Origin of the sequence: Campylobacter sp. CS_NA3 (genome assembly GCF_027797495.1) — a bacterium.
Lineage (GTDB): Bacteria > Campylobacterota > Campylobacteria > Campylobacterales > Campylobacteraceae > Campylobacter_B.
Genome location: NZ_CP115609.1, coordinates 115,343 through 173,013 on the forward strand (window position 1 = coordinate 115,343; position 57,671 = coordinate 173,013).

Sequence of the window (57,671 nt, forward strand, 5' to 3'; positions counted from 1 at the left end):
TAGCTATGAAAATAAACGCACTAATCGCAAGTGCGTCATTTTCGCAGTGGCTACAAGGCGAAAAATTGCAAATCGGCAAAATGCTTTTTGACAAGGACGGCAAAGCAAAATGCAATGTCTTTACGATTTCGCATTTAAATGATAGTGAGAGAATGTTTTTTGTAACGCTTTTGCTAAATGAGATGATAAACTGGATGCGAACGACCACGGGAACTAGCTCATTAAGGGCGATTTTGTATATGGACGAGATTTACGGCTTTTTCCCGCCGACAGGCAATCCGCCGTCAAAAAACCCGATGCTCACACTTCTTAAACAGGCTCGTGCTTTTGGTTTGGGCTGCGTTTTATCTACGCAAAACCCTGTGGATTTGGACTATAAAGGTCTTTCAAACATCGGCACATGGTTTATCGGACGCCTTCAAACAGCGCAAGATAAAGAGCGAGTGATTTCAGGACTCACAGGCGTAGATGCGAATTTGGATAAGGCCGAAATAAATGAGCTTATATCAAATTTAGGCAAACGAAAATTTTTGGTTAAAAATATCAACGAAGATAAGCTAAGCGTGATAGGAACGAGATTTGCGCTTAGTTATCTAAAAGGACCGCTTTCAAATGATCAAATTTCGCTTTTGATGAAAGATAAAAAGGCAAATTTGGAGCAAAATTCGCCAAAAACTCACGCAAATTCAAACTCCGTAAAACCTGTGATAAACTCAGAAATTCCTGAATTTTATGATTTAAGTGGCGGCGATGAAGTAAGCCCATATCTTTATGCTACTGCAAGCGTAAAATTTGCCGATAAAAACGGCGAATTTACCAAAGAAATCGGGCTTTTGTTTGATTTGTATAATGCAAAAGAAATCAACTGGGACGACGCAAGTAATGAAATTTTGCGAAATTTAAGCGACAAGCCAAAAGACGGGCTTAAATTTAGTGAGTTGCCAAGCTTTATAGCGGGAGCTAAAAATTTTAAAAATTACGAGCGAGATTTGAAAGAATTTATTTATAGAAATGAGAAAATGACTGGGTATTGTGCATTTGGCATAACTTCGAATTTCGGCGAAAGTAAGGAAGAATTTTTCGTGCGTTTGCAAGATAAGACAAATGAGATTTTAGAAGAGCAAACTGAAAAAATTTTAGAACGCTTTAACACGCAAAAAGGCAGACTTGAAACGCAAATTCGCAGAGCAGAAGAAAGGGTAGCAAAAGAAAAAAGCGATGTTACAAGCAAGGGCATCGATACGCTTATGAGTATCGGTTCGGCTGTGCTTGGCGGACTTTTTGGCTCTCGCAGTAGCGCAGCCACAAAAATCGGTAAAACAGTAACCGCTGCAAAAAGTGCAGGCAGGGTGCTAACTGAGCGAAATCAGGTCAAAAATGCAGAAGAAAATTTGCAAATTTTGTTAAATGAACTTGATGAAATGACGCAAAAATGCGAAGATGAAATCGCAAATTTAAAAGAACAATATGATGTCAAAAGTGTGAAAATCGACGAAAAAGAGATAGCGCCTAAAAAAACCGACATTTTTAACGAAAAAATCGTTTTGGTATGGAAAGGTTAAGCGAATTTGAGATATAATCTCGCTTTTAAATTTAAAGGGAAAAAATGGAAATTACGCTATTTACGATATTAAAAAACATTTTTTTAAGCCACAATGTTTGGTGCTATTTGGCGGCTTATCTTATAGGGGCGATTCCAAGCGGACTTTTGATAGGCAAATACCTTGCAGGTGTAAATATCAAAGAAAGCGGAAGCGGTAGTATCGGCGCTACAAATGTTTTAAGGGTCTTAAAAGAACAAAATCCAAAAAAAGCGAAAAAACTTGCGATTTTAACGATAGTTTGCGATGTTTTAAAAGGCGTTGTGCCGATTTTAATAGCTAAATTTTTGGGCTTTGATCCAAATGTGCTTTGGGCGATGGCTGTTTTTGCCGTTTTGGGGCATTGTTTTTCGCCGTATTTGGGCTTTGAGGGCGGAAAAGGCGTGGCAACGGCGGCAGGAGTTTTGGCGATTTTCATACCGCTTGAATTGCTAATTGCTGTTATCGCATGGTTTATAAGCGGAAAGACGATTAAAATTTCAAGCGTGGCTTCGTTTATCGCCATAATCGCACTTGTGATTGCAATGTATATAATCCACCCGCAAATGCCACACATCAACACTCACGCACCTGTTTTTGTAATAATCTTTATCATTATTTATAAGCATATTCCAAATATCGTGCGTTTAATCAAAGGCGAAGAGAAGAGAGTTATATGAGAATTTTGATTGAAAATTTGGAGTTTGAGTGTATTATCGGAATTTTGGATTTTGAGCGAAATTTACCGCAACTTGTGCGAATTTGCGCTAAATTTGAAGCCGATGAATTTATTGATTATGCTAAAACCTGCACCGAACTTGAAAAAATTTTCAAAGAGCAAAAATTTGAGCTAATTGAAGATGCTCTAAATTTTTGCAAAGTCAAATTTAAAGAAAAATTTCCAACTCTAAAATATTTTTATATGAAAATTTTAAAGCCTAAAATACTCCCAAATGCCGTCGTCGGCGTTGAGTTAGAAACGATTTATTAAATTTTTTTTAAATTTCCTTGAATTTAAGCTTAAATTATGCTACAATTCACGCAAAATTTTACTTTAAGGAAAAATAAATGCGAATTTTGATAGTTGAAGACGAAGTTACGCTAAATAAAACAATCGCCGAAGGACTTGGCGAATTTGGTTATCAAACCGATAATTCAGAGAGCTTTAAAGACGCTGAGTATTATATCGGCATAAGAAATTATGATTTGGTTTTGACTGATTGGATGTTGCCTGATGGAAGCGGGTTGGAGCTTATAAATTTAATCAAACAAAAATCTCCTAGAACTTCGGTTGTGGTTATTTCTGCAAAAGATGACAAAGAAAGCGAAATAAAAGCTTTAAAAGCAGGAGCCGATGATTATATTAAAAAACCTTTTGATTTTGACATTTTGGTTGCAAGACTTGAAGCTAGGCTTCGCTTTGGCGGAACAAATGTTATCAAAATCGACGATCTTACTATCGACCCGGATGAAGAAAAAATCACTTATAAAAATCAAGAAATCGAGCTAAAAGGTAAGCCTTTTGAGGTGCTAACTCATTTAGCTAGACACTCAGATCAAATCGTTAGCAAAGAACAACTGCTTGATGCTATTTGGGAAGAACCAGAACTTGTAACTCCAAATGTAATCGAAGTTGCAATCAATCAAATTCGCCAAAAAATGGATAAACCGCTGAATATTTCTACAATCGAAACAGTTAGACGACGCGGATATAGATTTTGCTTTCCCAAAAAAGCCTAAGGACTAGATTTGTAATCCAATTAGCATCTGCTTCGGCGATGCTAATTCTTATTTTTTCGGGTATGCTTTACCACTACATTAAAATTACTATTTTTGAAAGTTCGGTTCAAAGCATGGTGCGCGTAGCCGAAACTATCGCAAAAACAGATAATTTGACAACTCAAAATTTATCCGTGTATTATGCAAATTTTATGCGCGATTCATATATAAAAATAGAAAACGGCGAAAGTCTAAGCAAACCGAAATTTCGCCAAAGTGAAGAAAACGCAAAGACTTTTTTAACGCTTCATTATCCTTATAGAAGCGGCAAATTTATTAGTATCAAAAAAGATACGACCATTTATAATGAGATTGTCAAACAAATTTTAATCGATATTATAATTGTAAATGCCACGATGATATTTTTGATAATTTTTTACGCAATGTTTTTATCAAGAATGCTTTTAATGCCGATAAAGATGATAAGCCACCGACTTTCAAAGCTAAATGAAAATTTTCTTCGCCCAATCGGCGAGAGAGAAATTCCTGATGAGTTTAAGCCGCTTTCAAATAGCATAAATCGTTTGATTGAACGAATTCAAACATTTATGCTGTATCAAAAAGAGCTATTTATCGGAGTTGCGCACGAGCTAAAAACGCCGTTGGCCGTGATGAAAACAAAAAATGAAGTAACACTCATAAAAGAGCGAGAGAGCGACAGATATATCGAAGCTTTGCGTTTAAATAATGCAGAAATCGATAGTATGAATAAAATGATAAGCTCGATACTACAAATCGGTCGCCAAGAAGGAGCTCAGTTTGAAGAGCCTGAAAATATCGATATAATAAATTATATAAACGAGCTTTGTTTGAATTTTAAAATTCTAGCCAGAACCGATAATAAAGACATTTCGATAAATTTATCGCCAAAAGAGCTTTTTGTATTGATTCAACCAAATTTATTTTTGCATGTTATCCAAAATTTTGTTCAAAATGCCATTAAATTTGCCGAGCCAAATTCAGTTATAGATATACGAAGCAAAATAATTGAGCAAAATTTAGTAGTTGAGGTTCTAAACCAAGGCGAAGAAATAGATGAAAAAATAGATTATTTTGCGCCGTTTAAACGCTTTGGAAATAAAAGCGGAGCAGGGTTAGGGCTATTTTTAGCTAAAAATGCCGCAAGTGCAATGGGCGCTAAGATTTCTTTGAAAAATAGAACCGATGATAAAAAAGGCGTTATTTCGACTTTTATACTTCCGATATAAATTTAAAGCTCTTTAAATAAAAATTTCTATGATTTTTTATTCATCATACAAAAAAAGTATATAAAAATTGAAAAAAATCATTAAAATATCGCAAATTTAAAAGTTTTCAAAGTTTTTATATAGTATAAATGCGATTATTTTTTATACAAAGGTATTTTAATGGCTTTAATGATAACCAAAGATTGTATCTGTTGCGACGCTTGTCGTGAAGAGTGTCCTGACGGAGCGATTTTCGAAGACGATCCGATTTACATGATTGATCCTGATCGTTGTTGCGAGTGTGTAAATGATTATTCTGAACCTGCCTGTATCGTGGTTTGCCCTGTCGAGTGCATAGTTGCAGACCCTGATAATATCGAAACCCTTGAAGAGCTAAAATTCAAATATAACCACATTTCGGATATGTAATGCCAAAAAGAGTTGCCGTTATCGATCTTGGTTCAAATTCAATGCGTTTAGCAGTTTTTGAACGCACAAGCAGATACGGCTTTTTTATCGTAGCGGAACATAAAATAAAGGTAAGACTAGGCGAGGGCGCTTACGAAAATGGTGGATTTATCCAAAATAACGCTATGCAAAAGTGCCTAAATGCTTTTGGCGAATTTAAAAAAATCATCAAATCTTACGGCGCAAATAGAGTTCTTTGCGTGGGAACTTCGGCTTTAAGAGACGCTCCAAATTCAAATGAATTTATAAATTTAGTTAAAAAAACTCACGGATTTAATATCAGACGGATCGACGGCGATACGGAAGCTCATCTTGGCGGGATTGCGGCGCTGAATTTACTAAGCGATTTTAAAAGCGGAATTTGCGTTGATATAGGCGGCGGCTCGACTGAACTAGCTAGAGTCCAAAATAAAAAAGTGGTCGAAAAAATCTCGCTAAATCTTGGCACCGTGCGTTTAAAAGAGCTATTTTTTGATAAAGACAATATAAAAAAAGCCAAAGAATTCGTTGATGAAGCATTAAATCAAATTCCAAATAGTTTTAAAAGTGATAATCTAATCGCCATTGGCGGGAGTTTGCGTGCGATTTCAAATGCGATTATGAGTTTGCAAAAATATCCGCTTAAAATCGTGCATAACTTTTCGTATGAATTCAAAGATTACGAAGAATTTATAAACAAAATCATAAACGCAAAACAGAGCAATTTAGGTAAATTTGGCATAAAAAAAGAGCGATTTGATACGATTAGAGAAGGTGCTTTTATTTTCAAAAAAGTTGCCGAAAAAATAGAAGCCAAAAGCGTCATCACAAGCGGCGTAGGTGTGCGAGAGGGCGTGTTTTTGACTTCGATTTTAGGTAAAAACGCAAGATTGCCTGAAAATTTTAATGTAAGTCTAAAAAGTTTGCAAGATAGATTTAGCGTGAAAAATCGCTCAAATTTAGCCAAATTTGCAAAGGAAATTTTTGATAAATTATCATTTTGGCACGGGCTTGATGAAAAATATCTGCCTATTTTAATAAATTCGGCAAAGCTCTGCACTTTGGGCGAGAAACTTGGATTTTATGCTATGCATAATAATTCGGCGTATTTTGTGTTAAATGCCCTAAACTACGGCTTTTCACACGAGCAAAAGGTTTTGATAGCCTGTGTTATAAAACTGCACGGCAAAAACGAATTCGATGATGAATTTGCGAAATTTAAAAATTTACTACCACACAAAAGCGTTGTTATTTGGCTTAGTTTTATGCTAGAACTTGCTAAAATTTTGGATAATTTGGCATTTGAAAAACTTAAATTTGAATTTAGCAACCACGCACTTAAAATTCACGGCACAAACGGCTCGTTAATGGTGCAAGAAAGTATAAAAAAACTGCAAAAACCAGTCGAATTTGAACTTATTTTAGTATAAAATTTTCAAATTTAAAGTTGATTTTCGTTAAATTTTGTTACAATTTTGTGATTTTTTGTTTTAGAAAATTTAATTTTTGAAAGGTTATGTTATGAATTTTGATGAAGTATTTTCTACCGAACCGCAAAGACCAGCCGAAGTTCCATACGCTGATTTGAAAAAGAAATTTTATATAGCGTTTGGGCTTATAGCAGCAGGAGCTTTGATTTCCATGATTTTTGGACCAGCAGGTGGATTATTAATTTTGATAGGATTTATCGTAAAAATTTTAGCCGTTATTCAAACCAAACAAATCGCTTCAAGCGATAGATTGTTGTTTAATTTTTTGATAAGCGTTATCGCTCTTGTTATCGGCGTGATTTTGCTAACTCTTGTGAGCGATATGTCGATGAAAAGCCTAGTAAGTGGGATAAATTTTTCGGTTATTCTTTTAGCATTGATAGCCATTGCCCTAGCGATTGTTTCGCTTGTTTTTTCATTTAGATACTACCAAGAATTTGCCTATATTACGGGCATAAAGCTCTTTATCTATGTTTTTGCGCTCTTTATCGTGGGTGGTCTAATCGATAAGTTATCTCCGGCACTTGCAACACTAGTGCAACTAGTTGCCGTTGCTCTTGAAGCTTATGCAGTTTATCTCATCACAGATATTCGAAAATCGGCTTATATTTATAAATTAATGCGAAAAGAACCAAAAAATTTCAAACCACAAATCGATGAAAGTTTAGAAGATTTGCATAGATTAAACTCAAATTCAAGAGAATTTTGATAGAATAAAAGCCAATTTTTTTTGAAAGGCGGTGAGGATATGCCTGGCGTTAAGGTGCATCCAAACGAATCATTTGACGAAGCTTATAGACGCTTCAAAAAGCAAACTGATCGCAACCTTGTGGTTACGGAAGTTCGCGCTAGAAGATTTTTTGAGCCGATGACTGAAATTCGCAAAAAACAAAAAATTTCAGCTAGAAAGAAAATGCTTAAAAGATTATATACGCTTCGACGCTACGAGTCTCGCTTGTAGCACCAAAAGCTCGGATTTTATCCGAGCTTTTTTAAATTTTATCCATTGAATTCAGCCTAGCTTTTTTGAGAGTTTGCAAATTTCTCCTTCGATAGGCAAACAGCCTTATCTCAGTCGAAATTTGCTTCACAACTCAAAAAATCGTCGGCATAACACGATCAAATTTAGAATTAGAAGCAACTTCAATTCTATGACAAAATATTCAAGACAGAGTAGGCGTAGTAAAGCCCAAATTTGAGTAATTTCAAGCGAAGTTACCTTTGTACGGTAATAAGCGTAGGAATTGCTCAAATTTGGGCTTTAATCCGTTCAAGTATGGGGAATTAAAATAGCCCCAAATCAATCGCAAAAATCTTTTTCAAGGTAAGCAAAATCATCACTACATACAACACTAAAAACCACTTTTTCTGCTCTTCTTTGCTGATTTTATGCGAACTTTTTGTGCCAAAATAAACCCCAACTAGCCCACCAAGCCCTAGCAAAGCGCCTTCTAAGTAGTGAATATTTCCGTTATATGCCATACTTAAAAATCCACTAAATGAGCTAAAAATAACGAAAAATAGGCTCATGGATACGGCTTTTTTAATATCCACGCCAAGGAAACCAACCAAAATCGGAGTTAAGAAAATAGCTCCGCCAACGCCCATACTAATGGCAACGGCACCGATACAAAAGCCGATTACAAAAAGCAAGGAATTTGAAACGCTTTTTGGCTCGGCTGCTACATTTGTCTTAAAAAGTTTAAAAAGTGCGATAAAAATTGTAGCCAAAAGCCCAATTTCAAGGACGATTTCAGGCGTGTATTTGACGATAAAGCCAGACAAGGAAGCTCCGCAAAGTCCCCCGACACCCACAAAAATGCCATTATCAAGGCGAAGTTTTCCGCTTTTGTAGTTGATATAAGAGCCAAAAATGGCGCTAAAAAGCATTTGCATGATGGAAATTCCAACAGCTGTTTTTATATCATATCCAAAAGCAAGCATTACAGGCACCACAATCAAGCCGCCGCCTATGCCAAAAAAACCTGAAATAAAACCGACCAAAATGCCAAAAAACGGCAAAATATATAAAACAAATTCGCTCATTTTAGCCCCTTAAAAAACAAATTTTATTAAAAAAAAGCTAAATTTTCAACACTAAATTTTTTAACTTTTTCAAAGTGCATTTTTTATATAATTTTTTCTTTAAATTTTAAAGAAGGCACCATGTTTTTAAAAGATCCGATTTTTTATTTCAAAAATATTTTATCTAGGTTTCCAAACTCCTATCTCGCCGAAGACGGCGGACAAATCATCATCGGCATTGACTGCGAATATTTGCAAGGCGATGACCTTGACAAACTCAAATTTGCCTTGCAAAACACCACCCAAATTTGCGAATTTGCAGGGCTTTTTGGAGTGCTAAGCTACGAAGCAGTTTATAAATTTGAACGCTTGGGAGATATTAAGCCCCGTCTTTACGACTTTCCGACATATTTTTACGCAAACGCAAGGGCGTATCTGCACTACGACAAACAAAGCAAAATTTACAGCTTTTACGGAGAGGGAAAATATTTTGAAAATTTGGAAAATTCAGGCGATACCGCGCCGAATTTTGAAAAACTCTATAAAATCAAAACCGATTTAAACGCCGAAAAAAAGGATGCCAAGCGTATTTTTGATAAGGCAAAAGAGTATATCAAAAGTGGCGATATTTTTCAGGTCGTGCCGTCTCAAACACTGCAAATTTACTCAAATTTAGACCCTTTGGAGTTTTATGAAATTTTAAAACGCCAAAATCCAAGCCACTATATGTATTTTTTCCCGACACCTTACGGCGTGGTGGCTGGAAGCTCCCCTGAGCTCGTGCTTCAAATCAGAAATAACGAAATTTTTGTCGCTCCCATAGCTGGAACAAGGCCACGCGGCAAGGACGCAAACGAAGATGAAGCATTGAAAAACGACCTTTTAGGCGATGAAAAAGAGATGAGCGAACACAAAATGCTAGTTGATTTGGCGCGAAACGACATTGGCAAATTTGCCAAAAAAGGAAGCGTGAAAGTGCGAAATTTAGCCCATGTGCAGTTTTTTGAAAGCGTTATGCATATAGTTAGCGATGTGCGTGGCATAAAGGACGAAAGCAAGGATAATTTTGATGTTTTGGGCGTGGTTTTTCCTGCTGGCACACTTAGCGGAAGCCCAAAAATTCGCGCTATGCAAATCATAAATGAGCTAGAAAGCCACGCTAGGGGGATTTATGGTGGCGGGATTGGCTTTTGGCATTTTAACGGCGATTTGCAAATGGCGATTTTAATCCGTTCGGCTATTTTCGTGCGCGACAGGGCAAACCCTGAATTTAGCGATGTTTTCGTAGGTGCTGGATACGGGCAAGTTTTTGATAGCGTGTTTGAAAACGAATACGCCGAAATCTGCAACAAACGCAAATCTTGCCTAAAAATTTTTGAAAAAACCTGCAAGGAAATGCAATGATTTTAATGATTGATAACTACGATAGTTTCGTATTTAACATATATCAATATGTGCTTGAAACTACTGATGAAGAGATAGTTTGCAAACGAAATGACGAAATCACGCTTGAAGCGATTAAATTTTTATCGCCAAGCAAGATTATTTTAAGCCCCGGTCCAAAACACCCAAAAGACAGCGGAATTTGCCTAGAAATTTTAAAGGCAAATTTAGGCATACCCATTTTAGGCGTGTGTTTGGGACACCAAGCCATAGGATTAAGCTTTGGCGCGAAAATAAAAACGCTAGAAGTGCCAAAACACGGCAAAACTAGCGAAATTCGCGTAGTGGGCGAAAATGCCGTTTTGGCAGGCTTACCTAGCAAATTTGAAGTTATGCGCTATCACTCGCTTTATGTAGATGAGTTGCCCGAAAATTTGGAGATTTCAGCCGTGAGCGAAGACGGCGTCATAATGGCTATGAAGCACAAAGAACGCGAAATTTACGGCATTCAGTTTCACCCGGAGAGCTATTTTACGCAGTATGGCAAAAAAATCATTGAAAATTTTGTAAATTTAAACAAACCCCAAATCAAGGAGAAAAAAGTGAGCAATTTTGCCCCGTTTATGATAAAGCTACAAAAGGGCTATCCGCTCGAAGGCGGCGATTATGAAGAGATTTTTAGTGCCGTTATGGCAAAAGACTATGACATTGTCCAACTAGCTGGTTTGCTCGTGCTAATTAGCGAAAAATCGCTTTACCCAGATAGCCTAAGCGCGCTTGTGCGAAGCGTTTTGAAATACTCCAAAACTTACAGCGATGATAAGCCTATGCTTGACATCGTAGGCACCGGCGGAGATGCGCTAAAAACGATAAATATCTCCACGACCTGCGCGTTTATACTCGCTTCTCTTGGTGTTAGGGTCGGCAAACACGGCAACAGCGCAGTATCAAGCAAAAGTGGATCGAGTAATATCTTTGAAGCTTTGGGCGTTCCGCTTGAAAGCGATTTGGCAAAACTAAGAACTTTAATGGATAAAACGAATTTGGCGTTTTTCCATGCGCCGTTTTTTCACAAGGTTACAGCCGAAGTCAAAGAAGCACGAACTCGCCTTAAAATCGGCACTTTCTTTAATATTTTAGGACCTTTGCTAAATCCAAATTTGACCCTTTCGAACCAAGTCGTAGGCAACTACCACGAAGAAGTAAATGAGCTTATAGCGCAAACCTTGCAAAAACTAGGTCGAAAGCACGCCCTAGTCGTGCATGGTATGGACGGCATGGACGAGATCACGCTGTGTGATGAGACGCTCGTGCATGAAGTGCGGGGCGAGAAAATCATCGAGTATAAAATCACGCCTGAGCAATTTGGCTTTAACCGCGCCTTTCACACCGACATCGAGGGCGGGGATAGCAAATTTAATGCTGAAATTTTTAAAAGCACGATAAAAGGCGAGTTAAAAGGACCTAAACGAGACATTGTCGTGCTAAATGCGATGTTTGCTTTGTATGCGGCTGACTTTGCAAAAAGCCCAACGCAGGCCAAAGAGATAATCGAAAATGCCCTTGATAGTGGCAAAGTGTGGGAATTTTATCAAAATTATATTGCAAATTTTAAATAATTTCACTCAAATTTGGCGAGTTTGTAAATTTGACTAAATTTAAGCTTGTCAAATTTAGTCAAATTTGAAAGCAATATTAGCTATAATGCCACAAATAAAGCAGTTTTAAAGTAGAGATTAAAAATAAAAGGATGAAAATGAGTTACAAACCGCCATTTACCGTAACTACAAAAATAATCAATTTAATTTCTGAAATTTCCGAAAAAATCGGAGCTTTAACTGCTTTAAACGAAAATCCTTTACATATAAAATTACGCAAAAACAATCGTATAAAGACCATCCAAGCTTCTTTGGCGATAGAAAATAATTCTTTGAGTATCGAGCAAATCACGGCGATTATCGACGGCAAACGAGTGCTTGGCGACCCAAAAGAAATCCAAGAAGTCAAAAATGCACTTGATGTTTATGATCTTCTTTTAGAGTTAAACCCTTATGAAGAAAAAGACTTGCTCAAAGCACATCGCTTGATGATGAGCGATCTTGTCAAAACAAACGGCAAATATCGCACAGGCGGCGTTGGCGTTTTTGATGGCAAAGAAGTGGTTCATTTAGCACCGCCGTCTGAGCGAGTGGCAAATCTTATGGCAGATTTATTTAAGTGGCTAAAATCAAGCGATTTTCATCCGTTGATAAAATCAAGTGTTTTTCACTATGAATTTGAATTTATTCACCCTTTTGATGACGGCAATGGCAGGATAGGCAGACTTTGGCAAACAGCGATTTTAAAAGAATGGAAAAGCATTTTTGCATGGTTGCCTGTCGAAAGCTTGATTAAAGAAAATCAAGCCCAATATTACAAAGTCTTAGGCATAAGCGACAAAAACGCAGACAGCACACAATTTATCGAATTTATGCTAAAACTTATTTTGCAAGAGATAAAAAAACAAATTTTAATGCAAAAAAAGGTTACTACAAAAGTGCCTGTAAAAGTAACTGCAAATCAACAAAAAATCATTGAAATGATAAAAGAAAACCCGCACATAACCCAAGCCCAGCTTGTAAATATCGTAAAAATTTCGCTCAAAAGCATTAAAGAAAATATGAAAAAACTTCAAGAAAATGGACTTATCAGGCGTATTGGAGCGGACAAAAACGGACACTGGGAAGTAGGTGGGTAAATTTGCAGATTGTTGATTATATAAATTGGGCTGTTTTTAGAAAATATAAAAAAAGCGATGAAAGTTTTTATGATAAAACGATACATTTTAGACGAAGAAGTGCTAACAAAGGATAGAGATGAGAAGTTTTATTAAGCGACCTAGCCATCTATCCTTACAGAAGCCTTCCTTGAAGTCTTGTCAATGGCTAGGAACCTTTTGGGGTATTTTACCAAAAAATATAAAATGTAGATAAAGAGATTTTATGGCAAATTTAAAAGAAAACGAAAGCTATCTAGGCGAACAACTTATTAGCTATCTAGGAAACAAACGCTCACTTTTGGGGGCGATAAATGGCGTTATAACGGACATTAAAGCAAATTTGGGCGTTGAAAAAATCGTTTTTGCCGATGTTTTCAGCGGCAGTGGCGTGGTGGCAAGGTTTGCCAAAGCGCACTCAAATTTGGTATTGGCAAATGATTTGGAAAAATACTCTTTCATCATAAATTCGTGCTATTTGGAGAATTTAACGCCTGAATTGAAAGCAAATTTAGCTAAATTTCACAGCATGATTTTAGCGAATTTTAAGCCTTGCGAGAGCTTTATCAGCGAACTTTACGCCCCAAAAGACGATGAAAAAATCAAAAAAGGCGAAAGGGTTTTTTACTCACGCCAAAATGCCCTTATTTTGGGGGGTTTGCGCACCGCAATCAGCCAAATTCCAAGTGAGTTTCAAAAATACTTCATCGCTCCACTTCTAAGCGAAGCTAGTATCCACTCAAACACAGGCGGCGTTTTTAAAGGCTTTTACAAGGACAAAAACGGCGTGGGGAAATTTGGCGGTAGTGGCGAAAATGCGCTATCTCGCATTTTGGGTGAGATTTCACTTCCAATGCCGGTTTTTTCAAATTTCACAAGCGATTTTCAGGTTTTCCAAAGCGATGCTTACGAGTTTAGCAAACTCGCTCCAAGCGTGGATATAGCGTATTTTGACCCGCCGTATAACCAGCACCCTTACGGCTCGAATTATTTTATGCTAAATTTAATCGCTGATTTTAAAGCACCAAATTTAGGGGATCTAAGCGAAGTTAGCGGTATCCCAAACGGCTGGAACCGCTCGAATTACAACAAAAAATCTCGTGCCGCAGATGAATTTTTCACGCTTTTGGCTGAATTTAGGGCAAAATATTTGATAATCTCGTTTAATTCAGAAGGCTTCATCAGCGAAGATGAGTTTTTAAAAAATCTTGCTCTCATCGGTAAAGTGGGAAAAATCGAGATAAAATACCCTGCGTATCGTGCTTCAAGGAACTTGCGAAACCGAAATTTGCATGTAACCGAGTATCTGTATATCGTCAAAAAGGCGTGAAAATGGGCGTTGCAAGAACAAAAATCAAAATTTGCGGGATTAAAAATTTAGCCGAAGCAAAAAGCGTTTTAGAGTGCGAATTTAGTGGCGTTAGAGTGGATTTTTTGGGTTTAATTTTTGCCGAAAGTAAGCGAAAAGTAACGCCCGAAATAGCAAAAGAAATTTCAAATTTGGTGCGTGAATTTGGTCGAAAAAGCGTCGGCGTTTTTACCGATACGAGCGATGATGAAATTTTGCAAATTTGCAAATTTGCAAATTTAAGCGTGGCGCAAATTTATAAAGAAATTTCGCCGAATTTAAAGCAAAATCTAGCAAATATCGGCGTAGAAGCGTGGCAGGTCGTGCGTGTAAAAGATGAAATTCCAAATTTAAAAAATTTGAACTATGATAAAATTTTGTTTGATTACAAAGGCGAAAAAATGGGCGGAAACGGCGAAAGCTTCGAGTGGAAAATGCTAAAAAATCTGCAAATTCCATTTATCCTAGCAGGTGGTATCGGCGCAGAAAATCTGAAAGAAGCCTTAAATTTAGGGGCTTTTTGCCTTGACATAAATAGCAAAGTCGAAAACAAGCAAGGCATAAAAGACCCAGAAAAAATCACGCAAATTTTAAAAATAATCGCCGTTGCTTAGATTGTGATTATTTTCAAATTTAAGTTTAACAAACTAGATTTAAATTTGCCAATTTGTTTAATTTGTCATTGTAAGAGCCGAAAAGTTCGAAGCAAAACAAGCGTAGCGATGCGAGTGCGTAGCACGAAGCAGGTTTGGACGAGCGACAGCGAAGTCAATCCAGAGAATTAAACAATGTTTGATTTTAAAAACAGCTTTCGCTGTTTGACTGGATTGCCACGACCACTTCGTGGTCTCGCAATGACGGAAAATTTAAAAGGATTAAATTTGAATAACGAAAAAATAATGAGAGAAAAAGCCGAACAAATGGCTAAAAATGCTGAAATGAAAATTCAAAAAGCACAAACAAAAGAAGCTAAATATCAACAATGGCTAGAAAACAAAAAACAAACCGATCCAAATTTTAGGGATTATGATGAAAATCCACTTATTATAAAAAGCTATGAGTGGTTTTTTGTTAAAACATTATTTCTTGGCTCACTTTACTTTGGGGGTCTATTTTTTTGGATATTTATGAGTATTTTTAAAGGCAGTGATATATTGGGTGTAAGAAATGAGTATCTACAATTTGGTTTATTGCTTATGGCTTGTATTATCGTAATTTATATTATTTACAAATTAAAACACAAAGACCATACAATAAAATTCACAAATAAATATATAGAATTTTATGATGACGGAAAACTTAAAAGACAACATAAAATAGTATATGATGATTTAGTAAGACCATTTTTTCTTGCTGGAAAAGATATAGACGCATTTAGTGCGTTTATAACGATAGCTACAATTTGTTTTGGCATTTTTATTTCGCTTACCATTGTAGGGTTTATACTTATTGTATCGATTTATTTTGCAAATTTTTTAATTAAACTATGTTTTTATATATTCTTAAACAGGAATTTAAAGGGTTTTAAAGTATTTCCTTTTATTAGGATTGCTAAATTTGCGTCTTATGAAAGACCGCTTCCATATAATGCATTTTTATCAATGAAATATTTTATGATTTATTTATACAACGACGAAATTTATAAAGAAGTTAAAAAGTATTTTTTGCAAAAGGATATAGACATTGATAGACTGTCTAAAACATATATACCTTGATAGAAAGTTAGGCATAATAATAAAAATTTGATAAACATTTTAATTAAATGAGACTCAGATGAGTAGAGAAAGTATTGCGAAAGCAGAACTAGACAAGGCAGAAGCAGATTTTAAAAACTTAAATTCATAAATTCAAGTAAAAATTTGTGAATTTTTATAAACAGCATTTTACAAAGCAAAAAAGTTTAAATTCACAAAGTTTGTAAATTTGTAAATTTCGCTACCGCACGAAACAAGGCGTAAATTTCAAAGCAACTTTTAACGCTATTTTAGATATAATCGGCAAATTTTTATTTTAAGGCAAAAAATGAATACAAAAGCATATTTTGGCAAATTTGGCGGTCAGTTTGTCCCTGAAACTGCGATGTTTGCGCTCGAAGAGCTTGAAGAAGCTTACAACACCATTGCGATGACGAAAGAATTTAGAGATGAGCTTGACTATCTTTTACGCGAATACGCAGGTCGCCCAAGCCCGCTTTACTACGCAAAACGCCTAAGCGAACACTACGGACACGACATTTACTTAAAACGTGAAGATTTAAATCACACAGGCGCACATAAAATCAATAATGCCCTAGCTCAGGCACTTTTAGCAAAAAAAATGGGTAAGAAAAAAGTCATTGCTGAAACAGGAGCAGGTCAGCATGGCGTAGCTACCGCCACAGCAGCAGCACTTCTAGGGCTAGAATGTAGCATTTATATGGGCGAATGTGACGCCGCTAGACAACAGCTAAATGCTTTTCGTATGCGACTTTTGGGTGCAAATTTGGTTACCATTGGTGATGGCTTAAAAACGCTAAAAGAAGCCACAACAGCGGCAATTCAAGCGTGGGTAAATGAGATTGAAGAGGTATTTTATGTCATCGGTTCAGCTGTGGGTCCGCACCCGTATCCAAAAATGGTAAAAGACTTCCAAAGCGTAATCGGCACAGAAGCCAAAGCGCAACTTAAAGAAAAGGGCGTTAAGGCTGACTATGTCATCGCCTGTGTGGGCGGCGGAAGTAACGCAATCGGCATTTTTAGCGGTTTTTTAGATGATGAAAGCGTAAATTTGATCGGCGTTGAAGCAGCAGGACTTGGCATAGATACGCCGTATCACGCTGCGACCATGACAAAAGGAAGTCCTGGTATAATCCACGGCATGAAAACTATCGTTTTGCAAGATATTTACGGACGGATTGATCCGGTTCATAGCATTTCAGCAGGGCTTGATTATCCGGGCGTTGGTCCGGAGCACGCTCATTTGCTTGATATTAAAAGAGCGCAGTATGCTGCTGTAACGGACGATGAGTGCGTAAATGCCTTAAAACTGCTTTCTCGTTTAGAAGGCATTATTCCTGCTATTGAAAGCTCTCACGCTTTGGCATATTTGGAAAAACTCTGTCCTAGCCTAAATGAGCGAAAAACAATCGTAGTAAATGTAAGCGGTAGGGGCGATAAAGATATGAATACCGTTATGAACTACAAAAAAGGAACGATTTATGGATAAGATAAAAAAAGCATTTGATAATAAAAAGGCAAACATCGGCTACATAGTCGCAGGTTTCCCAAGTGTAGAGCATACAAAAGAGCTGATTTCAAATTTAAATGATAGCAAACTTGATATTTTGGAAGTCGGAATTCCGTATTCTGACCCGATAGCTGATGGAAAAACTATATCAGAAGCTAGTTTTAAAGCCGTGCATAGCGGTGTTACGACCGATACGGTGTTTGATATTTTGGGTGCTGTAAAAACAGATAAAGCACTTGTTTTTTTGGTTTATTATAATCTGATTTTTGCTTACGGCGTTGAAAAATTTGTCGCAAAAAGCAAGGAAGTTGGGATTTCAGGCTTAATCATACCTGATTTGCCTTACGAAGAAAACGAAGAAATTTTTAATCTTTGCCAAGAAAATGGCATTGCTTTGATACCGCTTATTAGCATTACTAGCGAACACAGAGCGCCACGCTTGCTAACTCGCTCGTCTGGTTTTATCTACGCTATCGGTGCTCTTGGCGTTACAGGCACAAAGCAAAGCCCGTTGGAACGAAACAAAAATATGGTTAGAGATTTGCATAAGATGAGCGATTTGCCTATCGCGCTTGGTTTTGGAATTCGCACAAACGAAGATGTTCGCCTTGCCAAATCTTACGCAGACGGCGCGATAATCGGCACGAGCATAGTCGAGCTTTGTTCTAAATTTGACGGCAAAGAGCTTATTGGCGAAATTGACAAACTTTTTGCAGAGTGAGTGAATTTATGAAAAAGATTATTTTTGCAGTTTTAGCGTTTGCGAGTTTTAGCTTTGGCGTTAGCCTTATGAATTATGAATTTTTCGATAAGCAAGATAATATCGATATAGTTTTGTCTTTTGATAGCGCTTATAAGCCTGATATTACAAGGCGCGAAGGCGAGAATTTGGTTATCGTTTTAAAGGGTGTAACAAGCGAAGAAAAATCTACAATTTCTATAAATTCGCCGATTTTAAGCGAATTTGAAATCGTTCCGCACCCAAATGCCACGCATGTTATCTTTATAAACGGCGCTAAACTAAATATCGAAGCTGTGCAAAAAGATAAACTTTCGCTTACTTTGCGTGTGAGCGATCCAAACCAAAAGCCAATTTCACTAACTCAAAACGAAAATGGCGAAAAAGAAAAGACGAATTTTACGCCGTTTATAATGATACTTTGCGTTTTGGTTTTGCTTGTTTTGGTCTATTTTTTGACAAAAAAATTTGCACGAAAAAAACCTAAAAAAAGCGTTGATGATACTTGGGACGCATTTGAAAATATCGATAATAACGCAACTATGGCTAAATTTGATGAGGTCAAAGACGAAAGTGTTGCGTTTAAGTCAAATGAGAAATTTGAAATTTTTGATGACTTAAATTTCGAGAAAAAAGAAGCCGAATTTAGCGAATTTGAGTATAAAGAAGAACCAAATTTAAACGATGATGAGCCTGAATTTATTTCTGAAAAACCGCAAGAAAAATTTGAAGAAAATAACAATAAATCAAGCAAAATTTCAAAAATTTTAGAAGAAGAAAGCGACGATAGCGAAAATTTTGGCGATGAAATAAAAGTCGTTTTAACCAAAAAAATAGACGATAATAAACTTGCCGTAGTGCTAAAACATGGCGAAAAAACTCATCTAGTCGTGCTTAAAAACTCAAATATGATTTCATAAATCCTGCTTTTTAGCAGGATTTTTTTAAATTAGAATTTGCAAATTTGCGGAATAAAAACAACCAAATTCTAAATTTAACCACTGGCGATTGCTTCGTTTTTTCTGCAAAAAAACTCGCAATGACAATGGAAGGCTTAGAATAACAAAAATTCTCATAATGATAATTATACGAAAAAGCAAATTTAAAATTCTAATGTCGACGATTTAGTATGATATTCTAAAATATTCAAGACAGATTGTGATTAGTTATTGAGATTTTTAGGCACTTGCAAGGAGATAAGGCTGTTTTGCCTATCGACGAAGCAAGTGCTAAAAAATCTCATTAAATAATTCCGATATGGGGAATTTTAAAACGCTACATGGTTTATTAGTGCTATCAAGCACAAAACCAACGCCAACGGCACATAAACAAATCTACCTATATAATACCACGCATTGCCGTATTTTTTCTTGCTTCCTGTGTTGATTTCATCGAGTAATTCTTCTTTTTTAAGTATCCAAAACCATGAAATCGCACCCAAAACAGCACCAATTGGGATAATATAAATCGACACTAAGTCCATCCAAGGTCCCCAGTTTGTGGTATTTATGGTAAATGCACTGCTTGCAGCTGCGATTTCTGCTGTCGGTGCGATTGTTTCCATATTTACGCCAAATCCAAAGCAAATCACGCAAAGAGCGATTAAAACCCAGCTTCTTTTTAAATTTGGAAATTTATGAAGCACAGATTCGGCAACCGCTTCGAACATATTTTGCAAAGATGAAATTCCGCCAAAAATAACAGCCGTAAATAAAATAATGGCAAAAATTTGACCGCCCGGCATATCTTGCAAAATTTTTGGCAAGGTTACAAAAAGAAGACCCGGACCTGCTGCTTGATCCATATTATAAGCAAAAAGCGCAGGTATCATTACAAACGCTGCTACAAGAGCTGCAATGGTATCAAAAAACGCCGTTTTCTTAGCAGAATCGACTATATCTTCTTTTTTGGATAGATACGCACCATAAACTAGCATTCCTGAACCCGTAATCGAGAGCGAGAAAAACGCCTGTCCCATAGCCGTAACCCAGACATTATAATCACTAAGTTTGCTCCAATCGGCACTTGCCATAAATTTATATCCGGCTCCTGAGCCATCCAGTGTCGCCACACGCACTGCTAAGATCGCAAACAAAATAAAAAATAACGGCATCATAATTTTGTTTGTTTTTTCGATACTTTTTGCCCCAAAAAACAGCGTTAGTAAAGTCCCTGCAACTACGATGAAATGGTATGGAATGACAGAATACGGACTAAAAGCAAACGAAGCAAACCAAGTGTTGGTATCAACGCTCATTAACGAGCCGGTGATCGCCTGAGTAAGGGCTTTTAGCACATAAGCGATGATGACAGCGTATCCGATAGCGATACACATTGATCCTGCTAGCGGAAGCCAACCTAAAATTTTGCCGATAACGCCAAGACGGCGAGAATTCCAAGCATATTCATAAGAGCCAAGAGTGCCTGTTCTTGCGCGTCTGCCGATAGCGTATTCGGCTGAGAGAGCGACATAAGAAAATAGAGCGATAAAAAATATGTAGATCAACAAAAACGCCCCGCCGCCGTTTGCGCCGAGTTTATACGGGAAGCCCCAGACATTTGCCATGCCCACAGCCGAGCCTACACAAGCTAGTATAAAAGCCCAACGACTGGTAAAACTTTTGTGTGAATTTTGCATTGTTGTCCTTTTTTTGAAAAATAAACTTTGTGATTATAGCGAATTTATTTATAATTTATTAAATTTTTGTATAAATTTTGACAAAAAGTAAATTTGATGAAATTTGGATAAAACAAAGAAATCTATGTGTGTAGATTTTACACACATAGATATTTAAATTTTTATATGCATTTTGCGACAGCTTCTTTTAGGTTGATAACATAACCTTCATCATCTGTTATAAGATCTCTATCACAGCAGTTTCGCACAGGCACTTGTTTGCAATCTTCCCCGACACATTGCTCTCTATAAACGCCTGTATCTTTGCAGTTTTTCCAGATGTAATGTTTAATATTATCATCGTCGATAAATGCGTTATCAGGGCGTCCCCAAGTCGATACAACCGTATTTATATGAAACATATTTTCTCTATCTTGCGGTTGTTCGATTTCAATTTGTGTTCCACCGATAGTTTGACCATCTTGCATGGTGTCTTCGGGTTTTACCGGTTCTTGGACTATGTCCGGAGTTTGAGTATTTTGACCGTTTTGAGTTGTAGGTTGGTTATTGATATTCCAGTTTGAGTAACCGCAACCGCCAAAAAACGCCATAATGCAGACTAAAAACAATACTTTTTTCATAAAACTTTCCTTACACAAAAAAATACTCCGTTATGGTAGCAAATTTAAAATTATTTTTAAATAAATTTGCCTAAAATAGGAGTTAATTCTTCTTATTTAATATTTTAATTTTGTAGATAAAATTTATCAATTTGTTTAAATTTTTAAGCGAAATTTTATTTAGTAAAATTTATAATTTGATTACAATTTATTTAAGGAGAGCGTAATGAAAATGAAATTTTTATTGCTTAGTTCAGTAGTTGTTGCAAGCACTATGTTTGCAGCTGATGATTTGGCAAAATTAGCCAAAGATAGCGGTTTGGTAGCACTTCCAAAAAGCCCGGCTGAAATAGCTAAACTTGCCGAAGCTTCTGCGCCAGATGCAAAAGAATTCCCAACAACTGAAAAAAGAGTTGAACTTGGTAAAAAATTGTATTTTGACCCAAGAATTTCAAGAAGCGGCATCATTAGCTGTAATACCTGCCACAACTTGGCAATCGGTGGAACTGACGGTGTTCCTGCTTCAACAGGTCACAAATGGACTCCAAACCCACACCATATAAATGCACCTACAACACTAAACTCAGTATTTAACTCAGCACAATTCTGGGATGGTCGTGCAGCTCACCTAGCTGAACAAGCAGCAGGTCCAGCAACAGCAGCACCTGAAATGGCTGCAACTCCTGAGAGTGTAGAACAACTATTAAATTCAATTCCTGGCTATGTTAAAGAATTCAAAGAAGCTTATGGTGAAAATACAAAAGTTACATTTGATTTATTTGCTACAACAGTAGGAATTTTTGAAAGAACTCTTGTAACTCCGTCAAGATATGATGATTTCCTAAACGGCGATGCAAACGCTCTTAGCGCAACAGAAAAAGAAGGTCTAAAAACATTTATCGATAAAGGTTGTGCAACTTGCCATAACGGAATCAACCTAGGTGGCACAATGCAACCGTTCGAAGTAGCAGGCAAATACGAATTCGCTAATGTTGGCGATTTCAAAGGCGATGCTAACGGTATGGTTAAAGCACCAGTTCTAAGAAATATTGTTGATACAGCTCCATATTTCCACAATGGCGCAATCTGGTCACTAAAAGACGCTGTTAAAGCAATGGGTAGCGTTCAACTTGGTATCGAAATCAGCGATGATGAAGCAAACAAAATCGTTACTTTCTTCAACGCTCTAAGCGGAAAACTACCTGAGTCAGCTCTAAAATACCCAGTATTGCCAGCTAGAACAGATGCTACACCAAAACCAGAACTTGACTACTAATAAGTTTTGATTTTGATAAATTCTCCTTTTGGCTCGTTCGAATTTTTCGAACGAGCTTTTTTATTGTTTAAATTTAGAAAATATCTACTTTTTATATAAAATATTCAAGACAGAGTGGGCGTAGTAAAGCGTAAATTTGAGTAATTTCAAGCGAAGCTACCTTTGTCGGTAGTGAGCGCAGGAATTACTCAAATTTACGCTTTAATTCGTAAGGTATGGGGAATTTAAGGCAATGTAGTTCAATTTGAAATACGCAAAACATAAGCTTAAATTTATAATTTTTTCAGTATAATCCACCTTTTACAACCAAAAACGGCTCCGTAAATTTTTAAATTTGTAAATTTAAAATGCCTTTTTGGACTACCAAATTTAAAGGAAAGCTTGATGTATGCTATCATCAAAAACGGCGGCAAGCAATACAAAGTAGAAGAAGGTAATTACCTAAATCTAGATCATTTTGCTGCTGAGCCAAAAAGCAAAGTCGAAGTTAGCGAAGTTTTGGCTATCAACGACGGCGAATTAAAGGTAGGCGCACCATTTGTTAAGGGTGCAAAAGTTGTCTTAGAAGTGGTAAATGAAGGTAAGGACAAAAAAGTCGTAATCTTCAAAAAACGCAGAAGAAAAGACTCAAAAGTAAAACGCGGTTTCAGACGCCAATACACTCGCGTCAAAGTCGTAAGCATAAACGCCTAAGGAGTAAAAAATGGCACACAAAAAAGGTCAAGGTTCAACCCAAAATAACCGTGATTCTATCGGACGCCGACTAGGTGTGAAAAAATTCGGCGGCGAGTTTGTTAGAGCGGGAAATATCATCATCCGCCAAAGAGGCACTGCTACGCATCCGGGCAACAATGTCGGTATGGGCGTAGATCATACGATTTTTGCTTTGATTGACGGCTTTGTTAAATTCGAACGCAAAGACAAAAACAGAAAAAAAGTCTCAGTTTATCCTGCGGCTTAAAACTTCGTGGTTGCCCGAATTTGGGCGACCTTTCTTCTTAAAATAATTCAAGGTCAAACAAAATGTTTGTCGATAATGTAAAATTTAGTGTAACTTCGGGAAAAGGCGGCGCGGGTTGCGTTAGTTTCAGACGGGAAAAATTTGTCATTTTAGGTGGTCCAGATGGCGGGGACGGCGGAAGAGGCGGCGATGTTTATGTAAAAGCCGACAAAAATACGCACACGCTTTCATTTTACAAAGGAAAAACCAAATTTAAGGCTGAAAACGGCGCACCAGGAGAGGGTCGCAAAAAAACGGGTAAAAGCGGTGAAGCGTTGTATCTTATCGTGCCGCCGGGAACTGCCGTGTATGATGACGAAACAAAAGAGCTTATTTTTGATTTGCTAAATGACGGCGAAGCAAAACTTTTGCTAAAAGGCGGAAAAGGCGGTCTTGGCAACACGCACTTTAAAAATTCGGTAAATCAACGCCCAGATTATGCGCAACCGGGTATAGCAGGTGAAGAAAAAAATATTCGCTTGGAGCTAAAACTCATCGCCGATGTAGGTCTTGTGGGATTTCCAAATGTCGGAAAATCTACGCTCATCTCAACCGTATCAAACGCAAAACCCGAAATCGCAAACTATGAATTTACTACGATTACGCCAAAGCTTGGCATTGTAAATGTCGATGAGTTTTCAAGTTTTGTAATGGCTGATATTCCGGGCATAATTGATGGTGCAAGTGAAGGCAAGGGGCTTGGAATCCAGTTTTTAAGGCATATCGAGCGAACAAAAATCTTGCTTTTTATGCTAGATACAATAAATTACCGAAGCCTTAGCGAACAGTTTTCCACGCTAAAATCGGAGCTAGCTAAATTTTCACCTATTTTAGCAGAGCGAAATTTTGCAATCGCACTTACAAAAGCCGAAGCTTGTGAGAATTTGGACGATACTATGAGCGAATTTTTAAATGAATTTGGCTTTGAAAAAATGCAAAATTTAGACGAATTTGACAAAAGCAAACCATATTTTGTTATGCCGATTTCAAGTGTAACAAATTTTGGTATAAAAGAGCTAAAATTTGCTCTTTTCGAGCTTTTAAAAGAGAATTTAAAAGGCGAAAAATGAAAAGAGTTGTCATAAAAGTGGGCTCTCATGTCCTAAGCGATGAAAACAAAATCAGTCAGGCAAGAATCGCAAATTTATGCGAATTTTTGGCACAATTAATGAGTAAATTTGAAGTTATTTTGGTAAGTTCAGGCGCGATAAATGCAGGAAGAATAAAATCAAATATCGAAAAAACTTCTGTGGTAAATCGCCAAATGCTTGCAGCCATCGGACAGCCGTATTTGATGGAAATTTACGAAAAATCAATGGCTAAATTTGGCATTTTGACGGCGCAAATTTTACTAACTGCAAGTGATTTTGACTCACGAAAAAGCACAAACTACGCCAAAGGGCTAATCGACGGACTTTTGCAAAATAAAATTTTACCTATTATAAATGAAAATGACGCCACAGGCATAGCAGAAATCGTCTTTGGTGATAACGACAGGCTAAGTGCGGGTGTGGCAAACTATTTTGGCGCTGATTTGCTCGTGATTTTAAGCGATATTGACGGATATTATGATAAAAATCCTAGCGTTTGTAAAGACGCAAAAATTAGAAGTGAAGTAAATTTTTTAAGCCCTGATGAACTTGCCGTGCCACAAAATGCAGGTTCAAAAATGGGAACGGGCGGCATTACGACAAAATTAAAAGCTGCAAATTTCTTGCTTGAAAACGGCAAAGAGATGTTTTTGGCAAGTGGATTTGATTTGAGCGTGGCAAAGGAATTTTTGCTTAATGGCAAACAAACGGGCGGCACGATTTTTCGCAAAAAGGCAAAATAATGAAAATCGTTTTTATGGGGACGCCTGATTATGCGACGCAGATTTTAAAGGGGCTTTTGGCGGCTAAATTTGAAATTTGCGCAGTTTTTACCCAGCCAGATAAGCCTGTGGGCAGAAAGCAGATTTTAACTCCGCCAAGCGTAAAACAATTTTTGCTTGATGAGAATTTGCAAATTCCTATTTTTCAGCCAAATTCGCTAAAAGAAGCCGGGATAAAAGAGCAAATTTGTGCTTTTAAGCCTGATTTTATCGTAGTTGCAGCATACGGGCAAATTTTGCCTAGCGATATTTTGGGTATCGCGCCTTGTATAAATTTACACGCTTCGATACTGCCTAAATACCGTGGTGCTAGTCCGATTCAAAGTGCGATTTTGTGTGGTGAAAAATTTAGCGGTGTAACGGCGATGAAAATGGGTGCCGGGCTTGATGACGGCGATATGCTCGGATTTTCGTTTTTGGATATAAGGGACTTAAAATCGAGCGAAATTTTTGATCAAATGGCAAAAATCGCTTCAAATTTAATAGTAAAAATCCTAAAAAATTATGAAAATTTAGCTCCGATTTCCCAAATTCACGCACTCTCAACCAAATGTTCTAAAATAAAAAAAGAGTTTGGTTTGATTAAATTTAGCGACGATATTGATGAAATTTTGCGTAAATTTAGGGCTTTTGATTTTTGGCCAAACATTTTTTTAGATGACGGCACAAAACTTTTGGAAGTGGCTAAATTTAGCGATAAAATTCATAGTAAGAGCGAATTTGGAAAAATCGTCGTGATAAATAAAAATAGTTTTGTCATTGCTGTGTGTGGTGGCGAATTAGAAATCACAAAAATCCAAGAAGTAGGCAAAAAACCGCTAAATGCAAATGATTTTATCAACGGCAAAAGGCTGAAAATTGACGATAGAATTTGTTGAGAGTTGCGATTCGACGCAGACTGGGATCATTTCAAATTTAAAGCTTGGCGTTATCAAACCGCCATATTGTTTGGTCGCAAATTCCCAAAGTGCAGGGCTTGGGAGCAGGGGAAATGCGTGGGAGAGCGTGAGCGGAAATCTATATTTTTCATTTTGCGTGAGCCAAAATGCCTTGCCAAGCGATTTACCGATAAATTCGGCTAGTATTTATTTTGCGTTTTTGATGAAAGAGTATTTGGCAAATTTAGGTTCAAAAATTTGGCTAAAATGGCCAAATGACTTTTATTTGAGCGAAAAAAAAATCGGCGGAGTAATCACAACAAAAATCAAAAATATTTTTATCTGCGGTATGGGTTTAAATTTAGCTCACGCGCCCGAATTTGCTGGGATTTTGGATATAAAAGTAGAGCGAAATAGCCTAATTTACGGCTTTTTTGAAATGTTAGAAAAAAAACCTTCATGGAAGCAAATTTTTAGCAAGTTTTCGCTAGAATTCCCTTTGTCGCAAAAATTCGGCACCCACAATGGGTGCGAGATAGCATCTCTCGAGAATGCCGTGCTTTGCGATGACGGTTCAATCCTAATAAACAACAAAAAGGTGTATAGTTTAAGATGAGTGAAGTAATCACAATTGCTAATCAAAAAGGCGGTGTCGGCAAGACGACAACCGCGATAAATTTGGCGGCAAGTTTGGCTATTGTCGGAAAAAAAGTTTTACTAATCGATCTTGATCCGCAGTCAAATACGACAACAGGGCTTGGTTTTAGTAGAAGTGATTATGAATTCAATATCTATCATGTTTTAACTGGTAGAAAAACAATATCTGAAATCACGCTCGAAACGGAAATTCCTGAACTTCATTTAGTTCCATCAAATATCGGTCTAGTTGGCATTGAGCAAGAATTTGCCGACAATGACAAAGATAGTAAAATGATTTTAAAAAGGAAAATTGCCAAAATTTCTTCAAAATATGATTATATCATTATTGATTCGCCACCTACTTTGGGAAATATCACCGTAAATGCACTAAGTGCAAGTGATAGTGTTATTGTGCCTGTTCAGTGTGAATTTTTGGCACTTGAAGGGCTAAGTTTGGTTTTAAATACTGTTAAAATTGTGAAAAAAAGCATAAATCCAAATCTTAAATTTAGAGGATTTTTGCCTACAATGTATAGCAAAAACAATATTTCAAAAGAGGTTTTAGCAAATCTTAAAGAGCATTTTGAAGATAAACTTTTCAAAAGCGACAGAGATGAAAACGGCTTTGTTATAATTCCTAGAAATGTAAAACTTGCAGAATGTCCAAGTTACGGCAAACCTGTGATTTTATATGATATAAAATCATCAGGAAGCGTTGCGTATCAGGATTTGGCAAATTCGATTATGGAGTAAATATGGCAAAAGTAAAAAAGAGTGCGTTAGGACGGGGACTTGGTGCCATTTTAGATGATGTTGAAAATGCTTACGCAAAAGAGCTAGAAAGCGGAAAAAAAGATTTAGTTTTAGAAATCGAAATTGATAAAATCAAACCAAATCCATATCAGCCAAGAAAAAAATTTGATGAAAATGCTTTAAAAGAGCTTAGCGAAAGTATCGCTAGACACGGGCTTATCCAGCCTATAATCGTTGTTGCGAAAAATGATGAGTATATGTTGATTGCCGGTGAGAGAAGATTTCGTGCTACAAAACTTTTGGGTGAAAAATATATCAAAGCCATAGTTGCTGATTTTGGCTCACAAAATTTAAGGGAATTAGCACTAATCGAAAATATCCAAAGAGAGAATTTAAATCCTATTGAACTTGCAAATTCATACAAAGAGTTGATTGATGAATACAAAATCACGCAAGAAGAATTGGCTGGAATCATCAAAAAATCGCGCACACAAATCACTAATACTTTAAGGCTTTTAAGCTTAACTAGCGAAGTTCAAAACGCCATTAGCGAAGATAGAATTTCACAAGGTCATGCAAAGGTCATAGTAGGACTTGATGAAAAAGATCAAATTTTGGTTTTAAATACGATAACAGGGCAAAAACTAAGCGTTAGAGAAACCGAGAATTTGGTAAAAAAAATAAAAGATAAAAAAGATAAAAAATCGACAAAAGAAAAGGTTGAAAAATTTGAAAATTTTGAGCCAAAACTTTTGGAATTGAAAGAAAAATTAGATAAATTTGGAAAAATAAAGATAAAAGATAGAAAAATTTCTGTTGAATTTGATGAAATTTCAAAAATTGATGAATTTATTAAGAAGTTAAACTGATTTTTTAATCTAAATTTTTAAATTTATATTGTAAAATATTAATTTATTTTGTAAAAATTAATAAGGAGGGTTAATGCTCGAAATTAGTTTGCCTGCTCTGATCTTCACTGTTATCGTATTTTTGGGGCTCATCTACATTTTGAATATCATGCTTTATAAACCACTGCTTTCTTTTATGGACAGCAGAGAAGCCATGATACAAAAAGATGCCGAAGAAGCCAAGCAAAATGCGCTAGATATCGATTCTGATAGAGTCGAGATAACAAAAATTCTAGATGAAGCAAGATCACAAGCAGCTAAAATCAAACAGCTATCTTTGGATAAAGCAAAAGAAGATTCCGAAGCAGTGATAGCGGCGAAAAAATCGGAGTTAGAAGCCGATTTTGGCAAATTTGTTGAAAAGCTTGGTAAAGAAAAAACTGAGCTTAAAAAAGATCTTCAAGATAAAATTCCTGAATTTAAGAGTAGCCTTAAAAGCGCTCTTGCCAAGATTTAAGGAGAAAAAATGAAAAAATATATATTTTTAACACTTTTTCCGATTTTGGCTCTTGCAGACGGACATGGCACAAACTATGACATAGTTTGGAGAACGATAAACTTTTTGATCTTTTTTGGGATAATGTATTATTTGCTAAAAGGTCCTTTAAAGGCTGCTTATGAAAATAGAATAAATTCGATAGCTTCTAGACTTGAAGCAAATCAAAATTTATTAAAAGAATCAAAAGAGCGAAAAGAACAGGCTAAAAAAGATGTAGCAACTGCTAAAATTCAAGGTGATTCTTTGGTAGAAACAGCCAAAAAAGAGGCAATTTTTGCAGAAGAAAAAGTTAAAAATGCTACCGAATTTGAGATAAAACAACTTCAAAAAGCGTTCGAAGAGCAAAAAGAATTTGAAACTAGAAAAGCGAAAAAAGATGTCGTAAATGAAATTTTAGAAGAAATTTTTGACAAAAATAGCATAAATTTAGATCAAAATGAACTTATCGACATAGTTCATAAAAAGGCTGTGTAATGATAGACAATACCGCTAAAAAATATGTTAAAGCTTTAATAGAAAGCTATAAACAAGATGAGCTAAAAGGCGTTTTGGAAATTTTCAAATCTCTATCTTTGGCTTTTGAAACTGAAAAATTTAACGATATTATCAACTCTCCTGCTATAAAAGATAATGCAAAAGTTGATTTGATTTTGTCTTTTATAAAAAAACCAGATGAAAAAATTTCAAATTTGATAAAGCTTTTGGCAAAAAATAGACGAATAAATTTAATTCCGCAAATTTTTGAAGGATTGCGAAGCAATATCGCAGCTGCAAACAACGAATTTTACGGAAAAATTTACTCTTCAAAAGAGATTGAAAAATCAAAACTTAAAGAGCTTGAAGCGCAAATTTCGAAAAAATTCAGTGCAAACATCAAATTAGAGCCGGTTATCGCTAACTACAACGGCGTTAAAATCGATGTTGAAGATTTGGGTTTTGAGATTAGTTTTTCTATTGATAGATTAAAAAATAAAATGAGCGAATATATATTAAAAGCAATTTAAAGGAGTAAAGCGTGAGTGCGAAAATTAAAGCAGACGAAATTAGTAGCATAATTAAAGAACGAATTGAAAGCTTTGATCTAAGCGTAGATGTCGAAGAAACAGGTAAAGTTGTATCTGTTGCCGACGGTGTTGCCAGCGTTTATGGCTTAAAAAATGTTATGGCTAACGAAATGGTTGAGTTCGATAACGGCGTAAAAGGTATCGCTCTTAACCTTGAAGAAAGCAGTGTCGGTGTTGTTATCTTAGGCGAAACAGCCGGTATCGTTGAAGGAAGTAGTGCAAAAAGACTTGGCAAACTTCTAAGAGTTCCTGTTGGGGACGCTATGATAGGACGCGTTGTAAATGCGCTTGGTGAGCCAATCGACGGCAAAGGACCAATCGAAGCGAGCGAAAGTAGATTCGTTGAAGAAAAAGCAAAAGGCATTATGGCTAGAAAATCAGTTCATGAGCCGCTTCAAACAGGTATTAAAGCAATCGACGCCCTTGTTCCAATCGGTAGAGGTCAAAGAGAGCTAATTATCGGCGATAGACAAACAGGTAAAACAACGGTTGCTGTCGATACTATCATCAACCAAAAAGGTCAAGATGTCGTCTGTATCTATGTTGCCGTAGGTCAAAAACAATCAACCGTAGCACAAGTTGTTAAAAAACTAGAAGAATACGGCGCTATGGAATACACTATCGTAGTTGCAGCTAATGCTAGTGAAGCGGCTGCTCTTCAATACCTTGCTCCATATTCAGGCTGCACAATGGGCGAGTATTTCAGAGATAACTCACGCCATGCTTTGATTATTTATGATGATTTAAGCAAACACGCTGTTGCTTACCGCGAAATGTCATTGATTTTAAGAAGACCACCGGGTCGTGAAGCTTATCCAGGCGATGTTTTTTATCTACACTCTCGCTTACTTGAAAGAGCTAGTAAGCTAAGCGATGCACTAGGAGCTGGTAGCCTAACAGCGCTTCCTATCATCGAAACACAAGCAGGCGATGTTTCGGCATATATCCCTACAAATGTTATTTCTATTACCGACGGACAAATTTTCCTTGAATCAGGTCTATTTAACTCAGGTATCCGCCCTGCAATCAATGTTGGTCTCTCAGTTAGCCGTGTTGGTGGTTCAGCGCAAATCAAAGCGATTAAAAAAGTTTCAGGCACACTTCGCCTTGACCTTGCCCAATACCGCGAACTTCAAGCGTTTGCTCAATTTGCAAGTGATTTGGACGAAAGCAGTAGAAAACAACTTGATCGTGGTCAAAGAATGGTTGAAGTTCTAAAACAACCACCTTACAGCCCACTTCCTGTTGAAAATCAAATTGTTATCATTTTTGCAGGTAGCAAAGGTTATTTGGACGATGTTGCGCCAAGTGCAATCGGTAAATTTGAAGCTGAGCTTTATCCGTTTATAGAAGCTAAATATCCTGAAATTTTCGAACAAATCAGAACCAAAAAATCTTTGGAAAAAGATATAGAAGAAAGTTTAGCAAAAGCATTAAATGACTTTAAAGCAACATTTTCAGCGCAGTAAGGCTAAATTATGGCAAATTTGAAAGATATTAAGTTAAAAATTAAAAGCGTCAAAAACACTGAAAAAACCACAAAAGCGATGAAGCTTGTGTCTAATGTAAAGCTTAAAAAAGCAAAAGATGCAGCTGTTCAATCAAGCGCTTATGCGATTAAAATCAATGAGGTTTTAAGTGAGATTGCGGCTAAAATTTCTGATAATATCTCAGATGTGCAAAATAATAAAATTTTCGATACAAAAAAAGAAGCAAAAATAGTTGATATTATTTTTGTTACTGCCGATAAGGGACTTTGTGGCGGATTTAATATTCACACAATCAAAAAAATAAAAAGTTTGATTGAAACTTATAAAAGCAAAGGAATTAAAATTCGTTTGCGTGGTGTTGGCAAAAAAGGTATCGAATACTTTAATTTTCAAGGTATGGAGCTTTTAGAAAAGCATGTCGGCGTTAGCTCATCTCCTACCTATGAAAAAGCACAAAATATTATCAAATCAGCCGTTGATAGCTTTTTAGCCGGTGAAACCGACAAAGTTATTTTGGTTCATAACGGATACAAAAATATGATTTCGCAAGAAATTCGCGTTAGCGATATTGTTCCTATTGAACCGCCCGTTGTTGATGAAAAGCATTTAGCAAATTTAGGTTCTGCTGTTGAATTTGAACCTGATGAAAATGCAAAAGCATTATTAGATGAACTTGTCAAAAAGTATTTAGAATACAGCATGTATTACTCTTTGATAGATTCACTAGCTGCCGAACATAGTGCTAGAATGAACGCTATGGAAAATGCGACAAATAACGCAAAAGAGCGCGTTAGACAGCTGAATTTAGAGTATAACAAAGCAAGACAAAGTTCTATTACCACTGAGCTTATAGAAATCATCAGTGGCGTTGAATCAATGAAGTAAAGAAATAAGTGAAAGGAAAATAGATGAAAGGAATAATTTCACAAGTAATGGGTCCTGTTGTTGATGTGGATTTTAAAGATTATTTGCCACAAATCAACGAAGCCCTAGAAGTTAAATTTGATGTCGAAGGCGATGCTAGACGACTTGTGCTAGAAGTTGCAGGTCATCTTGGCGATAACCGCGTTAGAACGATTGCTATGGATATGAGCGATGGTTTGACAAGAGGCTTAGAAGTAGTTGCACTTGGTGCGCCTATTAGCGTTCCGGTTGGCGAAAAAGTTTTAGGTAGAATTTTTAATGTTACAGGCGATTTGATTGACGAAGGCGAAGAAGAAAATTTCGAAACTCGCTGGTCAATCCATAGAGATCCGCCAAGTTTTGAAAACCAAAGCACAAAAAGCGAAATTTTCGAAACTGGTATTAAAGTTGTTGATTTGCTAGCCCCTTATGCAAAAGGTGGAAAAGTTGGTCTATTTGGCGGTGCTGGTGTTGGTAAAACCGTTATTATTATGGAGCTAATCCACAATGTTGCTTTCAAACACAGCGGTTACTCTGTATTTGCGGGCGTTGGTGAGCGAACAAGAGAGGGAAACGACCTTTATAACGAAATGAAGGAATCGGGCGTTTTGGATAAAGTTGCCTTAACCTATGGTCAAATGAACGAACCACCGGGAGCAAGAAATAGAATTGCTTTGACAGGTCTTACAATGGCTGAGTATTTCCGTGATGAGCTAGGACTAGATGTTTTGATGTTTATCGATAACATTTTTAGATTTTCTCAATCGGGTTCAGAGATGTCAGCGCTTCTAGGACGAATTCCAAGTGCCGTTGGTTACCAACCGACTTTGGCAAGCGAAATGGGAAAACTTCAAGAGAGAATTACATCGACTAAAAAAGGCTCAATTACATCAGTTCAAGCTGTTTATGTTCCGGCTGATGACTTAACTGACCCTGCTCCTGCAACGGTTTTTGCTCACCTTGATGCTACAACTGTTCTAAACAGAGCGATTGCAGAAAAAGGAATTTACCCTGCGGTTGATCCACTTGATTCAACTTCAAGAATGCTTGATCCTCAAATCATCGGCGAAGAGCATTATAAAGTAGCGCGTGGCGTTCAAGCTGTGCTTCAAAAATACAAAGATTTGCAAGATATTATCGCGATTTTAGGTATGGACGAGCTTAGCGAAGAAGATAAACTTGTGGTTGAACGAGCTAGAAAAGTTGAAAAATACCTTTCACAACCTTTCTTCGTTGCCGAAGTTTTCACAGGAAGCCCGGGCAAATATATCAGCCTTGAAGAAACTATCGCAGGATTTAAAGGAATTTTAGAGGGTAAATATGATGATTTACCTGAAAATGCTTTCTATATGGTAGGAAATATTGACGAGGTAGTGGCAAAAGCCGAAAAAATGAAGGCTTAAAAGGAAAAAATAATGGAAAAATTATTTTTAGAAATCGTTACGCCTGAGGGAAAAGTTTTCTCTGGCGAAGTTAAATCTGTTCAACTACCCGGAAGCGAAGGCGAATTAGGCGTTTTACCACGCCACGCCGCACTTGTAACGCTTTTAAGATCCGGTGTAATTGAAATAGTAAATTTAAACGATAAAAAAGAATTAGTAGCGATAAACTGGGGCTATTTGAAAGTTGATGAAGAAAAAACAACCGTTTTAGCAGACGGCGCTGTTGTCGTAGGCGGCGATAGCGAAGGTGCTATTGCAAAATCACTTCAAAAAGCAAAAGATTTAGTAGCTTCTATGAGTAGTGAAACATCTGCTTATGCCGCAACTATCGCCAAAATCGACGATCACGCAAGGCAAAAATAGAGTATGATTGATATTATTCTTAGTTATTTTTCAAGAAGCACATTTATTACGATATTTGTGCTTTCTTGGTTATCTTTTTATTTCATATTGACTTTTACGATTTTGATTTCTAGGTTTGTAGGGCTTTCTTCTTGGCAAAAAAAAGAAGAAAAAGCCCTAGAATCTATGTTAATGGGCGCAAGAATTACGAACACAAATTCTATTTTAAAGAAAAGTGCAAGCGGTAAAATCACAAAAGAAAAACTTGCTATTTCTCAAAGTATGGCTGAAAGAGATTCTACAAGCGGGCTAACTTGGCTGTCTATCATCGCTTCAACTTCGCCTTTTATAGGCCTTTTTGGAACGGTTGTTAGCATACTTGATACCTTTTCGAAAATGGGCGGGGGAAACGCTAGTATCGCTACGATTGCACCAGCCATTAGCGAAGCTTTGGTTGCTACGGGAGCCGGAATTTTCGTTGCGATTCCTGCTTATACATTTCACTTGCTAATAAGACGAAAATCTTATGAGATTATGAGTATTATCGGTAGAACTGCCGAAATTTTACTATATATGTCAAATGAAAATTCGTCAAATTTAAGAGCGGAAATAAGAAACAATGTATGATTATGAAGAAAAACCCGAGCTAAATATCACGCCTTTGGTTGATATTATGCTCGTGTTGCTTGCTATTTTGATGGTTGCAACCCCCGCGATAATCTATGAAGAAAAAATTCAGCTTCCGGATGGTTCAAAAACGCAAACTTCGCAGACCACAAAAGAGCTGATGATAGTTCGTATAACCGAAGATAAGCAAATTCATATCGATCAAAGCAAAATGAGTTTTGGCGAATTTGCCGATAATCTACTTTTATTAGCAAATTCGGGCAAATATGACAAGGATAAGCCCGTTTTTATCCAAGCCGATAAAAAGCTACTTTATGATGATGTTATGTATGTTTTAAAAACTTTAAAACAAACTGGTTATTTAAAAGTAGCACTTCAAACGAACGGATAGGCTTTGCGAAGTAGTTCGTATGTCGGCGTGAAATACGACAATTTCACTTCGTTTTTAATCTCTCTTTTGATCTATTTTAGTGCGGCATTTTTGTTGCTTTTTAACGCTATTAAAGATCACGAATTATCTCTAAAATATACAGATGATCCAAATGCTTATATGGATGTTATTGTTGATTGGGATATTGACGATAGTGCGCCAAAAGCACCTGATTTAGCCAAAGAAGTTCCTGTCGAGCCTGTGGAAGAAAAACCAAAAGAGATAGAAAAAACGGAAGAGCCAAAGCCTGAGCCACTGCCTGAACCAAAACCGGTTGAAACTCCGATTGAAGAGCCAAAACCGATTGAAGAGCCAAAACCGATTGAAGAGCCAAAGCCTGAACCAAAACCAAATTTAAACGATCTTTTTGCCGATACCACAAAAGATAATAAAAAACTTCAAGAAAGCACAGAAAAAAAAGAAGAAAAACAAGAAAGCGGTTCTAAAAATGCCGTTCAAAAAGATGATAAAAAATCAGGTAAATCGCAAATGACAGGTAAATTTGACGCTTTTAAAGGTGGCGTAGAAAAGAAACTTAAAATTTTATGGAGCAGATATTCTGCAAAGTCAAACGATGATGCTTTGGTAAGTATTACTATCGATGCAAACGGCAAAGTTATTGATTATGAAATTTTAATGCTTTCGTATAGTAGTGAATTTAATCAAAAACTTAGAGATTTTATGAGTAGCCTTGATATGCATGATTTTCCAAAACCGCCTGACGGAAAACCTTTTAAATTTGATAAAATAAATTTAAAAGATAAAATTTAAATTTACTAAATTTATCTATAATACAAAGTTGATTTTTTAAAATTTAAGGAGTATTGATGAAAAAACTATTTTTAATTTTTGCATTTTGTGTTGGTTTGTTTGCAAATGACGCAACAATGACAATCGTAAATGAAGGCGTAAGTTTGCCAAAAATCGTAGTGCAAAACGCTTCGGAGTTGCCAAATTCTGAATTTAACAACAAATTTTTTAAACTTATGGTTGGGGATTTAAAGGTCGGCGCTGTTTTTGAAGTAAGTGATGATTATTTAGAAAGCTCTTATGATGGCGATTATACTACAAATTTAGGCGTAAGCGGTGCTCCTGCTTTGATCGTTCGCTATGCAGTTAGCCCTCAGGGCTCACCTATGAATTTAAAAGCCAAAGTTTTAGACGCAAGTAACGGCAAAGTGGTTTATGAGAACGAATTTAGCATAGCAAACGGCGAAACATATCCGTTTTTAGCACACATGGCGGTTTCTGAAATCGTTAAAAATTTGGGCTATTCAAATGTCGATTGGATGAGACAGATGATTTTGCTTTCTCGCTATACTTCGACAAAACAAAGCGAAATTCTGGTCGCTGATTATACGCTAACTTATCAAAAAGTCGTAGTTAGCGGTGGTCTAAACATTTTCCCAAAATGGGCAAATAAAAATCAAACCGAATTTTACTATACATATTATGTAAATAAAAATACTCCTGCGATTTTTAAATATAATCTTTCTAGCGGTGCAAAAACCAAAATTTTAACAGGACAAGGCATGACAATAGCAAGTGATGTTAGTAGCGACGGACGAAAACTTCTTATCACAAATGCGCCAAAAGATCAGCCTGATATTTTTCTTTATGACTTAGCAAGTGGCAATATGAAGCAAGTTACCGATTATCCGGGCATTGATGTAAATGGAAATTTTGTAGATAACGATAGCAGAGTGGTTTTTGTAAGCGATAGACTTGGTTATCCAAATATTTTCGCTCAAAGTCTTGGTGGCGGTAATGTCGAGCAAATGGTTTTTCAAGGGAAAAATAACAACTCGATTACGACAAACGGAAGTTATATAGCTTATTCTAGTCGTGACGGCGGCGGAAGCTTTAATATCTATATGATTTCAACGCAAACAGATTTAGTTCGCCAACTCACAGCAGACGGGAAAAATATGTTTCCTAGATTTTCGCATGACGGCGGAACTATAATGTTTATAAAAAGCGGTAGTGCAGTCGGCATTATAAGGGTAAATGAGAACAGAAGTTTTCAATTTCCGTTAAAAATCGGTCAAATTCAATCACTTGATTGGTAAAAAATCAAATTTTTTATGCTATAATGCAAAAAATCTTATTTGGAAGGTGGAAAAATGAAACATTTAGTTTTAACATCAGTTGCAGTTGCTGCTCTACTTTTGAGCGGTTGTTCTAAAAAAAATCCTGAAATGGACGGAAGCGCAATGGGAGAAAGCTCTTTGGCTTCAAGAATTCAAAGCGAAGTTAGCAATGTTTATTTTGATTATGACAAATTTAACATTAGAGCTGATCAACAAGGTTCAATCAACAACAACGCTGCATTATTCAACCAAGCAGGTGCAGAAGCTTTGACAATCAAAGTTGAAGGTAACTGCGACGAGTGGGGTAGCGATCAATACAACTATGCTCTTGGTCTAAAAAGAGCAAAAGCTGCAAAAGATGCTTTGGTTAAACAAGGCGTAAGTGCAGATAGAATTTCTGTTGTAAGCTATGGCGAAAGCAACCTTGTTTGCACAAGCAAAACAAAAGAGTGCGACGCTCAAAATAGACGCGACGAATTCAAAGTTGGATTCTAATTTGATTAATAAAAAATTTATAGTTGCGGCGCTTTTTAGTGTCGCAACTTTTTTAAATGCCGAAGTTTCGGTTTTTGATGCCGGAAATGTAAATTCTGAAAATCCTTATGGTCTAACAGAAAACGAGCAGTTTTTGCTAAAAAATAGACAACAAGCAGATAGTATTCAAATGAATCTTGATGACACAAAAGAAAATGTCGAAGGTCTTAGAACTGTCCTAGAAGGCACAAATGCTCAAATTTCAAAACTTGAAAATAGGGTGGCAGATTTAGAGATTAGAACAAGTGGCAAAGCTCGTGGTAGTAGCGAACTAGATCAGATGAAAAAAGATATAGCTTGGCTAAAATCTCAAATCAACGAAATCAATAAAAAACTAGGTAACGGCGGAAGCGTAAAAAAAAACAGTGAAGTAGGCGCACCTGCGAAAACTTCAAACGCAAATTCTGCAAATTCTAGTTCAAATTCGTTCAAAGACAAGGATTTATCTGCTATTTTAAAAGAAGCCGATGAACTATTTGCCAAAAAAGATTACACAAATGCAAAAGAACGCTATGAATTTTTGGTTTCAAAAGGTCATAAACCGGCGAAATCTAGCTTCATGGTTGGCGAGAGTTTGTATTTTCAAGGTAAATATGGCGAAGCTATAAATTCATACAAAAAAAGCATTTCTTATAACGAAAACGGCGATTATACGCCAAAACTACTTTATCACACAGCGATTAGCTTCGATAAAATCGGCGATAAAGACAGCGGAACTAAGTTTTATAACGCTTTAAAAGCTTCTTATCCTGATTCCGAAGAAGCAAAAGCATCACCTAATAGAAATTAAATTTTATTTATGCTAAAATCCCTAGTTTAATTTAAAATTAGGAGAAAACTATGGCACAAAATCGTGTTATCAAAATGTATTATGAGCTAAAAGACGCTAAAAACGGCGAAATTTTAGAATCAAATTTTAACGCAAATCCGATTGCGTTTTTAAGCGGAAAAAATCAAATTTTACAAAAACTTGAAGATGAAGTTTTAAATTTGGGCGAAGGCGAAAGCAAAATCATTAAAATTTTACCGCAAGACGGCGTTGGCGAATATGACGAAAACGCAGTTCAAACGCTTCCAAAAGAGCAGTTTGCAGGGATTGATTTGCAAATAGGAATGGAGCTTTTTGGCGAGGGCGAAGACGGCTCTGTTGCAAGAGTTATAGTTAAAGAGATTACCGATGAAACCGTGAGTGTGGATTTTAATCACCCTTATGCAGGAAAAGAACTTGAATTTAATGTAAAAATTGTAGAAAATAGAGAAGCGACAGAAGATGAAATTTTAATGGGCGCACCTGAGGGCGAACATAGTTGTTGTTGTGCTGGACACGGCGAAGAATACGAGTGTTGCGGTGGCGGACATCACCACGATGATCACGAGTGCTGTGGCGGACACGGACACGGCGAAGACGGCGGTTGTTGCGGCAAACACAATCACTAAAATTTAAAAGAGAAAAACGATGAAATACGCATTTATTTTCCCAGGTCAGGGTTCGCAAAGTGTCGGTATGGGCAAGGAATTTTATGAAAATTTTGCCAGTGCCAAAAAACTTTTAGACGAAGCTAGCGAATTGTGCGGAATTGATTTTAAAGAACTTTTATTTGAAGCCAATGATAAGCTTAATATGTCCGAATTTACGCAACCTGCGATTGTGTTAAATTCATTTATGGCTTATTTGGCGTTAAATGAAAAACTAAATTTAAAGCCTGAATTTGCATTAGGACACTCTCTTGGCGAATTTAGCGCACTTGGCGTAAGTGGCGGAATCGAATTTAAAGAAGCGATAAAAATCGTAAATTTGCGTGGCAAACTTATGCAAAAGGACTGCCTTGGCAAAAATGCTTCTATGATGGTTGTTTTGGGGCTTGATGATGAAAAAGTAGAGCAAATTTGTTCTAACGCTAGAAACCAAAATAAGCAGGTTTGGGCAGCAAACTACAACTGCGACGGACAGATTGTGGTCGCAGGAAATAAAGATGATTTGGCTAGTTTGGAGAGCGAATTTAAGGATAACGGCGCAAAAAGAGCGATGTTGCTTAATATGAGCGTGGCTAGCCACTGCCCGATTTTGGAAAATGCAAGTAATGAGCTAGTAGTGGCGTTGCAAGATAAGCTAAATGATAGCTTTTCAGCCGTCATTGCAAATGCGACGGCTAAGGTATATTCTAGCAAAAATGAAGCCCTAAATTTGCTAAAATCGCAACTTGTAAGTCCAGTTTTATACAAACAAAGCATAAAATCAGTTGAGAGCAAAGTTGATTGTTTTGTCGAATTTGGCGCGGCTGTGCTAAAAGGGATAAATAAAAAAATCACCGAAAAACCAACTTTTAGCATAACAAATTTATCAAGCCTTGATGAATTTATAAATTTCGCAAAGGAAAACGCTTGAAAATCGCAATTTTAGGTGCAATGCCAGAAGAAATCGAACCGCTTTTAAAAGAGTTAAATCCAAAAAAAATAGAATTTGCGAACAACAAATTCTATTTTGCAAATTTTGCAAACCACGAGCTAATCATCGCCTACTCAAAAATCGGCAAAGTAAATTCAGCCCTAACTGCCACGCTGATGATAGAAAAATTTGGTGCGCAAAAATTGCTTTTTACAGGCGTTGCAGGTGCATTAAAAAACGGCTTTAAAATCGGCGACTTGCTGTATGCGACAAAAGTCGTCCAACACGACCTTGATATAACGGCGTTTGGGCACCCTTATGGCTTCGTGCCCGAAAGTCCAATTTTTGTGGAAACTGATGAAAATTTAAATAAAATCGCTGTGGGGGTGGCAGCAAATTTAGGCATAAATTTAAAAAGCGGCATAGTTGCAAGCGGAGATCAATTTGTCTGCGATGAGAGTCGTAAAAGCTGGATAGAGCAGACATTTGACGCAAGTGCCGTTGAAATGGAAGGCGCAAGTGTGGCGCAAGTCTGCCATGCCCTGCACACGCCATTTTTCATGCTTAGAGCTATTAGCGATGAAGCAGGAAGCAAGGCTGAGTTTGATTTTGACGAATTTATGGTAAAAAGTGCAGAAATAAGCGCAAAATTTGCCCTAAAAATGGTTGAAAATCTGTGATAGAAATCAGCAAAAAACTTTTGCGCGTGGTGGGTCAAACCAACGCAAAATATAAAATGTTCGAAGAAGGAGATAAAATTTTACTAGCCCTAAGCGGGGGAAAAGATAGTATGATTTTATCTCACATTTTAAAGCATTTTTCAAGTGTTAGCCCATTAAACTGGGAGTTTCACACCGTGACCGTAAGCTATGGCATAGGCGAAAATTTCACAGAACTTAAAAAGCACTTCGCCACGCACGGTATCACGCACGATGTCATCGATACAAAAATTTTTGAATTTGGCAAAGAAAAAATTCGTGCAAACACCACATTTTGCAGTTTTTGTTCTCGTATGAGACGAGGTTATTTATACACTTATGCTCTTGAAAACGGCTTTAATAAAATCGCCATAGCGCACCATTTAGACGATGCTGCGGAGAGTTTTTTTATGAATTTGACCTATAACGGCGCTTTGCGAACACTAGCACCAAAATATACAGCCGAAAACGGCATTGTGATTATTCGTCCGATGATTTTAGCCAGAGAACGCCAAATTAGGGATTGTGCTATTAGAAATGAAGTGCCTATAATGAACGAAGAAGAAAGTTGTCCTGCTAAACAATACACAGGCAAAGAACCACGCGCCAGAGCCGAAACTAAGGCGATGTTAGCGAATTTAGAAAGAGAAAATCCAAAATTTTTTATATCACTTCAATCAGCATTTGAAAATATCCACAAAGATACATTTTTTTAAAAATTTACCAATTAAATTTGACCGATTTAAAAAATAACAATATAATACAAAATCGATTCGAAAAAGTCGATCGAAAATAAAAATAGGAGTTTTGCATGAAAACTAATGCACCTAGAATGATAACTTGGGTTATCGCGGCTGTCCTTTTGATAATCGGACTTGTTGGTCAATTGACAAACACTATTCCGTTAATCGATAAATATGCTTTTTGGTGGGCATTTTCAGGCGGTGCTTTAAGCCTTTTATCAAGTTTATTCAAAGGTCTTTAATCCTAATTTAGCGGTTTTTTAACCGCTAAAACTCTTTATAACAATACAAAATTATAAATTTTTTGAATATTAAATTAAAAGTACAAATGCGTATTTTAAATTTGATATAATTCTCGTAATTTTTTATAAATTCAGGGCAAAAAAATGGATAAAGAGAGTTTTGTGATTTCTAAATTTGAGAATTCTTTTAACGGCGATGACGGCGCAGTGGTCGGAAAATGGGTATTTAGCAAAGATTTATTTTGCGAAAATGTCCATTTTAGGCGTGATTATATGAGTTTGCGTGAGATTGCCGTAAAATCGATGCTTGTAAATATTTCTGATGCGATTGCAATGAACGCAAAGCCTAAATTTGCGCTTTTGGGACTTACTCTGCCAAAAAATATAAAAGAGAGCGAAATTTGCGAACTTACAAGCGGTTTTAATGATACTGCGCGTAAATTTGGTATCAAAATCATCGGCGGGGATACGATTTGCGGCGAAAAAATAGACATTAGCGTAACCATAATCTCAAAAACAAAAAAAGCAATTTTTAGAAAAGGTGCGAAAAATGGCGATTTTATCGCATTTACGGGGAAGCTTGGAAGCGTAAAAAAAGAATTTGAGTATTTAGAAAATTTACGCGAAAAAGGGCTTAAATTTGATGAAATCAGAAGTGAATTTGATAAAAAATTTGCAAATTCAAAGTTTATAAAACCAAATTTGCGTGGAGATTTTTTTTATAAAAGTGCCAAATTTATTCGCTCGGCGATGGATCTAAGCGACGGGCTTGGTGTGGATTTGGATAGATTTTTACGCATAAATGCTCTTGGAATTTCGTTTTTAAAGGAAATTTCCAAAGGCGAATTCGCAAGCGGCGAAGAGTATGAAATTTTGTTTGCATTTTCGCCGAAAAATAGGGATAAAATTTTAAAAATCGCAAAAAAATGTGGCGTTGAAATCACTATTTTTGGGCATTTAGAAAAATTAAACGAAAAAACGAAATTTATAAATTCGTTTAAAAATCACCATTTTTAAAACCCTTGCAAAACGATATTATATAGCGAATTTATCATCTCGTCGTCCAAATTTGTCGTTTTTTTGGTAGAGAAAAGCTCTTTGATTTGATTTAGGTTAAAGCCGTTTTGATTTACACAATACTCGTGTGCAGGCAAAAAGGCTCTGCCAAGAGCGATAAAATCAGTAATCTCATCGTCGCAAATAAAGCAAATTGGCTCACTATGGAGCCTACCTTCAAATTCCAAAATTTGCAGATAGCTTTCGATGATTATGCGTTTTGGATTTTGTTTGCCAAATTTAACGGCGGCGTTTTCAAGCAGGTTAAAATAGAATTTATCGATAAATTCGGCATCTTTTAAGTGCGCGTGAAAAAGTCTGATAAATTGCTGCCAAAAAAGCAGTTTTTCTCTTTGCGTAAGCCACTCAAAGCCTAAATGTAACGCACCTCTAAGTTGCGGCAAAAAATTCATACTAGAAATTAGTTCAAAATCTATTTTATAACCTTGCGTGATATTTGAATGCCTTGCCCCATAAAAACGATACGCTTTAACCAAGCTTTCTCGCGTCAAAATATCGACTATGCAGTCCTCTTCTTTGACTTTTGTAATCTTTAAAATATAACCTTGCATTTGTGGATTTTACTAAATTTGAGTTTTACAATAGATAAAATTTGCTAAATTTTTACCAAAAATAAAATTTTATAAGGAAAAATAAGTTATAATCACAAGATTTACAAATATATTAAAAGGAAAAAATATGAATTTCGGTGATATTTTTTCAAAAATGCGACGCAAACAAGCAGATCCTAGCGAAGCACCTACGCATTGGGTGAAATGTCAGGGTTGTAACGCGCTTATGTATTATAAAGAAGTAGAATCGTGTTGCGAAGTATGCCCAAAATGTGGCTATCATATGCGAATTTTACCTATGGAAAGAATAAAATTAATTTGCGACGAAAATAGCTTTATTGAAGAAGATAATGCACTTGAACCGATAGATCCACTAAAATTTGTCGATAAAAAATCATATAAAAAGCGAATTTTAGAAGGCGAAGAAAAAACAGGCACTAAAAGTGCCGTCGTGGCAGGCGAGGGTAAAATAGACGGAAAAAGCGTCCAACTTGTGGTTTTTGATTTTCGTTTTATGGGCGGAAGTTTAGGCTCAGTCGAGGGCGAAAAAATAGTTAGAGCTGCAAACAGAGCTATAGAAAAAAAAGAACCTTTGATAATCATTAGCGCAAGTGGTGGTGCAAGAATGCAAGAAAGCACATTTTCGTTAATGCAAATGAGCAAAACAAGCGCAGCGATGAAAATGTTGGCAAATGCAAAAATTCCTTACATTTCGATTTTAACTGATCCGACTATGGGCGGTGTTTCTGCTTCGTTTGCGTGGCTTGGCGATATAATCATCGCTGAACCGGGCGCTTTAATCGGCTTTGCAGGGCAAAGAGTCATCAAACAAACCATCGGGGCTGATTTACCAGAAGGCTTTCAAACGGCTGAGTTTTTGCTAGAACATGGACTAATAGATGCTATCGTTCCACGAAGCGAACACAAAAAGTTTTTAAGCAATATGATAACCTATCTAACGCACAATGACAAAGTAAATATTGGCGAAGTAGGGGACGACATTATCAGCGAAGATTTGGAAGAAAAGGAAGAGTAGTGGTGCAAATTTTTGTAAATTCTATACAAAAAACGGCTGAATTTAAAGACGAAATAAACGAATATATAAAAATGTCTAGCAAATTTGCTGTTATAAAAGATGAAATTTACTTTAATTCTAGTGTCGCAAAAGCCCAAACGGCTTCAAGAGAACAGGCGTTAAAAGCCTATGATGAAATTTATGAAAATAAAGCGAAAGGATATTGCATAGCGCTCGATGAAAAGGGCGTTATGTGCGATAGCTTTGAATTTGCGAATTTGCTAAAATCAAATTCGCAAATTTCGTTTTTTATCGGCGGGGCGTATGGGCTAAGTGAAAATTTTAAGGCAAAAATGGATAAGGTTGTAAGTCTTACAAGGCTTACATTAGCACATAAAGTCGCAAAACTGGTGCTTTTTGAGCAAATTTTTCGTGCTTTGTGTATTAATGCAAGTCATCCATATCACAAATAAAGGAAGAAAATGAAAAAAAACGAGTTGAAATTTTTTAAGAAGCTTTTAGAAGAGAGAAAAGAGCAAATCATTAAAAATATAAATAAATCTGCTGATGAAATCGCAGAACTTCGCTCGAATGGCGCTGTTGATGATTTTGATGTGGCTAGTGTAAATACCGATTCAAATTTAGAATATGCCATTAGCTTAAAACAACGCATTGAATTTCAAAAGATTGAAAAAGCTTTGAAAAAAATAGAAAACGGAAATTATGGAATTTGCGAAGAGTGCGAAGAACAGATAAATTTAGAACGCCTAAAAGCAAAACCGCACGCTAGTCTTTGTATCTCATGCAGGGAAATTTCTGAAAAACGACAATAATTTAAGGAAGTAAAATGAAAACCAAGCAATTTTTTCTTTATTCGATTATTTTTATCGCAATTATCGCAGTTAGTGTATTTTCGCAAGTCAGCGGAAGCTATGCCTTAGATCTTTTTGGATTTGAGCTAAATTTGCCGATTGCGGCTTGGTTTGTTCTGCCGCTTGTGCTTTATATGCTTTTGACGATTTTTCATTTTGCATATCATAGTTTTTGTTTTTATCGCACAAAAAGGGCGATTTCAAAAGATTTAAGCACTTATGAAGCGATGAGTAAAGATGTTTTATTGGGACTTGATACAAATAAAGATTTTAAAACCGAATTCTTTAAAAACCCAAGTTCTATTACTAAGGTGCTTTCGCCGTGGTATGATAGTAGCGATATTGTGGTTGATAACCCTGAAATCAAGGCTATCATCGATACGATAGAAAAGGTTAAAAAAGGCGAAGTTGTGGATTTGAAAAAATTTAAACTTCCAAAAGACAACGGACTTTTCTTACAAAATGAGTTAAATCGCCTTGATACAGATCCAAAATATGCTCATGAAATTTTAAAAGCAAAAGGTGTTTATAGCCAAGATTTTATAAATAAAGCGTATAATGAGCTTTTGCAAAGCGAAACTTATTTAGAAATCAAAAAATACGGCATCCCAAGTGAGCTAAGTGAAGTAAATTTGGTAATAGATAGATATGTTAAAAAAGATATTGAAATTGCGACAAATGATCTATTTGAAATGCTAAATAATGAAAAATTTAGCGAAGCAGATTTTATAAATTTTGCAAAAAAACTTCAAGTCGTAATGGCGCCAGAGAGCTACAAAGCGTTTTTTGAACGACTTAAAAATGAGAATTCAAACGCAACCGAAGCCTATCTTTACGCACTTTATGAGCTTGGTATGATTGATGAGCTAAGAGAGCAAATCGGTCTAAGTGACGGCGATGAACACGAAAAATTTAATCTTTTGCTATTTTTAAAAGACAACGGCAAAAATGTCCCTGCTTCTTTGATTTTTTAATGTTTGAAAACAATCCTTTATTTTTAGCTCCGTTGGCGGGTTTTTCAGATCCGCCACTTCGGGGCGTTGTTAAACAATTTGGCTGCGATGTAACCATTAGCGAGATGATAAGCTCAAATGCGCTTGTTTTTGGCGGAGAAAAAACGCTAAAAATGCTAGAAAAAAACGAATTTGAAAGCCCCTTTATCGTCCAAATCGCAGGAAGCGATGAAGAAGTTATCAAAAAAGCAGTTTTGATTTTAAATGAGTTTGATGGCATCGACGGCATTGATTTAAACTGCGGCTGTCCCGTGCCAAAGGTCGTAAAGCAAAATGCTGGTTCGGCATTGCTACTAAATTTAGACAAGCTTTCACGACTAATCGAAACCATAAAAAAGCACTCAAATAAAAAATTCACAAGCGCAAAGGTGCGTTTGGGATTTGATGAAAAAATCCCTGAAATCGTGGCAAAAGCGGTAGAAAACGCAGGGGCTGATTTTATCGCTATGCACGGACGCACTCGCAAGGGCGGATACAGCGCAAAGGTTGATTACGAAGCGATTGCGTTGGCAAAAAAAGCCGTGAAAATTCCGTTAATCGCAAACGGAGATATAAATTCGCAAAACGCAGAGCAAATTTTCAAATTTACAAATGCTGATGCTTTGATGATAGGACGCGCAAGTATCGGCAAACCATGGGTTTTTTATGAGATAAAAACAGGCAAAAGTGTAGATAGCGATACTAAAAAAAAGATTATTTTATGTCATTTTGATGAGATGATAAAATACTACGGAACGCACGGCGTGGCGATATTTCGCAAACATTTACATGAGTATTCAAAGGGACATGAAAATGCCGCAAATTTTAGAGAAGAGATAAATCATATAAATTTGGGCGAAATTATGCGAGATAAAATTTGCGAATTTTTTTAAATTGTATTTCGAAATGACTTAATTCACAGCAAATTTAATATTAAATTTGCTGTGAATTTGGAGTTAAGAAAGCTTAAAATCTTGCACCGATATTAAATTCGAAACTATTTGTTTCGTCATTTGGTTTTTTATTTAATGGTTTAACTAGATATAGTTGAAGCGGTCCGATTGGCGTCATCCATTCCAAACCACCACCGGCACTATAACGAATTTCTTCATCCCAACTATCATTGCCTATCATACCATAGTCAAAAAATGCAACCAAACGCATTTTTAGCCTATCAATTAGCGGGAAGCTTAGTTCAAATGAGTTGTTAAAGCTTTGCATACCGCCTGTTTCGATAAATTTACACTGATTTGCGCCAATGCAGACTTCACTTTTTGGTATGCTTCTACTATCATAGCCTCTTATACTTTTCATACCGCCCAAAAATAGCTTTTCGTTAATCGGAAGTTTGCTTTTGTCATTATTCCAAATATAACCTGCTGCGGCTTTATACCTAAAAATAATATCCCAGTTGATATAATCTTTCATGCCAAAATACCAATTTAGATTTGCTCTTGCTTTGGTAAATTCTATGTCTCCGCCAAGTCCAGCGTATTCTAAACTAGCACTTGCAATTGCACCGCTTCTAGGTAAAAAATAATCATCTGTGTTATTAAATGTGATAGCAGGAGTTAAAGAGCTTTTTATAGTTTTTCCGTTTCTATAACCTGCCGCTGCGTAATAGGCGTCCAAACCTTCGATTTCAGTTCTTTCTAATATATATGTTAAACTAGCTTGTGTATATCGTCCAATTCTTCGACCAAGTGTGCCTGTAAAGCCGATTGATCTCTCGCTATAATCATCCCATTCATAATCATTTGCATAAATGGTTCCGCCAAGACTATATTCGCTATCAAAGATTCTAGGATTTGTTAGTCCAATGCGACCGCTAAGTGAATCTTCACTTTTTTCAATAGCAAATTCGCCTTTTAATCCTGTTCCGAATACATTTCTATCACTAATGCCGGCACTTAGTAAAACGCCGTCGCTACTACTATAACCCACACCGCCTGTGATGGAGCCAGTCGGAGCTTCTTTAACTGCGACTTCTAGGTCGATTTCATTATCGCCTACTCTTGTTTCTTTGATTTCAACATCTTCAAAATAGCCCGTTCGTTTTAGAGCATTTAGCGAATCTACATAGTCGCTTCTACTGTATAAATTTCCTTCTGTCAAATACATCTCGCGACGAACGACCTTATCCGCTGTTTTATCATTTCCTGAAATAGTAACATTTCGTATATAAACTTTTTGCTCAGGAATAACTACATATTTTATATCAACAATGCTATTTTCTGGATCTTGTCTAGTTTGAGGTAAAACCCTAACATAGGCAAAACCTTGATCGGCAACAGCTTCTTCAAGTTTTTTCATATCGCGGCGTAAGAATTCCGAATTCATTTTATCTCCGGATTCTAGTTTGAAACTTTTTATCATTTTTTCTTTATTGATTTCAACTTCATCTGGAGCTTCTATATCCACACTACCGACTTTATAACGATTTCCTTCTGTGATATAATATGTCAAATCAGCCGTGTAGCTATTTATATCGGCATTTAAAATCGGATTTGAAACTTCTGCATCTAAATAGCCTTTTTTGTAGTATTCTTCTTGAATTCTAGCTGCATCATTTGGAAGTTCAAAACTTTTGACTTTTCCGTCATTAAATCCCCAAAGCCAACCAAACACTTCTCTTTGTTTATTTGCAACCGCAGGTTCAATGTCGCCATAATCAAGTTTATCTGCGCCTACTAAATTTACCTTTTCTATGATGATATTTTCGCCACGATTTACCATAAATACGACTTGGACCGATTTTTGATTTTCATGCACAGGAAGTGCCTTTGTCTCTACAACCGTATCAAAAAAACCTTTTGCTTCGTAATATTGTTTAACCCTTTCTTTTGCTCTTGAAACGGCAACTTCATCATACATTTGTCCTGCTTTTATTCCTATTAGTTGTATGATTTGATCGCGATCGTTAGTAACGACATTTTCTATATCGACTTTTGCGATTGTAGGTTTTTCATCGACTACTATTGTTACATTTCCACCACTTTCTTTGACATAAATATCGTTAAAATAGCCTTGTGCGAATAAATTTGAAATGGCAGCGTTTGTATTTTCGCCTGTGATGACATCGCCGACTTTAAGTCCTGAAATATCCTGTGCAACCTTTTCGGACAAGTAGTTTAAACCTTCGAAATTTACGGATTTTATCTGTGTTGATAGTGACACAGAAACACTTGCTAGAAGTAAAAAAATATTTTTTTTCATACGATTACCTAAAAAAAAATTAATATAACTTGCGTATAATACCATAATTAATTTTAAATTTAAATAACTAAAAAGGGAAAAAATTTATGAAAATCGGTATCGTAGGTTTGGGTCTTATCGGCGGTTCTTTGGGGCTTTGTTTAAAAAGCACAAAAATCGTAAGTAGCGTTAGCGGCTTTGATTTATCAAAAGAAAACGAGCAGGCTGCCCTAAATTTAGGGCTTGTGCATGAAATTTTAAGTATCAATGAGATGAAGCAAAAATGCGATGTTATTTTTTTAGCAATCCCCGTTGAAGCCATTATCTCAACCTTGCAAAATTTAAAAGATTGCAAAAGTGATACTACGATTATCGATTTAGGTAGCACGAAATTTAAGATTTTAGAAAGTTGTCCGAGCGAAATTAGGTCAAATTTTATCGCTGCTCACCCTATGGCAGGAACGGAAAACTCAGGTCCAAAAGCTGCTTTTAAAGAGCTTTTAAAAGACGCCGTTGTAGTCATTTGCGATGATAAGGACGCCGGGGAAATGCATATGAAAAGAGCGGTTGAAATTTTCTCTTTTGTCGGTATGAAAATCGTATTTATGAACGCAAAAAGCCACGATCACCATGTAGGTCTAATATCGCATTTACCGCACGCCATAAGCTATTCGCTAGTCAATAGCGTTTTAAAAGAAGAAAATCGCAGAAATATCATAAATTTAGCAGGTGGAAGTTTTACAGGAATGGCAAGAATCGCTAAATCAAGCCCTGAAATGTGGGTTGATATTTTCAAGCAAAATAAATCAAATTTGTTAAATTCGATTGAAAATTTTGAAAAAGAGTTAAAAATTTGCACCGATATGATAAAAAATGAAAAATGGGACGATTTGCAAAAATGGATGTATGAAGCAAGAAAACTGCGAGATATTATCTAAATTTTTGCGAAAATTCACTAAATTTGGCACTTAAATTTGCCAAATTTACCGATAATTAAACTAAGTTTTGTAAAATCACACGATTAAAAAAATAAGGTATTTTTATGAGAAGAAGTTATAGACGAAATGACGGAAGTAAATTTAAATTTGTTGCGCTTTTGGCACTTTTAGGGTTGATTGTTTTTGGAATTTTTAAAATTTTTACTTCTCCTTTGTTGGAACAAAATCCGCCTAAAATCGAGCTTGAAAATCAAATTTATTGGAATTTGACTTCGCCTTTGAAATTTAAAGTTAGCGACGATACCGGCATAAAAAAAGTAGTTGTAAATTTGATAGATAATGATAAAAAAATCGCTTTAAAAGATGAAGAATACGGCATTGCGCAAAAAGAGTTAGAAATTTCGCTTGAATTTCCAAAAAATTTGATTTTAAATAATAATGCCAACTATGACCTAGAAGTCGCCGTTAGCGACATTAGCAAGTGGAATTTCACGCTTGGAAATGAAAGTAAGGCAACTTCAAAAATAATCGTCGATAATAAAAAACCGACAATCAGCGTTATAAACCAATCTTATAAAATCACCAAAGGCGGTGCTGCGGTCGTGGTTTTTAAGGCTGGCGATGAGATGTTAGATCGCGTTTTTGTGCGCACAAATTACGGAAAAGAATTTTCTGCCGTGCCTTTTGAAAAAGACGGATTTTACGCTACTTTGATAGCGTGGCCTGCAAATTTGGACGAATTTAGAGCAGATGTCGTTGCGACCGATAAAGCAGGAAATCTCTCAAATTCGCAAATTCACTATTTTTACCAAGATAAAAATTATAAGGTCTCAAACATAGCTTTAACGCAAAAATTTATTGACGGAAAAGTTAGCGAACTAGTAGAAATTTACGCACAAAATCCTAGCAAATTAGAAGGGATTGATAAATTTAAATTCGTAAATGAAGTTTTGCGTGAAGAAAACGGAAAACTCATAAAAAACGCAACTTCAAAGATCCATGAAGAAAAATTTGATAAATTTGAAATTAGAGCTTTTGCGCCGCTTAAAAATGCAGCAGCCGTGGCAAGTTACGGCGATCATAGAATTTACTCTTGGCAAGGGGAAAATTTAAGCGAATCGTGGCACATGGGGCTTGATCTTGCTAGCACGGCGGCAGCTCCTATCATAGAGAGTAATTACGGCGTGGTTGTAGAAACGACAGAAAACGGAATTTACGGGTTAAATATCGTTGTTTATTACGGATTTGGCTTGTATGGAATTTACGCACACTGCACAAATTCAAATGTCAGCATTGGCGATCAAGTAAAACCGGGCGATATTTTGGGAAATACCGGCGCAACAGGCTTTGCTTTTGGCGATCATTTGCATTTTGGAACTATCGTTCAAGGTGTTGAAACTAGACCGGAAGAGTGGATGGATCCAAAATGGATGAAAGATAATATTTTTGATATTTTAGAAAATGCCAAAAAAACTATAAAGGGCGAAAAATAATTTATTAACCAAATTTTGGTATAATGTTCGGCGAAATTTTTAAAAGGAAACGAAATTTGAAACAAATCACCATAGCTAAGCGAGTTGAAGGCGTTGGAATCGGTCTTCACAAAGGCGAACCTATAAAACTTATTCTTGAACCGCTCGAAGCTGATAGCGGAATTGTATTTTATAGAAGCGATTTGGGCGTTAGTTTCAAAGCCACACCCCAAAATGTCGTAAATACGCAAATGGCGACGGTCGTGGGAAATGAAAAAGGCTTCGTTTCGACTATCGAGCATATTTTAAGTGCGATAAATAGCTACGGAATCGACAACATAAGAATCATTGTCGATGCAAATGAAATCCCTGTTATGGACGGAAGTGCGATAAGTTTTTGTATGCTACTTGATGAAGCAGGAACGAAAAAGCTTGACGAAGATAAAAAAGCAATCATCATAAAACAAAGCGTAGAAGTAAGAGAAAATGATAAATTTGTTAGATTAAGTCCAAGCAAAAATCCTAAATTTGATTATACGATTGAATTTTCGCACCCGCTAATCGGAAGACAAAATTTCGTTTTTGAATTCGGCAAAAAAAATTATCTAAAAGAAATCGCAAGAGCTAGAACTTTCGGATTTTTAAAAGATGTTCAAATGCTTCGCTCGATGAATTTAGCACTTGGCGGAAGCCTAGAAAATGCCGTTGTTATCGATGATACAAGAATTTTAAACCCGGAAGGGTTGCGTTATGAAAACGAATTTGTCCGCCACAAAATTTTAGACGCGATCGGCGATTTATCTTTAATGGGCGCACCGATTTTGGGAGATTATACAGCTTACGCAGGAAGTCATGATTTAAATCACAAGCTTACAAAAGCCGTATTTAGCGACGCTAAAAACTACGAAATCGTAAGCCTAAATGAAGAAATCGTTAGAGCCTACTCAAAAGTTTTTGCATAAGGTCGCACTCATAAAACAAGTTGAAATTCTCGTTGTTGCCCTTACAACGCCCGTTTTGATTGGAATTTACGAAAACGGAGATTTAATCCAAAAATTTACTAGCGATGAAAACGAAAAAGCGGGAGATTTTCTAATCTCTAAATTTGATGAAATTTTGCAAATTTATGAGATTAAAAGCGTGATTTACGCAAACACTCCGGGTAGTTTTATGGGGATAAAACTAAGCTATGTCATCTTAAAGACACTCTCGACCGCGCTAAATTTTCCGTTATTTGCGATTAGCGGATTTGAATTAAATAATTTTAGCCCCATTAGAGCAAATAAAAATTTAAGTTTTGTATATCATAACGGCGAAATCGTGCTAGAAAAATGTGAGCCAAAAGCGTTTGATCTGCCACAAACTTTATCAAATTTAAATAAAAATAGTGATATACTACCAAATTACATTATCGGTGCCGTTTAGGAGAGAAATTGATTATCAAAATTCCAGCTACTAGTGCAAATTTAGGACCGGGATTTGACGCTCTTGGTCTTAGCTTAGAGCTTTTTAATGTCGTTGAAATTACCGAACAAAAGGTAACTTCGGTTTCACTTTGCGGAGAAGGAAGCGAGAAAATTTCGCTTAGAAAAAATAACTCTTTTTTGAATATTTTTAGAGAAATTTATTCAAAACTTTCGTCAAATCAGGCAAATTTTCGTTTTGTTTTTCAAAATAATATCCCATTTTCGCGTGGTCTTGGTTCAAGTTCAGCCGTGATCGTCGGAGCCATCGCAGCAGCACATGAAATGTGTGGATTTAGCGTAGATAGAAGTAAAATTTTAAATCTTGCCTTAGAATATGAAAACCACCCTGACAATATCGCTCCTGCCGTGCATGGTGGCTTTGTAAGCTCTATTGTTGATAACGGCAAAGTTTATTGCCAAAAATGCGAAATTTCACCAGATATAAAAGCGGTCGTGGTAATCCCAAATAAGCCTATGAGTACAAACGAATCTCGCACAAAATTGCCTAAAAATTACACGATGAAAGAGTGCGTTTCGAATTTAGCTCATGCTTCGTTTTTAACGGCTTGTTTTATGAAACAAGATTATAAAATGCTTCGCCTTGCCTGTATCGATAAAATGCACGAAGAAATTCGCATGGCTAGTTTGCCTGAGCTTTTTAAAGTGCGTGAAATCGCATATAAAAATGGCGCTTTGATGAGTTCGCTCTCAGGTAGCGGATCGTCGTTTTTAAATTTGACGCTTAAAGATAATGCAGATAGACTAAAAAAAGTTTTATCGGAAAATTTCACTGAATTTAGAGTTGAAATTTTGGATATTGATAACGGCGGATTTAAAATTAACTAAGAAAAAAAAAGATATAATTAATGTTTAAGGGTCATAAACCGATAAGAATGTGTGTGATTTGTAGAGTTAGGCTTGAAAAATCCGAGCTTAGCAAATTTGCTGTGAAAAAAGAAAGCGGTAGAAGTTTTTATATCTGCAACACATGTATAAATCAAAAAGACAAAAATAGTAAAAAAAGACTATCAAAATTTTTAAATTCGATAAATTTTGATGATGATGATTTGAAGGAGAAGCTTTTAAATGGGGAATGTTAAGATTTCAGTAATAGCTGATGAACTTGGATATGATTCAAAGGAAATCATACAAAAAGCTCAGGAAATGGGCTTTAAAAAGATAAAAGCCAAAACAAATGTCGTCTCAGACGAAGAAGCGGATGCGATTTATAAATATATCCAAACAGGGATTTTGCCACAAAGTGCCACAAAGCCAAAGGCGCCAAAAGCTGAAAAAAGTGCAAAACCAAAAGAAAAAACAGAAGAAAAAAGCACTAAAAAAAGCACAAAAGATGAAAAACCTGCAAAAGATAAGGCTGAAAAACCAAAAAAAGAAGAAAAGCCAAAAGAGAGCAAAAAAACGGCTAAATCTAGCCAAAAAGTTGCCAAAAAAGATGAAATCAAAGCAGAAAAAAAGGTCGAAAAAGTAGAAGAAATCCAAATTCCTAAACCGCAAACCCAAGAAAAAAAAGAACCCGAAATAACCCCTGAAATAAAAGCCCAAAAACCACAAATTCAAAAAGAAGAGCCAAAAATCGAGCCAAAACCAAAAGCCGACATTTTTGAAAAAGGCGAGAGCCTAGCTATGGAAAGTCTTAAAAAACGCCGTGGGCTAGTGATAGTAAAAAAGAAAAAAGATATTGAAGAAGAAAATCTTCCGTCAAAACAACCACAAAGTGCCGAAAAGCCAAAAGCTGAGAAAATCACTGCAAATTTAGAAGCGATTTTTTCAAATGCCGAGATGAATTTGAAGAAAAAGAAAAAAGAGAAAAAGCAAATTCAAGCCACAAAAAAAGAAGAAACACAAAAAATCGAGCTTGTAAGTGATCACGAACTAGCCGACATAGTCATCGATGATGATGAAGATATGGTAGTTTTGCCTGATCTTACGGTTAAGCCTATTCAAGTCGAAAACAAAACAAAAACCAAAAATCAACCAAATATCTACAAAGGTTCGCAAACGCAGTTTTACGGGAACGATACGGGTATTAGCCGTGGAAGTCGCAAAAAACATAAAAAAGTCGTCAAAAAAGATGATGAGCAGAGCGTAACTTCTGTAAATATCCCAAAAGAAATTCGTGTTTATGAATTTGCCGAAAAAATCAAAAAACAGCCTAGTGAAATCATTTCAAAGCTATTTTTGCTCGGTATGATGACGACCAAAAACGACTTTTTGGACGAAGATGCGATTGAGATTTTGGCAGAAGAATTTGGCATTGAGGTAAATATCGTAAATGAAGCCGAAGAATTCGACTATGTCAAGGCTTACGAAGATGAGGTTGTAGAAGAAAATTTAACCACAAGAGCGCCAGTAATTACCATTATGGGGCATGTCGATCACGGAAAGACAAGTTTGCTTGACTTTATACGCAACTCTCGTGTTGTCAGCGGCGAAGCAGGTGGTATCACTCAACATGTAGGTGCGTATATGGTCGAGAAAAACGGACGAAATATCACATTTATCGATACCCCGGGACACGAAGCATTTACATCTATGCGTGCGCGCGGTGCAGAAGTTACCGACATTGTTATCATTGTGGTGGCTGCTGATGATGGCGTAAAACCACAAACAAAAGAAGCCGTAAATCATGCGAAAGCTGCCGGTGTGCCGATAATCATCGCTATCAATAAAATGGATAAAGAAAACGCAAATCCTGATTTGGTAAAAACAGGACTTGCGGAACTTGATATAATGCCGACCGAGTGGGGCGGAAGCTATGAATTTGTGCCGATTTCAGCTAAAACAGGTATGGGAATTGAAGATTTGCTTGAAATCGTCTTGCTTCAAGCCGATTTGCTTGAATTAAAAGCCGACAAAACTCGCCAAGCAAAAGCAACCATTATAGAAAGCTCACTTCAAAAGGGTCGTGGTCCTGTCGCCACCGTCATTGTCCAAAACGGCACACTAAAAGTGGGTGATACGGTAGTTGCGGGTGTGGCGTATGGAAAGGTTAGAGCCCTAAATGATGATAAAGGCAAAAAGCTAAGCTCGATTGCTCCGGGTGAGTGTGGTGTCATCATTGGTCTTAGCGAAGTCCCGGAAGCCGGGGAAACGCTAATTGGCGTTGGAAGCGATAAAGAAGCAAGAGAGTATGCGAGCCGAATTTACGAGCACCAACGCCAAAAAGAGCTATCAAAATCGACAAAGGTTACAATCGACGAGCTAAGTGCAAAAATCGCAGAAGGCGAGTTAAAATCGCTTCCTGTTATCGTAAAAGCCGATGTGGTGGGCTCTCTTGAAGCCATTAAGGCAAGTTTAGAAAAACTTCGCAACGACGAAGTTAAGGTAAATATCATACACTCAGGCGTTGGCGGTATCACGCAAAACGATGTGGGGCTAGCAAGTGCGAGTGAAAACTGCGTGATTTTGGGCTTTAATATCCGCCCGACAGGCGAAGTCAAAGAAAAAGCCAAAGAACGCGGTGTAGAGATAAAAACTTACAATGTCATTTATAACTTGCTTGACGATGTTAAGGCGATTTTGGGTGGATTAATGAGTCCGATTATCAGAGAAGAAGACCTTGGTCAAGCTGAAATTCGCCAAGTCATAAATGTGCCAAAAATCGGACAGATTGCTGGTTGTATGGTTACAGAAGGCTCGATTCAAAGGGGAGCTAAAATCCGCGTAATCCGCGACGGCGTGGTGGTTTTCGAAGGAAACATAAGCTCACTAAAACGCTTTAAAGATGACGCAAAAGAGGTCGCTAAGGGCTTCGAGTGTGGTGTCGGTATCGACGGATACAACGATATGCGCGTTGGGGATTTCATCGAAAGCTTCAAAGAAAAAGAAGAACAAGCCACGCTATAAAGGTGATTTATGAACGCTCACGAAGTAAGACGACTACGAACCGCAAGTGTCCTAAAAGAGCTGATTCCACAGGCTTTATCGCAGCTTGATGATGAGTTTTTGCACGGGCTTTGCGTAACCGATGTCGAGTGCAAAAGAGGACGCTATGACGCCTTTGTTTATCTCGATAAAATGGGCTTAGACGAAAGGGAGCAAGAGCTAATCTTGGCAAAAC

General features: G+C 36.6%; 64 protein-coding genes (2 of these 64 running past the window's edge). 59 read left to right on the top strand and 5 right to left on the bottom strand.

Annotated features, from left to right (window positions below):
- From PF026_RS00590 to rpsU, 9 genes are all read left to right on the top strand, one after another.
- Positions 1-1,562, top strand: the 3' portion of a protein-coding gene (locus PF026_RS00590) for an ATP-binding protein (RefSeq protein ID WP_270863107.1). 724 nt of this gene lie to the left of the window's left edge; 1,562 of the gene's 2,286 nt are visible here — the last part of the coding sequence; its start codon lies off the left edge, out of view; the stop codon is at positions 1,560-1,562.
- Positions 1,563-1,606: 44 nt separating this feature from the next.
- Complete coding sequence (gene plsY / locus PF026_RS00595; protein WP_270863108.1) at positions 1,607-2,260, top strand: glycerol-3-phosphate 1-O-acyltransferase PlsY; 654 nt, start codon at positions 1,607-1,609, stop codon at positions 2,258-2,260.
- A complete protein-coding gene (locus PF026_RS00600) occupies positions 2,257-2,571 on the top strand; it encodes a dihydroneopterin aldolase (RefSeq protein WP_270863109.1) in 315 nt (104 codons plus the stop codon). Before plsY ends, PF026_RS00600 begins: the two co-directional genes overlap by 4 nt.
- Positions 2,572-2,648: 77 nt before the next feature.
- On the top strand, positions 2,649-3,320 hold the full coding sequence (gene hsrA / locus PF026_RS00605) for a homeostatic response regulator transcription factor HsrA (protein WP_270860219.1): 672 nt from the start codon (positions 2,649-2,651) through the stop codon (positions 3,318-3,320).
- Positions 3,321-3,358: 38 nt separating this feature from the next.
- Positions 3,359-4,567 (top strand): sensor histidine kinase, encoded by a 1,209-nt coding sequence (locus PF026_RS00610; protein WP_270863110.1) that lies wholly within the window; start codon positions 3,359-3,361, stop codon positions 4,565-4,567.
- A 159-nt stretch (positions 4,568-4,726) separates the two neighbouring features.
- Positions 4,727-4,975, top strand: a complete 249-nt coding sequence (locus PF026_RS00615; protein WP_270860217.1) for a YfhL family 4Fe-4S dicluster ferredoxin — start codon at positions 4,727-4,729, stop codon at positions 4,973-4,975.
- Complete coding sequence (locus PF026_RS00620) at positions 4,975-6,423, top strand: Ppx/GppA phosphatase family protein (protein WP_270863111.1); 1,449 nt, start codon at positions 4,975-4,977, stop codon at positions 6,421-6,423. Before PF026_RS00615 ends, PF026_RS00620 begins: the two co-directional genes overlap by 1 nt.
- Before the next feature lie 91 nt (positions 6,424-6,514).
- Positions 6,515-7,192, top strand: a complete 678-nt coding sequence (locus PF026_RS00625; RefSeq protein ID WP_270863112.1) for a hypothetical protein — start codon at positions 6,515-6,517, stop codon at positions 7,190-7,192.
- Positions 7,193-7,231: 39 nt separating this feature from the next.
- On the top strand, positions 7,232-7,444 hold the full coding sequence (rpsU, locus tag PF026_RS00630; RefSeq protein ID WP_270860422.1) for a 30S ribosomal protein S21: 213 nt from the start codon (positions 7,232-7,234) through the stop codon (positions 7,442-7,444).
- A gap of 323 nt (positions 7,445-7,767) precedes the next feature.
- Here the strand turns inward: rpsU and PF026_RS00635 are convergent, their stop codons facing one another.
- The gene (locus PF026_RS00635) at positions 7,768-8,529 is read right to left on the bottom strand and encodes a sulfite exporter TauE/SafE family protein (RefSeq protein WP_270863113.1); all 762 of its coding nucleotides are present in this window, start codon (positions 8,527-8,529) and stop codon (positions 7,768-7,770) included.
- A gap of 120 nt (positions 8,530-8,649) precedes the next feature.
- Here PF026_RS00635 and PF026_RS00640 point away from each other — a divergent pair, with 120 nt between their 5' ends.
- The 9 genes from PF026_RS00640 (at position 8,650) to PF026_RS00680 (ending at position 18,878) form a co-directional block, all read left to right on the top strand.
- The gene (locus PF026_RS00640) at positions 8,650-9,912 is read left to right on the top strand and encodes an anthranilate synthase component I family protein (RefSeq protein ID WP_270863114.1); all 1,263 of its coding nucleotides are present in this window, start codon (positions 8,650-8,652) and stop codon (positions 9,910-9,912) included.
- Positions 9,909-11,510, top strand: a complete 1,602-nt coding sequence (trpD, locus tag PF026_RS00645) for an anthranilate phosphoribosyltransferase (protein ID WP_270863115.1) — start codon at positions 9,909-9,911, stop codon at positions 11,508-11,510. The genes PF026_RS00640 and trpD overlap by 4 nt, the downstream gene beginning before the upstream one ends.
- A gap of 137 nt (positions 11,511-11,647) precedes the next feature.
- Positions 11,648-12,628 (top strand): Fic family protein, encoded by a 981-nt coding sequence (locus tag PF026_RS00650; protein ID WP_270863116.1) that lies wholly within the window; start codon positions 11,648-11,650, stop codon positions 12,626-12,628.
- Positions 12,629-12,872: 244 nt separating this feature from the next.
- Entirely contained in the window at positions 12,873-13,976 is a 1,104-nt protein-coding gene (locus tag PF026_RS00655; protein ID WP_270863117.1) for a DNA adenine methylase, read from the top strand.
- Between the two features lie 2 nt (positions 13,977-13,978).
- On the top strand, positions 13,979-14,608 hold the full coding sequence (locus PF026_RS00660; protein WP_270863118.1) for a phosphoribosylanthranilate isomerase: 630 nt from the start codon (positions 13,979-13,981) through the stop codon (positions 14,606-14,608).
- Positions 14,609-14,875: 267 nt separating this feature from the next.
- Positions 14,876-15,709, top strand: a complete 834-nt coding sequence (locus PF026_RS00665; protein ID WP_270863119.1) for a hypothetical protein — start codon at positions 14,876-14,878, stop codon at positions 15,707-15,709.
- Between the two features lie 307 nt (positions 15,710-16,016).
- The gene (gene trpB / locus PF026_RS00670) at positions 16,017-17,198 is read left to right on the top strand and encodes a tryptophan synthase subunit beta (RefSeq protein ID WP_270863120.1); all 1,182 of its coding nucleotides are present in this window, start codon (positions 16,017-16,019) and stop codon (positions 17,196-17,198) included.
- A complete protein-coding gene (gene trpA / locus PF026_RS00675) occupies positions 17,191-17,940 on the top strand; it encodes a tryptophan synthase subunit alpha (protein ID WP_270863121.1) in 750 nt (249 codons plus the stop codon). The genes trpB and trpA overlap by 8 nt, the downstream gene beginning before the upstream one ends.
- Positions 17,941-17,948: 8 nt before the next feature.
- Complete coding sequence (locus tag PF026_RS00680; protein WP_270863122.1) at positions 17,949-18,878, top strand: hypothetical protein; 930 nt, start codon at positions 17,949-17,951, stop codon at positions 18,876-18,878.
- 347 nt (positions 18,879-19,225) lie between these two features.
- Here the strand turns inward: PF026_RS00680 and PF026_RS00685 are convergent, their stop codons facing one another.
- Together PF026_RS00685 and PF026_RS00690 are read right to left on the bottom strand one after the other, a co-directional pair.
- Complete coding sequence (locus tag PF026_RS00685) at positions 19,226-20,596, bottom strand: sodium-dependent transporter (protein ID WP_270863123.1); 1,371 nt, start codon at positions 20,594-20,596, stop codon at positions 19,226-19,228.
- A gap of 161 nt (positions 20,597-20,757) precedes the next feature.
- Complete coding sequence (locus tag PF026_RS00690; protein ID WP_270860204.1) at positions 20,758-21,216, bottom strand: hypothetical protein; 459 nt, start codon at positions 21,214-21,216, stop codon at positions 20,758-20,760.
- Positions 21,217-21,421: 205 nt separating this feature from the next.
- On the opposite strand from PF026_RS00690, the gene PF026_RS00695 reads away from it, so the two are divergent.
- From PF026_RS00695 to PF026_RS00830, 28 genes are all read left to right on the top strand, one after another.
- Complete coding sequence (locus tag PF026_RS00695) at positions 21,422-22,471, top strand: cytochrome-c peroxidase (RefSeq protein ID WP_270863124.1); 1,050 nt, start codon at positions 21,422-21,424, stop codon at positions 22,469-22,471.
- A gap of 384 nt (positions 22,472-22,855) precedes the next feature.
- Positions 22,856-23,164, top strand: coding sequence for a 50S ribosomal protein L21 (rplU, locus tag PF026_RS00700; protein ID WP_270860202.1), 309 nt, complete (start codon positions 22,856-22,858; stop codon positions 23,162-23,164).
- A gap of 10 nt (positions 23,165-23,174) precedes the next feature.
- On the top strand, positions 23,175-23,432 hold the full coding sequence (gene rpmA, locus PF026_RS00705; protein ID WP_270860201.1) for a 50S ribosomal protein L27: 258 nt from the start codon (positions 23,175-23,177) through the stop codon (positions 23,430-23,432).
- A gap of 62 nt (positions 23,433-23,494) precedes the next feature.
- Entirely contained in the window at positions 23,495-24,541 is a 1,047-nt protein-coding gene (gene obgE / locus PF026_RS00710) for a GTPase ObgE (protein WP_270863125.1), read from the top strand.
- Positions 24,538-25,305: a glutamate 5-kinase gene (proB, locus tag PF026_RS00715; protein ID WP_270863126.1), complete on the top strand. Its 768-nt coding sequence runs from the start codon at positions 24,538-24,540 to the stop codon at positions 25,303-25,305. The genes obgE and proB overlap by 4 nt, the downstream gene beginning before the upstream one ends.
- Complete coding sequence (gene fmt / locus PF026_RS00720; RefSeq protein WP_270863446.1) at positions 25,302-26,222, top strand: methionyl-tRNA formyltransferase; 921 nt, start codon at positions 25,302-25,304, stop codon at positions 26,220-26,222. The genes proB and fmt overlap by 4 nt, the downstream gene beginning before the upstream one ends.
- Positions 26,203-26,838 (top strand): biotin--[acetyl-CoA-carboxylase] ligase, encoded by a 636-nt coding sequence (locus PF026_RS00725; RefSeq protein WP_270863127.1) that lies wholly within the window; start codon positions 26,203-26,205, stop codon positions 26,836-26,838. Before fmt ends, PF026_RS00725 begins: the two co-directional genes overlap by 20 nt.
- Positions 26,835-27,614, top strand: a complete 780-nt coding sequence (locus PF026_RS00730; RefSeq protein WP_270860197.1) for a ParA family protein — start codon at positions 26,835-26,837, stop codon at positions 27,612-27,614. The genes PF026_RS00725 and PF026_RS00730 overlap by 4 nt, the downstream gene beginning before the upstream one ends.
- 2 nt (positions 27,615-27,616) lie before the next feature.
- Positions 27,617-28,483, top strand: a complete 867-nt coding sequence (locus PF026_RS00735; RefSeq protein ID WP_270863128.1) for a ParB/RepB/Spo0J family partition protein — start codon at positions 27,617-27,619, stop codon at positions 28,481-28,483.
- Between the two features lie 73 nt (positions 28,484-28,556).
- A complete protein-coding gene (locus PF026_RS00740) occupies positions 28,557-28,979 on the top strand; it encodes a F0F1 ATP synthase subunit B family protein (RefSeq protein ID WP_270863129.1) in 423 nt (140 codons plus the stop codon).
- A 9-nt stretch (positions 28,980-28,988) separates the two neighbouring features.
- Positions 28,989-29,495, top strand: coding sequence for a F0F1 ATP synthase subunit B (locus PF026_RS00745; RefSeq protein ID WP_270860194.1), 507 nt, complete (start codon positions 28,989-28,991; stop codon positions 29,493-29,495).
- Positions 29,495-30,025, top strand: coding sequence for a F0F1 ATP synthase subunit delta (locus PF026_RS00750; protein WP_270863130.1), 531 nt, complete (start codon positions 29,495-29,497; stop codon positions 30,023-30,025). Before PF026_RS00745 ends, PF026_RS00750 begins: the two co-directional genes overlap by 1 nt.
- Before the next feature lie 11 nt (positions 30,026-30,036).
- Positions 30,037-31,554, top strand: a complete 1,518-nt coding sequence (gene atpA, locus PF026_RS00755) for a F0F1 ATP synthase subunit alpha (protein WP_270860192.1) — start codon at positions 30,037-30,039, stop codon at positions 31,552-31,554.
- Positions 31,555-31,563: 9 nt separating this feature from the next.
- Positions 31,564-32,460 carry an ATP synthase F1 subunit gamma gene (gene atpG, locus PF026_RS00760; RefSeq protein ID WP_270863131.1) on the top strand — a complete coding sequence of 299 codons (897 nt, stop codon included), beginning with the start codon at positions 31,564-31,566 and terminating at the stop codon, positions 32,458-32,460.
- Positions 32,461-32,483: 23 nt separating this feature from the next.
- Complete coding sequence (atpD, locus tag PF026_RS00765) at positions 32,484-33,881, top strand: F0F1 ATP synthase subunit beta (RefSeq protein WP_270860190.1); 1,398 nt, start codon at positions 32,484-32,486, stop codon at positions 33,879-33,881.
- Between the two features lie 12 nt (positions 33,882-33,893).
- Positions 33,894-34,283, top strand: coding sequence for an ATP synthase F1 subunit epsilon (atpC, locus tag PF026_RS00770; protein WP_270863132.1), 390 nt, complete (start codon positions 33,894-33,896; stop codon positions 34,281-34,283).
- Positions 34,284-34,286: 3 nt separating this feature from the next.
- Complete coding sequence (locus tag PF026_RS00775; RefSeq protein ID WP_270863133.1) at positions 34,287-34,889, top strand: MotA/TolQ/ExbB proton channel family protein; 603 nt, start codon at positions 34,287-34,289, stop codon at positions 34,887-34,889.
- A complete protein-coding gene (locus tag PF026_RS00780; RefSeq protein ID WP_270863134.1) occupies positions 34,882-35,280 on the top strand; it encodes an ExbD/TolR family protein in 399 nt (132 codons plus the stop codon). Before PF026_RS00775 ends, PF026_RS00780 begins: the two co-directional genes overlap by 8 nt.
- 3 nt (positions 35,281-35,283) lie before the next feature.
- Positions 35,284-36,090 (top strand): TonB C-terminal domain-containing protein, encoded by an 807-nt coding sequence (locus PF026_RS00785; RefSeq protein ID WP_270863135.1) that lies wholly within the window; start codon positions 35,284-35,286, stop codon positions 36,088-36,090.
- Positions 36,091-36,146: 56 nt separating this feature from the next.
- A complete protein-coding gene (tolB, locus tag PF026_RS00790; protein WP_270863136.1) occupies positions 36,147-37,388 on the top strand; it encodes a Tol-Pal system protein TolB in 1,242 nt (413 codons plus the stop codon).
- 54 nt (positions 37,389-37,442) lie between these two features.
- Positions 37,443-37,904, top strand: a complete 462-nt coding sequence (locus PF026_RS00795; protein ID WP_270863137.1) for an OmpA family protein — start codon at positions 37,443-37,445, stop codon at positions 37,902-37,904.
- 1 nt (position 37,905) lies between these two features.
- A complete protein-coding gene (locus tag PF026_RS00800) occupies positions 37,906-38,733 on the top strand; it encodes a tetratricopeptide repeat protein (protein ID WP_270863138.1) in 828 nt (275 codons plus the stop codon).
- Between the two features lie 50 nt (positions 38,734-38,783).
- The gene (locus PF026_RS00805; RefSeq protein ID WP_270863139.1) at positions 38,784-39,380 is read left to right on the top strand and encodes an FKBP-type peptidyl-prolyl cis-trans isomerase; all 597 of its coding nucleotides are present in this window, start codon (positions 38,784-38,786) and stop codon (positions 39,378-39,380) included.
- Positions 39,381-39,399: 19 nt separating this feature from the next.
- Positions 39,400-40,329, top strand: coding sequence for an ACP S-malonyltransferase (gene fabD, locus PF026_RS00810; RefSeq protein ID WP_270863140.1), 930 nt, complete (start codon positions 39,400-39,402; stop codon positions 40,327-40,329).
- Positions 40,326-41,009, top strand: coding sequence for a 5'-methylthioadenosine/adenosylhomocysteine nucleosidase (locus tag PF026_RS00815; protein WP_270863141.1), 684 nt, complete (start codon positions 40,326-40,328; stop codon positions 41,007-41,009). Before fabD ends, PF026_RS00815 begins: the two co-directional genes overlap by 4 nt.
- Positions 41,006-41,743, top strand: a complete 738-nt coding sequence (locus PF026_RS00820) for a tRNA 2-thiocytidine biosynthesis TtcA family protein (protein ID WP_270863142.1) — start codon at positions 41,006-41,008, stop codon at positions 41,741-41,743. Before PF026_RS00815 ends, PF026_RS00820 begins: the two co-directional genes overlap by 4 nt.
- 95 nt (positions 41,744-41,838) lie before the next feature.
- A complete protein-coding gene (locus tag PF026_RS00825; RefSeq protein ID WP_270860178.1) occupies positions 41,839-42,012 on the top strand; it encodes a hypothetical protein in 174 nt (57 codons plus the stop codon).
- Positions 42,013-42,156: 144 nt separating this feature from the next.
- A complete protein-coding gene (locus tag PF026_RS00830) occupies positions 42,157-43,029 on the top strand; it encodes a thiamine-phosphate kinase (RefSeq protein ID WP_270863143.1) in 873 nt (290 codons plus the stop codon).
- Here PF026_RS00830 and recO read toward each other — a convergent pair.
- The gene (gene recO, locus PF026_RS00835; RefSeq protein ID WP_270863144.1) at positions 43,026-43,640 is read right to left on the bottom strand and encodes a recombination protein RecO; all 615 of its coding nucleotides are present in this window, start codon (positions 43,638-43,640) and stop codon (positions 43,026-43,028) included. The genes PF026_RS00830 and recO overlap by 4 nt on opposite strands.
- 127 nt (positions 43,641-43,767) lie before the next feature.
- On the opposite strand from recO, the gene accD reads away from it, so the two are divergent.
- The 5 genes from accD to PF026_RS00860 are packed head-to-tail and all read left to right on the top strand — an operon-like array spanning position 43,768 to position 47,412.
- A complete protein-coding gene (gene accD / locus PF026_RS00840) occupies positions 43,768-44,676 on the top strand; it encodes an acetyl-CoA carboxylase, carboxyltransferase subunit beta (protein ID WP_270860175.1) in 909 nt (302 codons plus the stop codon).
- 2 nt (positions 44,677-44,678) lie between these two features.
- On the top strand, positions 44,679-45,128 hold the full coding sequence (locus PF026_RS00845; protein WP_270863447.1) for a 23S rRNA (pseudouridine(1915)-N(3))-methyltransferase RlmH: 450 nt from the start codon (positions 44,679-44,681) through the stop codon (positions 45,126-45,128).
- Between the two features lie 9 nt (positions 45,129-45,137).
- Positions 45,138-45,488, top strand: a complete 351-nt coding sequence (dksA, locus tag PF026_RS00850; RefSeq protein ID WP_270860174.1) for an RNA polymerase-binding protein DksA — start codon at positions 45,138-45,140, stop codon at positions 45,486-45,488.
- 14 nt (positions 45,489-45,502) lie between these two features.
- Positions 45,503-46,501 (top strand): LapA family protein, encoded by a 999-nt coding sequence (locus PF026_RS00855; RefSeq protein WP_270863145.1) that lies wholly within the window; start codon positions 45,503-45,505, stop codon positions 46,499-46,501.
- Complete coding sequence (locus PF026_RS00860) at positions 46,501-47,412, top strand: tRNA dihydrouridine synthase (protein WP_270863146.1); 912 nt, start codon at positions 46,501-46,503, stop codon at positions 47,410-47,412. The genes PF026_RS00855 and PF026_RS00860 overlap by 1 nt, the downstream gene beginning before the upstream one ends.
- Positions 47,413-47,485: 73 nt before the next feature.
- Here the strand turns inward: PF026_RS00860 and bamA are convergent, their stop codons facing one another.
- The gene (gene bamA, locus PF026_RS00865) at positions 47,486-49,735 is read right to left on the bottom strand and encodes an outer membrane protein assembly factor BamA (protein ID WP_270863147.1); all 2,250 of its coding nucleotides are present in this window, start codon (positions 49,733-49,735) and stop codon (positions 47,486-47,488) included.
- 86 nt (positions 49,736-49,821) lie between these two features.
- On the opposite strand from bamA, the gene PF026_RS00870 reads away from it, so the two are divergent.
- The 8 genes from PF026_RS00870 to rbfA form a co-directional block, all read left to right on the top strand.
- Positions 49,822-50,652, top strand: a complete 831-nt coding sequence (locus tag PF026_RS00870) for a prephenate dehydrogenase (RefSeq protein WP_270863148.1) — start codon at positions 49,822-49,824, stop codon at positions 50,650-50,652.
- Between the two features lie 104 nt (positions 50,653-50,756).
- Positions 50,757-52,145 carry a M23 family metallopeptidase gene (locus PF026_RS00875; RefSeq protein ID WP_270863149.1) on the top strand — a complete coding sequence of 463 codons (1,389 nt, stop codon included), beginning with the start codon at positions 50,757-50,759 and terminating at the stop codon, positions 52,143-52,145.
- Positions 52,146-52,201: 56 nt separating this feature from the next.
- Positions 52,202-53,086: a UDP-3-O-acyl-N-acetylglucosamine deacetylase gene (gene lpxC, locus PF026_RS00880; RefSeq protein ID WP_270863150.1), complete on the top strand. Its 885-nt coding sequence runs from the start codon at positions 52,202-52,204 to the stop codon at positions 53,084-53,086.
- 55 nt (positions 53,087-53,141) lie between these two features.
- Complete coding sequence (locus PF026_RS00885) at positions 53,142-53,549, top strand: glycoprotease (RefSeq protein ID WP_270863448.1); 408 nt, start codon at positions 53,142-53,144, stop codon at positions 53,547-53,549.
- 8 nt (positions 53,550-53,557) lie between these two features.
- Complete coding sequence (gene thrB, locus PF026_RS00890; RefSeq protein ID WP_270863151.1) at positions 53,558-54,436, top strand: homoserine kinase; 879 nt, start codon at positions 53,558-53,560, stop codon at positions 54,434-54,436.
- A 20-nt stretch (positions 54,437-54,456) separates the two neighbouring features.
- Positions 54,457-54,690: a hypothetical protein gene (locus tag PF026_RS00895; RefSeq protein WP_270863152.1), complete on the top strand. Its 234-nt coding sequence runs from the start codon at positions 54,457-54,459 to the stop codon at positions 54,688-54,690.
- On the top strand, positions 54,677-57,457 hold the full coding sequence (infB, locus tag PF026_RS00900; protein WP_270863153.1) for a translation initiation factor IF-2: 2,781 nt from the start codon (positions 54,677-54,679) through the stop codon (positions 57,455-57,457). The genes PF026_RS00895 and infB overlap by 14 nt, the downstream gene beginning before the upstream one ends.
- Positions 57,458-57,466: 9 nt before the next feature.
- Positions 57,467-57,671: the 5' portion of a 30S ribosome-binding factor RbfA gene (gene rbfA / locus PF026_RS00905; RefSeq protein WP_270859239.1), read on the top strand. Its footprint extends 161 nt past the window's final position; 205 of the gene's 366 nt are visible here — the first part of the coding sequence; it begins with the start codon at positions 57,467-57,469; its stop codon lies beyond the right edge, outside the window.

What these genes read in the sequence shown, in the direction of transcription:
- tolB (WP_270863136.1), top strand. Translation starts at nt 36,147, where the DNA reads ATGAAAAAACTATTTTTAATTTTTGCATTTTGTGTTGGTTTGTTTGCA.
- PF026_RS00855 (WP_270863145.1), top strand. Translation starts at nt 45,503, where the DNA reads ATGAAAACCAAGCAATTTTTTCTTTATTCGATTATTTTTATCGCAATT.
- PF026_RS00795 (WP_270863137.1), top strand. Translation starts at nt 37,443, where the DNA reads ATGAAACATTTAGTTTTAACATCAGTTGCAGTTGCTGCTCTACTTTTG.
- PF026_RS00650 (WP_270863116.1), top strand. Translation starts at nt 11,648, where the DNA reads ATGAGTTACAAACCGCCATTTACCGTAACTACAAAAATAATCAATTTA.
- PF026_RS00870 (WP_270863148.1), top strand. Translation starts at nt 49,822, where the DNA reads ATGAAAATCGGTATCGTAGGTTTGGGTCTTATCGGCGGTTCTTTGGGG.
- PF026_RS00685 (WP_270863123.1), bottom strand. Translation starts at nt 20,596, where the DNA reads ATGCAAAATTCACACAAAAGTTTTACCAGTCGTTGGGCTTTTATACTA.
- accD (WP_270860175.1), top strand. Translation starts at nt 43,768, where the DNA reads ATGAATTTCGGTGATATTTTTTCAAAAATGCGACGCAAACAAGCAGAT.
- PF026_RS00745 (WP_270860194.1), top strand. Translation starts at nt 28,989, where the DNA reads ATGAAAAAATATATATTTTTAACACTTTTTCCGATTTTGGCTCTTGCA.
- PF026_RS00740 (WP_270863129.1), top strand. Translation starts at nt 28,557, where the DNA reads ATGCTCGAAATTAGTTTGCCTGCTCTGATCTTCACTGTTATCGTATTT.
- PF026_RS00695 (WP_270863124.1), top strand. Translation starts at nt 21,422, where the DNA reads ATGAAAATGAAATTTTTATTGCTTAGTTCAGTAGTTGTTGCAAGCACT.
- bamA (WP_270863147.1), bottom strand. Translation starts at nt 49,735, where the DNA reads ATGAAAAAAAATATTTTTTTACTTCTAGCAAGTGTTTCTGTGTCACTA.
- proB (WP_270863126.1), top strand. Translation starts at nt 24,538, where the DNA reads ATGAAAAGAGTTGTCATAAAAGTGGGCTCTCATGTCCTAAGCGATGAA.
- PF026_RS00825 (WP_270860178.1), top strand. Translation starts at nt 41,839, where the DNA reads ATGAAAACTAATGCACCTAGAATGATAACTTGGGTTATCGCGGCTGTC.
- hsrA (WP_270860219.1), top strand. Translation starts at nt 2,649, where the DNA reads ATGCGAATTTTGATAGTTGAAGACGAAGTTACGCTAAATAAAACAATC.
- PF026_RS00635 (WP_270863113.1), bottom strand. Translation starts at nt 8,529, where the DNA reads ATGAGCGAATTTGTTTTATATATTTTGCCGTTTTTTGGCATTTTGGTC.
- PF026_RS00625 (WP_270863112.1), top strand. Translation starts at nt 6,515, where the DNA reads ATGAATTTTGATGAAGTATTTTCTACCGAACCGCAAAGACCAGCCGAA.
- PF026_RS00895 (WP_270863152.1), top strand. Translation starts at nt 54,457, where the DNA reads ATGTTTAAGGGTCATAAACCGATAAGAATGTGTGTGATTTGTAGAGTT.
- PF026_RS00680 (WP_270863122.1), top strand. Translation starts at nt 17,949, where the DNA reads ATGAAAAAGATTATTTTTGCAGTTTTAGCGTTTGCGAGTTTTAGCTTT.
- PF026_RS00600 (WP_270863109.1), top strand. Translation starts at nt 2,257, where the DNA reads ATGAGAATTTTGATTGAAAATTTGGAGTTTGAGTGTATTATCGGAATT.
- PF026_RS00830 (WP_270863143.1), top strand. Translation starts at nt 42,157, where the DNA reads ATGGATAAAGAGAGTTTTGTGATTTCTAAATTTGAGAATTCTTTTAAC.
- plsY (WP_270863108.1), top strand. Translation starts at nt 1,607, where the DNA reads ATGGAAATTACGCTATTTACGATATTAAAAAACATTTTTTTAAGCCAC.
- obgE (WP_270863125.1), top strand. Translation starts at nt 23,495, where the DNA reads ATGTTTGTCGATAATGTAAAATTTAGTGTAACTTCGGGAAAAGGCGGC.
- recO (WP_270863144.1), bottom strand. Translation starts at nt 43,640, where the DNA reads ATGCAAGGTTATATTTTAAAGATTACAAAAGTCAAAGAAGAGGACTGC.
- infB (WP_270863153.1), top strand. Translation starts at nt 54,677, where the DNA reads ATGGGGAATGTTAAGATTTCAGTAATAGCTGATGAACTTGGATATGAT.
- atpD (WP_270860190.1), top strand. Translation starts at nt 32,484, where the DNA reads ATGAAAGGAATAATTTCACAAGTAATGGGTCCTGTTGTTGATGTGGAT.
- atpG (WP_270863131.1), top strand. Translation starts at nt 31,564, where the DNA reads ATGGCAAATTTGAAAGATATTAAGTTAAAAATTAAAAGCGTCAAAAAC.
- PF026_RS00730 (WP_270860197.1), top strand. Translation starts at nt 26,835, where the DNA reads ATGAGTGAAGTAATCACAATTGCTAATCAAAAAGGCGGTGTCGGCAAG.
- PF026_RS00750 (WP_270863130.1), top strand. Translation starts at nt 29,495, where the DNA reads ATGATAGACAATACCGCTAAAAAATATGTTAAAGCTTTAATAGAAAGC.
- PF026_RS00655 (WP_270863117.1), top strand. Translation starts at nt 12,873, where the DNA reads ATGGCAAATTTAAAAGAAAACGAAAGCTATCTAGGCGAACAACTTATT.
- PF026_RS00735 (WP_270863128.1), top strand. Translation starts at nt 27,617, where the DNA reads ATGGCAAAAGTAAAAAAGAGTGCGTTAGGACGGGGACTTGGTGCCATT.
- rpmA (WP_270860201.1), top strand. Translation starts at nt 23,175, where the DNA reads ATGGCACACAAAAAAGGTCAAGGTTCAACCCAAAATAACCGTGATTCT.
- PF026_RS00620 (WP_270863111.1), top strand. Translation starts at nt 4,975, where the DNA reads ATGCCAAAAAGAGTTGCCGTTATCGATCTTGGTTCAAATTCAATGCGT.
- PF026_RS00690 (WP_270860204.1), bottom strand. Translation starts at nt 21,216, where the DNA reads ATGAAAAAAGTATTGTTTTTAGTCTGCATTATGGCGTTTTTTGGCGGT.
- trpD (WP_270863115.1), top strand. Translation starts at nt 9,909, where the DNA reads ATGATTTTAATGATTGATAACTACGATAGTTTCGTATTTAACATATAT.
- PF026_RS00780 (WP_270863134.1), top strand. Translation starts at nt 34,882, where the DNA reads ATGTATGATTATGAAGAAAAACCCGAGCTAAATATCACGCCTTTGGTT.
- PF026_RS00615 (WP_270860217.1), top strand. Translation starts at nt 4,727, where the DNA reads ATGGCTTTAATGATAACCAAAGATTGTATCTGTTGCGACGCTTGTCGT.
- dksA (WP_270860174.1), top strand. Translation starts at nt 45,138, where the DNA reads ATGAAAAAAAACGAGTTGAAATTTTTTAAGAAGCTTTTAGAAGAGAGA.
- PF026_RS00640 (WP_270863114.1), top strand. Translation starts at nt 8,650, where the DNA reads ATGTTTTTAAAAGATCCGATTTTTTATTTCAAAAATATTTTATCTAGG.
- PF026_RS00610 (WP_270863110.1), top strand. Translation starts at nt 3,359, where the DNA reads ATGCTAATTCTTATTTTTTCGGGTATGCTTTACCACTACATTAAAATT.
- PF026_RS00775 (WP_270863133.1), top strand. Translation starts at nt 34,287, where the DNA reads ATGATTGATATTATTCTTAGTTATTTTTCAAGAAGCACATTTATTACG.
- PF026_RS00875 (WP_270863149.1), top strand. Translation starts at nt 50,757, where the DNA reads ATGAGAAGAAGTTATAGACGAAATGACGGAAGTAAATTTAAATTTGTT.
- trpB (WP_270863120.1), top strand. Translation starts at nt 16,017, where the DNA reads ATGAATACAAAAGCATATTTTGGCAAATTTGGCGGTCAGTTTGTCCCT.
- PF026_RS00660 (WP_270863118.1), top strand. Translation starts at nt 13,979, where the DNA reads ATGGGCGTTGCAAGAACAAAAATCAAAATTTGCGGGATTAAAAATTTA.
- atpC (WP_270863132.1), top strand. Translation starts at nt 33,894, where the DNA reads ATGGAAAAATTATTTTTAGAAATCGTTACGCCTGAGGGAAAAGTTTTC.
- PF026_RS00860 (WP_270863146.1), top strand. Translation starts at nt 46,501, where the DNA reads ATGTTTGAAAACAATCCTTTATTTTTAGCTCCGTTGGCGGGTTTTTCA.
- PF026_RS00805 (WP_270863139.1), top strand. Translation starts at nt 38,784, where the DNA reads ATGGCACAAAATCGTGTTATCAAAATGTATTATGAGCTAAAAGACGCT.
- rplU (WP_270860202.1), top strand. Translation starts at nt 22,856, where the DNA reads ATGTATGCTATCATCAAAAACGGCGGCAAGCAATACAAAGTAGAAGAA.
- trpA (WP_270863121.1), top strand. Translation starts at nt 17,191, where the DNA reads ATGGATAAGATAAAAAAAGCATTTGATAATAAAAAGGCAAACATCGGC.
- fabD (WP_270863140.1), top strand. Translation starts at nt 39,400, where the DNA reads ATGAAATACGCATTTATTTTCCCAGGTCAGGGTTCGCAAAGTGTCGGT.
- rpsU (WP_270860422.1), top strand. Translation starts at nt 7,232, where the DNA reads ATGCCTGGCGTTAAGGTGCATCCAAACGAATCATTTGACGAAGCTTAT.